The sequence below is a fragment of the Nocardioides bizhenqiangii genome (assembly GCF_034661235.1).
GTDB lineage: Bacteria > Actinomycetota > Actinomycetes > Propionibacteriales > Nocardioidaceae > Nocardioides > Nocardioides bizhenqiangii.
On the sequence record NZ_CP141059.1, the window covers coordinates 2,479,491 to 2,535,409 of the forward strand.

54 protein-coding genes (2 of these 54 cut by a window edge) are annotated in these 55,919 nt (G+C 70.2%); 20 read left to right on the forward strand and 34 right to left on the reverse strand.

Annotated elements, in window-relative coordinates; translation table 11 throughout:
* A protein-coding gene (locus SHK19_RS12025; protein ID WP_322936346.1) for a type IV toxin-antitoxin system AbiEi family antitoxin domain-containing protein crosses the window boundary here: on the forward strand, positions 1-38 show its 3' end. 931 nt of this gene lie to the left of the window's left edge; 38 of the gene's 969 nt are visible here — the last part of the coding sequence; the start codon falls outside the window, past its left edge; its stop codon occupies positions 36-38.
* A gap of 135 nt (positions 39-173) precedes the next feature.
* Here SHK19_RS12025 and SHK19_RS12030 read toward each other — a convergent pair whose 3' ends face one another.
* The 6 genes from SHK19_RS12030 to SHK19_RS12055 all read right to left on the reverse strand — a co-directional run bounded on the left by SHK19_RS12030 (position 174) and on the right by SHK19_RS12055 (position 4,270).
* Complete coding sequence (locus SHK19_RS12030; RefSeq protein WP_245994106.1) at positions 174-482, reverse strand: RNA polymerase-binding protein RbpA; 309 nt, start codon at positions 480-482, stop codon at positions 174-176.
* 109 nt (positions 483-591) lie between these two features.
* Positions 592-825: a preprotein translocase subunit SecG gene (gene secG / locus SHK19_RS12035; RefSeq protein WP_322455603.1), complete on the reverse strand. Its 234-nt coding sequence runs from the start codon at positions 823-825 to the stop codon at positions 592-594.
* A 72-nt stretch (positions 826-897) separates the two neighbouring features.
* Positions 898-1,701, reverse strand: coding sequence for a triose-phosphate isomerase (gene tpiA, locus SHK19_RS12040; protein ID WP_322455202.1), 804 nt, complete (start codon positions 1,699-1,701; stop codon positions 898-900).
* A gap of 5 nt (positions 1,702-1,706) precedes the next feature.
* Positions 1,707-2,909: a phosphoglycerate kinase gene (locus SHK19_RS12045; protein ID WP_322936347.1), complete on the reverse strand. Its 1,203-nt coding sequence runs from the start codon at positions 2,907-2,909 to the stop codon at positions 1,707-1,709.
* Between the two features lie 2 nt (positions 2,910-2,911).
* Positions 2,912-3,910: a type I glyceraldehyde-3-phosphate dehydrogenase gene (gene gap / locus SHK19_RS12050; protein WP_322455204.1), complete on the reverse strand. Its 999-nt coding sequence runs from the start codon at positions 3,908-3,910 to the stop codon at positions 2,912-2,914.
* A 174-nt stretch (positions 3,911-4,084) separates the two neighbouring features.
* Complete coding sequence (locus SHK19_RS12055) at positions 4,085-4,270, reverse strand: DUF1918 domain-containing protein (RefSeq protein ID WP_322936348.1); 186 nt, start codon at positions 4,268-4,270, stop codon at positions 4,085-4,087.
* A 90-nt stretch (positions 4,271-4,360) separates the two neighbouring features.
* Between SHK19_RS12055 and SHK19_RS12060 the strand changes: the two genes are divergently transcribed.
* From SHK19_RS12060 to SHK19_RS12075, 4 genes are read left to right on the forward strand one after another with little or no spacing between them, the layout of a single operon-like run.
* Positions 4,361-5,263 carry an ABC transporter ATP-binding protein gene (locus SHK19_RS12060; RefSeq protein WP_322455206.1) on the forward strand — a complete coding sequence of 301 codons (903 nt, stop codon included), beginning with the start codon at positions 4,361-4,363 and terminating at the stop codon, positions 5,261-5,263.
* The gene (locus SHK19_RS12065) at positions 5,260-5,901 is read left to right on the forward strand and encodes an ABC transporter ATP-binding protein (RefSeq protein ID WP_322936349.1); all 642 of its coding nucleotides are present in this window, start codon (positions 5,260-5,262) and stop codon (positions 5,899-5,901) included. The genes SHK19_RS12060 and SHK19_RS12065 overlap by 4 nt, the downstream gene beginning before the upstream one ends.
* Positions 5,898-8,114, forward strand: a complete 2,217-nt coding sequence (locus SHK19_RS12070) for an FtsX-like permease family protein (protein WP_322936350.1) — start codon at positions 5,898-5,900, stop codon at positions 8,112-8,114. Before SHK19_RS12065 ends, SHK19_RS12070 begins: the two co-directional genes overlap by 4 nt.
* Complete coding sequence (locus SHK19_RS12075) at positions 8,111-11,164, forward strand: FtsX-like permease family protein (RefSeq protein WP_322936351.1); 3,054 nt, start codon at positions 8,111-8,113, stop codon at positions 11,162-11,164. Before SHK19_RS12070 ends, SHK19_RS12075 begins: the two co-directional genes overlap by 4 nt.
* Positions 11,165-11,190: 26 nt before the next feature.
* Here SHK19_RS12075 and whiA read toward each other — a convergent pair whose 3' ends face one another.
* The 4 genes from whiA to uvrC all read right to left on the reverse strand — a co-directional run bounded on the left by whiA (position 11,191) and on the right by uvrC (position 16,377).
* Entirely contained in the window at positions 11,191-12,177 is a 987-nt protein-coding gene (gene whiA / locus SHK19_RS12080; protein ID WP_322455210.1) for a DNA-binding protein WhiA, read from the reverse strand.
* 190 nt (positions 12,178-12,367) lie between these two features.
* Complete coding sequence (locus SHK19_RS12085) at positions 12,368-13,381, reverse strand: gluconeogenesis factor YvcK family protein (protein ID WP_322936352.1); 1,014 nt, start codon at positions 13,379-13,381, stop codon at positions 12,368-12,370.
* Between the two features lie 11 nt (positions 13,382-13,392).
* On the reverse strand, positions 13,393-14,274 hold the full coding sequence (gene rapZ / locus SHK19_RS12090) for an RNase adapter RapZ (protein WP_322455212.1): 882 nt from the start codon (positions 14,272-14,274) through the stop codon (positions 13,393-13,395).
* A gap of 141 nt (positions 14,275-14,415) precedes the next feature.
* Positions 14,416-16,377 (reverse strand): excinuclease ABC subunit UvrC, encoded by a 1,962-nt coding sequence (uvrC, locus tag SHK19_RS12095; RefSeq protein WP_322455213.1) that lies wholly within the window; start codon positions 16,375-16,377, stop codon positions 14,416-14,418.
* 99 nt (positions 16,378-16,476) lie between these two features.
* On the opposite strand from uvrC, the gene SHK19_RS12100 reads away from it, so the two are divergent.
* A complete protein-coding gene (locus SHK19_RS12100; protein ID WP_322936353.1) occupies positions 16,477-17,769 on the forward strand; it encodes a pyridine nucleotide-disulfide oxidoreductase in 1,293 nt (430 codons plus the stop codon).
* 169 nt (positions 17,770-17,938) lie between these two features.
* Here the strand turns inward: SHK19_RS12100 and SHK19_RS12105 are convergent, their stop codons facing one another.
* The 3 genes from SHK19_RS12105 to uvrA all read right to left on the reverse strand — a co-directional run bounded on the left by SHK19_RS12105 (position 17,939) and on the right by uvrA (position 21,869).
* Positions 17,939-18,370 (reverse strand): Rieske (2Fe-2S) protein, encoded by a 432-nt coding sequence (locus SHK19_RS12105; RefSeq protein WP_322455215.1) that lies wholly within the window; start codon positions 18,368-18,370, stop codon positions 17,939-17,941.
* A complete protein-coding gene (locus tag SHK19_RS12110) occupies positions 18,367-18,864 on the reverse strand; it encodes a Rieske (2Fe-2S) protein (protein ID WP_322455216.1) in 498 nt (165 codons plus the stop codon). Before SHK19_RS12110 ends, SHK19_RS12105 begins: the two co-directional genes overlap by 4 nt.
* 62 nt (positions 18,865-18,926) lie before the next feature.
* Complete coding sequence (gene uvrA / locus SHK19_RS12115; protein ID WP_322936354.1) at positions 18,927-21,869, reverse strand: excinuclease ABC subunit UvrA; 2,943 nt, start codon at positions 21,867-21,869, stop codon at positions 18,927-18,929.
* Positions 21,870-22,011: 142 nt separating this feature from the next.
* Here uvrA and SHK19_RS12120 point away from each other — a divergent pair, with 142 nt between their 5' ends.
* On the forward strand, positions 22,012-22,692 hold the full coding sequence (locus SHK19_RS12120) for a maleylpyruvate isomerase family mycothiol-dependent enzyme (RefSeq protein ID WP_322936355.1): 681 nt from the start codon (positions 22,012-22,014) through the stop codon (positions 22,690-22,692).
* Positions 22,689-23,363, forward strand: coding sequence for an MBL fold metallo-hydrolase (locus tag SHK19_RS12125; protein ID WP_405030423.1), 675 nt, complete (start codon positions 22,689-22,691; stop codon positions 23,361-23,363). The genes SHK19_RS12120 and SHK19_RS12125 overlap by 4 nt, the downstream gene beginning before the upstream one ends.
* Positions 23,364-23,373: 10 nt before the next feature.
* On the opposite strand, the gene SHK19_RS12130 is transcribed toward SHK19_RS12125, so the two are convergent.
* The 4 genes from SHK19_RS12130 to SHK19_RS12145 all read right to left on the reverse strand — a co-directional run bounded on the left by SHK19_RS12130 (position 23,374) and on the right by SHK19_RS12145 (position 26,255).
* A complete protein-coding gene (locus SHK19_RS12130; RefSeq protein ID WP_405030424.1) occupies positions 23,374-24,249 on the reverse strand; it encodes a sulfite exporter TauE/SafE family protein in 876 nt (291 codons plus the stop codon).
* A gap of 297 nt (positions 24,250-24,546) precedes the next feature.
* Complete coding sequence (locus tag SHK19_RS12135; protein ID WP_322455220.1) at positions 24,547-24,750, reverse strand: cold-shock protein; 204 nt, start codon at positions 24,748-24,750, stop codon at positions 24,547-24,549.
* Between the two features lie 555 nt (positions 24,751-25,305).
* Positions 25,306-25,833: a hypothetical protein gene (locus tag SHK19_RS12140; protein ID WP_322455221.1), complete on the reverse strand. Its 528-nt coding sequence runs from the start codon at positions 25,831-25,833 to the stop codon at positions 25,306-25,308.
* Between the two features lie 125 nt (positions 25,834-25,958).
* A complete protein-coding gene (locus SHK19_RS12145) occupies positions 25,959-26,255 on the reverse strand; it encodes a hypothetical protein (RefSeq protein WP_322455222.1) in 297 nt (98 codons plus the stop codon).
* A 152-nt stretch (positions 26,256-26,407) separates the two neighbouring features.
* On the opposite strand from SHK19_RS12145, the gene SHK19_RS12150 reads away from it, so the two are divergent.
* On the forward strand, positions 26,408-27,160 hold the full coding sequence (locus tag SHK19_RS12150) for a class I SAM-dependent methyltransferase (protein WP_322455223.1): 753 nt from the start codon (positions 26,408-26,410) through the stop codon (positions 27,158-27,160).
* Between the two features lie 93 nt (positions 27,161-27,253).
* Here SHK19_RS12150 and SHK19_RS12155 read toward each other — a convergent pair whose 3' ends face one another.
* The gene (locus SHK19_RS12155; protein ID WP_322936357.1) at positions 27,254-27,640 is read right to left on the reverse strand and encodes a hypothetical protein; all 387 of its coding nucleotides are present in this window, start codon (positions 27,638-27,640) and stop codon (positions 27,254-27,256) included.
* Positions 27,641-27,979: 339 nt separating this feature from the next.
* Between SHK19_RS12155 and SHK19_RS12160 the strand changes: the two genes are divergently transcribed.
* Positions 27,980-28,633, forward strand: coding sequence for a DNA methyltransferase (locus SHK19_RS12160; RefSeq protein WP_322936358.1), 654 nt, complete (start codon positions 27,980-27,982; stop codon positions 28,631-28,633).
* Positions 28,634-28,737: 104 nt separating this feature from the next.
* Here SHK19_RS12160 and SHK19_RS12165 read toward each other — a convergent pair whose 3' ends face one another.
* Entirely contained in the window at positions 28,738-29,358 is a 621-nt protein-coding gene (locus tag SHK19_RS12165) for a hypothetical protein (RefSeq protein ID WP_322455226.1), read from the reverse strand.
* Between the two features lie 599 nt (positions 29,359-29,957).
* On the opposite strand from SHK19_RS12165, the gene SHK19_RS12170 reads away from it, so the two are divergent.
* Complete coding sequence (locus SHK19_RS12170) at positions 29,958-30,290, forward strand: hypothetical protein (protein WP_322455227.1); 333 nt, start codon at positions 29,958-29,960, stop codon at positions 30,288-30,290.
* 13 nt (positions 30,291-30,303) lie between these two features.
* Here SHK19_RS12170 and SHK19_RS12175 read toward each other — a convergent pair whose 3' ends face one another.
* The 3 genes from SHK19_RS12175 to SHK19_RS12185 are packed head-to-tail and all read right to left on the reverse strand — an operon-like array spanning position 30,304 to position 32,949.
* Positions 30,304-31,395: a ferredoxin--NADP reductase gene (locus SHK19_RS12175; protein ID WP_322936359.1), complete on the reverse strand. Its 1,092-nt coding sequence runs from the start codon at positions 31,393-31,395 to the stop codon at positions 30,304-30,306.
* 59 nt (positions 31,396-31,454) lie between these two features.
* A complete protein-coding gene (locus tag SHK19_RS12180) occupies positions 31,455-31,757 on the reverse strand; it encodes a hypothetical protein (protein WP_322936360.1) in 303 nt (100 codons plus the stop codon).
* Between the two features lie 7 nt (positions 31,758-31,764).
* The gene (locus SHK19_RS12185) at positions 31,765-32,949 is read right to left on the reverse strand and encodes a Rieske 2Fe-2S domain-containing protein (protein WP_322455230.1); all 1,185 of its coding nucleotides are present in this window, start codon (positions 32,947-32,949) and stop codon (positions 31,765-31,767) included.
* Between the two features lie 84 nt (positions 32,950-33,033).
* On the opposite strand from SHK19_RS12185, the gene SHK19_RS12190 reads away from it, so the two are divergent.
* The 3 genes from SHK19_RS12190 to SHK19_RS12200 all read left to right on the forward strand — a co-directional run bounded on the left by SHK19_RS12190 (position 33,034) and on the right by SHK19_RS12200 (position 36,556).
* The gene (locus tag SHK19_RS12190) at positions 33,034-34,227 is read left to right on the forward strand and encodes an acyl-CoA dehydrogenase family protein (RefSeq protein WP_322936361.1); all 1,194 of its coding nucleotides are present in this window, start codon (positions 33,034-33,036) and stop codon (positions 34,225-34,227) included.
* Between the two features lie 12 nt (positions 34,228-34,239).
* The gene (locus tag SHK19_RS12195) at positions 34,240-35,274 is read left to right on the forward strand and encodes an acyl-CoA dehydrogenase family protein (RefSeq protein WP_322936362.1); all 1,035 of its coding nucleotides are present in this window, start codon (positions 34,240-34,242) and stop codon (positions 35,272-35,274) included.
* Positions 35,275-35,404: 130 nt separating this feature from the next.
* A complete protein-coding gene (locus SHK19_RS12200) occupies positions 35,405-36,556 on the forward strand; it encodes a WD40 repeat domain-containing protein (protein ID WP_322455233.1) in 1,152 nt (383 codons plus the stop codon).
* A gap of 24 nt (positions 36,557-36,580) precedes the next feature.
* Here SHK19_RS12200 and SHK19_RS12205 read toward each other — a convergent pair whose 3' ends face one another.
* From SHK19_RS12205 to SHK19_RS12235, 7 genes are all read right to left on the reverse strand, one after another.
* Complete coding sequence (locus tag SHK19_RS12205; RefSeq protein WP_322936363.1) at positions 36,581-37,594, reverse strand: hypothetical protein; 1,014 nt, start codon at positions 37,592-37,594, stop codon at positions 36,581-36,583.
* A complete protein-coding gene (locus SHK19_RS12210; protein ID WP_322936364.1) occupies positions 37,591-38,205 on the reverse strand; it encodes a DUF2867 domain-containing protein in 615 nt (204 codons plus the stop codon). The genes SHK19_RS12205 and SHK19_RS12210 overlap by 4 nt, the downstream gene beginning before the upstream one ends.
* A gap of 88 nt (positions 38,206-38,293) precedes the next feature.
* Entirely contained in the window at positions 38,294-38,920 is a 627-nt protein-coding gene (locus SHK19_RS12215) for a response regulator (RefSeq protein ID WP_405030499.1), read from the reverse strand.
* Positions 38,921-38,985: 65 nt separating this feature from the next.
* Positions 38,986-40,176 (reverse strand): sensor histidine kinase, encoded by a 1,191-nt coding sequence (locus SHK19_RS12220; protein WP_322936367.1) that lies wholly within the window; start codon positions 40,174-40,176, stop codon positions 38,986-38,988.
* 52 nt (positions 40,177-40,228) lie between these two features.
* Positions 40,229-41,689: an LVIVD repeat-containing protein gene (locus SHK19_RS12225; protein ID WP_322936368.1), complete on the reverse strand. Its 1,461-nt coding sequence runs from the start codon at positions 41,687-41,689 to the stop codon at positions 40,229-40,231.
* A 1-nt stretch (position 41,690) separates the two neighbouring features.
* Positions 41,691-42,797: an NAD(P)H-dependent flavin oxidoreductase gene (locus tag SHK19_RS12230; protein WP_322936369.1), complete on the reverse strand. Its 1,107-nt coding sequence runs from the start codon at positions 42,795-42,797 to the stop codon at positions 41,691-41,693.
* Positions 42,797-44,476 carry an acyl-CoA synthetase gene (locus SHK19_RS12235; RefSeq protein ID WP_322455240.1) on the reverse strand — a complete coding sequence of 560 codons (1,680 nt, stop codon included), beginning with the start codon at positions 44,474-44,476 and terminating at the stop codon, positions 42,797-42,799. The genes SHK19_RS12230 and SHK19_RS12235 overlap by 1 nt, the downstream gene beginning before the upstream one ends.
* A 46-nt stretch (positions 44,477-44,522) precedes the next feature.
* Between SHK19_RS12235 and SHK19_RS12240 the strand changes: the two genes are divergently transcribed.
* The 3 genes from SHK19_RS12240 (at position 44,523) to SHK19_RS12250 (ending at position 48,634) form a co-directional block, all read left to right on the forward strand.
* Complete coding sequence (locus tag SHK19_RS12240; RefSeq protein ID WP_322936370.1) at positions 44,523-45,365, forward strand: crotonase/enoyl-CoA hydratase family protein; 843 nt, start codon at positions 44,523-44,525, stop codon at positions 45,363-45,365.
* A gap of 18 nt (positions 45,366-45,383) precedes the next feature.
* Complete coding sequence (locus SHK19_RS12245; protein WP_322455242.1) at positions 45,384-46,094, forward strand: type III secretion system chaperone family protein; 711 nt, start codon at positions 45,384-45,386, stop codon at positions 46,092-46,094.
* A gap of 119 nt (positions 46,095-46,213) precedes the next feature.
* Positions 46,214-48,634 carry a PQQ-dependent sugar dehydrogenase gene (locus SHK19_RS12250; RefSeq protein ID WP_322936371.1) on the forward strand — a complete coding sequence of 807 codons (2,421 nt, stop codon included), beginning with the start codon at positions 46,214-46,216 and terminating at the stop codon, positions 48,632-48,634.
* Between the two features lie 7 nt (positions 48,635-48,641).
* Here the strand turns inward: SHK19_RS12250 and fadD8 are convergent, their stop codons facing one another.
* Positions 48,642-50,255, reverse strand: coding sequence for a fatty-acid--CoA ligase FadD8 (fadD8, locus tag SHK19_RS12255; protein WP_322455244.1), 1,614 nt, complete (start codon positions 50,253-50,255; stop codon positions 48,642-48,644).
* A gap of 84 nt (positions 50,256-50,339) precedes the next feature.
* Between fadD8 and SHK19_RS12260 the strand changes: the two genes are divergently transcribed.
* Positions 50,340-51,623 carry a hypothetical protein gene (locus SHK19_RS12260; RefSeq protein ID WP_322936372.1) on the forward strand — a complete coding sequence of 428 codons (1,284 nt, stop codon included), beginning with the start codon at positions 50,340-50,342 and terminating at the stop codon, positions 51,621-51,623.
* A 60-nt stretch (positions 51,624-51,683) separates the two neighbouring features.
* On the opposite strand, the gene SHK19_RS12265 is transcribed toward SHK19_RS12260, so the two are convergent.
* The 4 genes from SHK19_RS12265 to SHK19_RS12280 form a co-directional block, all read right to left on the reverse strand.
* Complete coding sequence (locus SHK19_RS12265) at positions 51,684-52,178, reverse strand: SigE family RNA polymerase sigma factor (protein WP_322455246.1); 495 nt, start codon at positions 52,176-52,178, stop codon at positions 51,684-51,686.
* Positions 52,175-53,281, reverse strand: a complete 1,107-nt coding sequence (locus tag SHK19_RS12270; RefSeq protein WP_322936373.1) for a hypothetical protein — start codon at positions 53,279-53,281, stop codon at positions 52,175-52,177. Before SHK19_RS12270 ends, SHK19_RS12265 begins: the two co-directional genes overlap by 4 nt.
* Positions 53,282-53,406: 125 nt before the next feature.
* Entirely contained in the window at positions 53,407-53,787 is a 381-nt protein-coding gene (locus SHK19_RS12275; RefSeq protein ID WP_322455248.1) for a hypothetical protein, read from the reverse strand.
* 32 nt (positions 53,788-53,819) lie between these two features.
* The gene (locus SHK19_RS12280; protein ID WP_322936374.1) at positions 53,820-54,863 is read right to left on the reverse strand and encodes an LLM class F420-dependent oxidoreductase; all 1,044 of its coding nucleotides are present in this window, start codon (positions 54,861-54,863) and stop codon (positions 53,820-53,822) included.
* 56 nt (positions 54,864-54,919) lie between these two features.
* Here SHK19_RS12280 and SHK19_RS12285 point away from each other — a divergent pair, with 56 nt between their 5' ends.
* Together SHK19_RS12285 and SHK19_RS12290 are read left to right on the forward strand one after the other, a co-directional pair.
* Positions 54,920-55,885, forward strand: coding sequence for a Zn-ribbon domain-containing OB-fold protein (locus SHK19_RS12285; protein ID WP_322455250.1), 966 nt, complete (start codon positions 54,920-54,922; stop codon positions 55,883-55,885).
* 12 nt (positions 55,886-55,897) lie between these two features.
* On the forward strand, positions 55,898-55,919 hold the start of the coding sequence (locus SHK19_RS12290) for a thiolase domain-containing protein (RefSeq protein WP_322455251.1). The gene runs 1,055 nt beyond the window's last position; 22 of the gene's 1,077 nt are visible here — the first part of the coding sequence; it begins with the start codon at positions 55,898-55,900; its stop codon lies beyond the right edge, outside the window.

Consider the following 55,919-nt stretch of genomic DNA (forward strand, 5'->3'; position numbering starts at 1 on the left):
CCGAGGCTCAGCGCCGTTTCGGCCGCCGCAGTCGCTGACCCGACGCGTTTGAACGAGCCGGGTCGGCGTACAGATCAGCCGGGTCGGCGTACAGATCAGCCGGGTCGGCGTACAGACCAGCCGGGTCGGCGTACAGACCAGCCGGGTCGGCGTACAGACCAGCCGGGTCGGCGTCAGAAAATGATCTCGCCGGACTTCCTGCGCGAACGGAGGAGCTGGATGGCCTCGTCGAGGATGACCTCGGCCTCCTTGTCGGAGCGGCGCTCCTTCACGTAGGCGAGGTGCGTCTTGTAGGGCTCGATCTTGGGTGCCGGCGGGGCGTTCTCGGAGTCGAGGCCGGCCGGCAGACCGCACTTCGGGCAGTCCCACGAGTCGGGAACGACGGCCTCGACGGAGAACGCGATCACCGACCGGTGACCGTGCGCGCAGAAGTAGGTCACTGCTTGGCGCGGCGCGGCCTCGCCGCGCTCGGCCTCACCCATCGGGCCTGCGCCGACGCGACTACCGCGGATCGCGCTGCCACCACCAGCCAACGGACACTCTCCTCAGTTCGATCCGGCGGGACCGGAAAGGTTGTTCAGTCTCGGGGGATCACTGATAGGCAAGCAGGAGGCCGAGCGCGATCACGCACGCACCCCAGATGACACCGATGCCGATCGTGAACCGGTCAAGGTTGCGTTCCGCGATCGACGAACCGCCCAGGGAGCTGGAGACGCCGCCGCCGAACATGTCCGAGAGTCCGCCGCCACGCCCCTTGTGCAGCAGCACCAGGAGGATCATCAGCACGCTCGTGATGACGAGCAGAACAGTGAAAGCGGTTTCCAACACGACAGGGATCCTACGTCAGCCGCGGGCGCGTCCCGAACCCGGGACACGCGTGTGGACAGGGCAGATCGCTCACAGGACCGGCATGTCGTAGAACCGGCAGATGCCGCCGAACTCGTCGGCCTGCAGGCTCGCCCCGCCGACCAGGCAGCCGTCGATGTCGGGCTGCGCCATGATCCCGGCGACGTTGGCCGCCTTCACCGAACCGCCGTACTGGATGCGTACGGCGTCGGCGACGTCAGCGCCGTACGACTCCTTGATCTGCCCACGGATGGCCGCACAGACCTCCTGCGCGTCGTCGGGGGTGGCGACCTCACCGGTGCCGATCGCCCACACCGGCTCGTAAGCGATGACCAGCCCGGCGACCTGCTCCGCGGTCAGGCCGGCGAGCGAGCCGACCACTTGGGCGGTGTTGTAGGGCACGTGGGTGCCCTCCTGCCGGATCTCCAGGCCCTCGCCCACGCACACGATGGGCGTGATCTTCGCCGCCAGCGCAGCCCTGGCCTTCGCGGCCACGAGCTCGTCGGACTCGTCGTGGTACTGCCGGCGCTCTGAGTGGCCGACCGTCACGTAGGAGCAGCCCAGCTTCGCCAGCATGACTGCAGAGATCTCGCCGGTGTAGGCACCGGACTCGTGCACGGACACGTCCTGCGCGCCGTACTTGATCGAGAGCCGGTCGCCGTCGACCAGCGTCTGCACGGACCGGATGTCGGTGAACGGCGGCAGCACGACGACCTCGACCTTGCCGTAGTCGTGCCGCTTGTCCGACAGCGTCCAGGCGAGCTTCTGGACCAGGACCACCGCTTCCTGGTGGTTGAGGTTCATCTTCCAGTTGCCCGCCATGATCGGCGTGCGGCCGGTTGCAGCAGTTGCCATTGTCGTCAGCTCTCTTCGAGGACCGTGATGCCGGGGAGCTCCTTGCCCTCGAGGTACTCGAGGCTGGCACCGCCTCCGGTGGAGATGTGGCCGAACGCCGCCTCGTCGAACCCGAGCGTGCGCACCGCGGCCGCGGAGTCGCCGCCACCGACGACGGTCAAGCCGTCGACCTTGGTCAGCGCCTCGGCCACCGCCTTCGTGCCGGCCGCGAAGGCGTCGACCTCGAAGACTCCCATCGGGCCGTTCCAGAAGACCGTCCGCGCGTCGGCGAGCGCCTTGGCGTAGGTCGCCGCGCTCGCGGGCCCGATGTCGAGCCCCAGGCAGTCGGACGGGATCTCGGAGGACGGCACGACGCCGGGGGCGGGCCTCCGGTCGCCGGACGGAAACTCGGTGTCGATGATGATGTCGGACGGCAGCAGCAGCTCCACCCCGGCATCACGCGCGCGGCGCAGGTAGTCCCGGCAGGTATCGAGCTGGTCCTCCTCGAGGATGCTCTTGCCGACCTCGTGTCCCTCGGCGGCCAGGAAGGTGAAGACCATGCCGCCGCCGATGAGCAGCTTGTCGGCCTTGCCGAGCAGGTTGTCGATCACGCCCAGCTTGTCGGACACCTTCGAGCCCCCGAGCACGACCACGTAGGGGCGCTCGGGGTCCAGCGTGAGCCGGCGCAGTACGTCGATCTCCGCCGCGACCAGGCCGCCCATGGTGTGCGGCAGCCGCTGGGCCACGTCGTACACCGACGCCTGCTTGCGGTGGACGACACCGAAGCCGTCGGAGACGAACGCGTCGGCCAGCGCTGCGAGCCGGTTGGCGAAGGCGCCGCGCTCGGCGTCGTCCTTGCTGGTCTCCCCCGCGTTGAACCGCACGTTCTCGAGCACGGCGACCTGGCCGTCCTCGAGCGCGGCGACCGTCGCCTGTGCCGACTCACCGACGGTGTCGGTCGCGAATGCGACGTCCCGGCCGAGCAGCTCGCCGAGCCGCGCCGCGACCGGCGCGAGTGAGTACGCCGCATCCGGCTCGCCCTTGGGACGACCGAGGTGCGCCGCCACGACGACCCGGGCCCCGGCGTCAGCCAGCTCCCTGATGGTCGGGACGCTGGCCCGGATCCGCCCGTCGTCCGTGATCGTCGTGCCTTCCAGGGGCACGTTGAGGTCCGACCGGACGAGGACCCGCTTGCCGCTGACCTCGCCGAGTCCGGCGTACTCCGTCACCGTCAGAGGGTGGCGCCGACGTGGACGATCAGGTCCGCGAGGCGGTTGGAGTAGCCCCACTCGTTGTCGTACCAGCCGGCGACCTTGACCTGGTTGCCGATGACCTTGGTCAGCGGTGCGTCGAAGATGCAGGACGCCGGGTCGGTCACGATGTCCGAGGAAACGATCGGGTCGGTGGAGTAGCGCAGGATCCTGCCGTCCGCGGCGGCCTTCACGATCTCGTTGACCTCCTCGACGCTCGTCTCACGCGCCGCCTCGAAGGAGAGGTCGGTGAGCGATCCGGTCGGGGTGGGCACGCGCAGGGCATAGCCGTCGAGCTTGCCCTTGAGCTCCGGCAGCACCAGCCCGATCGCCTTCGCGGCACCGGTCGAGGTCGGCACGATGTTGAGGGCGGCGGCGCGGGCGCGACGCGGGTCCTTGTGGATGTTGTCGTGGAGGTTCTGGTCCGCGGTGTAGGCGTGGATGGTGGTCATCAGGCCCTTGTTGATGCCGAGTCCGTCGTTGAGCGCCTTGGCCATCGGTCCGAGGCAGTTCGTGGTGCACGACGCGTTGGAGATCACCGTGTGCTGCTCGGCGTCGTAGAGCTCGTCGTTGACACCCATCACGATCGTGATGTCCTCGTTGGACGCGGGCGCGGAGATGATGACCTTCTTGGCGCCGCCGCCGTCGACGTGGGCGCGCGCCTTGGTGGCGTCGGTGAAGAACCCGGTGGACTCGACGACCACGTCGACCCCCAGGTCGGCCCACTTCAGCATGCTGGGGTCGCGCTCGGCGAACGCCTTGATCTCGGTGTCGCCGACGACGATCGCGTCGTTGGTCGAGCTCACGTCCGCGTCGAGGCGGCCGAGGATCGAGTCGTACTTGAGCAGGTGCGCCAGGGTGGCGTTGTCGGTCAGGTCGTTGACGCCGACGATCTCGATGTCGAGGCCACTGGCGCGGACTGCGCGGAAGAAGTTGCGGCCGATCCGGCCGAAGCCGTTGATGCCTACGCGTACGGTCACAGCAATGCTCCTTGTCTCGGTGGTGGGCGTTCGGTCACCCGCCTTGACTGGATCGCGGGCGTTCAGTCACCCGCGTCCGTCACCCTACAAGCGGGCGCACGCCGGCCACCGGCCAGTCCCGTCGTACGTGCGGGTAACAACGCCCCCAGCGTCGAGCGGTCTCAGGGACCGGTGTCAGGAAGCGGGGACGACGTGGGCGTCGGCGCCCGGGAAGGTCAGCGCCTCGTGGCCGTCCTCCCAGCGGACGAGGTACGGCGGACCGCCGTCCTCGCCCCGCACCTCGAGCACCTCGGCCTCGCGGCGGTGCATCGTGTCGGTCCGGCCCTCGACGACGAGACGGTCGCCAACGTTCGCTCGCATGTGGTCACCTCCGGTGCGGCTCGCATCGTTACGAGTAAGTGACCACGATGCTCTCCGCTGGAGCCGGAGGCAAGAGGCATGATGACGCGCATGACGCAGGTCGAGGCAGACGAAGGGGTGAGGTCAGGCGCCGGCGGCATCGGGCTCCGGTGCGCGGGCGTGGTCCACCTCTACCGGACCTTCGAAGGCCACGACGTGGTCGCCCTGCAGGGGGTGGACCTCGAGATCCAGCCCGGCGAGCGAGTGGCGTTCCTCGGACCGAGCGGATCGGGGAAGTCGACACTGCTGGCGCTGCTGGGAGGCATCCAGCGCCCGAGTGCCGGCCGCATCTACCTCGGTGACGACGACATCTCGCGGATGAGCGAACGGCACCTCGCGCGGCTGCGGGCTCGTCGGGTGGCGACCATGCTGCAGGGAGCCACCCGCAACCTGCTCCCCTACACGACGGCGCGACGCAACATCGGCTTCGCTCGGATCGGGATGACGTCCGCCGAGCTCGACGACGCGCCGACCGCCGCCGAGCTGCTCGAGCGGGTCGGGCTCGCCGACCAGGCCGACCAGGTCGTGAGCACGCTGTCGGGAGGACAGCGCCAGCGCCTGGCCCTCGCCTGTGCGGTCTCGACCCGACCGCAGGTCCTGCTGGCCGACGAGCCCACCAGCCAGCTCTCGCATGTCGACCGCGACGCGGTGGTCCAGCTCCTGCACGAGCTCAACCGCGACTTCGGGACGACCATCGTCGTCGTCACCCACCAGCCCGAGGTCGCCGCGACGTTCCCACGGACGGTGACGATGAAGGGCGGCCGGGTCGGCTCCGAGGGCCGGGACGGCGCGGAGTACTCCGTCATCGGCGCCGACGGCATGCTGCACCTGCCGTCCCACCTCACGCCGCAGTGGCCGCCTGGCACGCTCGTCCGGATCGAGGCCGAGCCACGCCGGATCCTCATCACCCACCCGGCCGACGAGACGGGCATCCCGCAGGAAGACGTGCGGTGACCGGCGCTGACCTGGTGGTCGACGCCGTGCGCTACCGGCCCGGCCCGCTGGTGCTCGACGACGTGTCCGTGACCTTTCCGGCCGGCCGGGTGACCGCCGTCGCCGGCCCGAGCGGATCCGGGAAGACGACCCTGCTCTCGGTCGCCGGCGGGCTGATCGCGCCCACCGCCGGCGCGGCGACGTACGACGGCGCGCCGACGTGGCGCGGCAACGGCGACCCGCGCCCGGAGATCGCCTTCGTCCTGCAGGTCTACGGCCTGGTGCCGATCCTGTCGGCGCGGGAGAACGTCGCCGTCGCGCTCCGCGCACGCGGGGTCAGCTGGCGTGACGCCAACGACCGGGCCGAGGCGGCGCTCGCGCGGTTCGACATCGCGGACCTCGGCGACCGCCAGGTGGAGGAGCTCTCGGGCGGCCAGATGCAGCGGGTGGCCGTCGCCCGCGCTCTCGTGGTCGAGGCGCCGGTGCTGCTCGCCGACGAGCCGACCAGCGAGCTCGACCAGAGCAACGCCGAGGTCGTGCTCGACGCCCTGCGTCGCGAGGCCGATCGGGGGGCGTCGGTCGTCATCGCCACCCACGACCCGGCGATCGTCGACGCCGCCGACGACCACGTGACGATCGACGAGGGCCGCCTCGGATGAGGTCCCGGCTGTTGGCCGGGCTCTGGCTCCGTCGGGGCACCCACCTCACGATTGCCGTCGCGATCGCCGTCGTCGCTGCCGGCCCCATGGCGGTCCGCGCCGACGGAGCCGAGACCGCGCTGCTCGCCCCGCTGTTGCTCCTCGCCGCGGGCCTGGTGCTGGCCGCCGGACTGGCCGTGGGAGCCCGGCGGCGGCATGAGGCCGCGCTGCTCCGGTTGCGGGGACGGCCCGGACCCTCCGTCGCCCGCGCGCTCGTGGCCGAACCGCTCGTCCCGGTGCTGCTCGGCGGCGCGGCAGGTGCCGGCCTCTGCTGGGCGGTCGCGCCCGAGCAGGTGGCCTTCGCCGTCGCGGCCGTCGGCGTCGCGGCGGTGGTGGTCGTGTCCGCGATGCTGGTCGCCCTCCGTGAGCCGCTCCCCGACCTGCTCGGCGAGCGTGCCCGGAGACTGACGGGCGGGACCGCAACGCGATTCGTCGCGGTGCTCATCATCGTGGCCGCTGCGGTCGCCGTGCTCAGGCGCGGCAGCGACGGGCCGGCCTGGCTGCCGTTCGCCGGTCCGACACTGGTCGGGCTCGCCGTCGGCGTCACCGCCACGTGGCTGGTGCGGATCGCCGCGGGCTGGCTGACGAAGCGGCCGGACCTCCGCCCGGTGCTCGTCGGCCGGCGCCTGCAGTCGCCGCGCGCGACGGCCGGGCTCCCGCTGGTGATCGCCGGCGCCACCCTGCTCGGGCTCGCCACCAACCTGCTGCTCGCGGTGCAGGACTGGGAGGACGACACCCGGGCGGTGACCGCCGGCGCGCCGCAGGTGGTCCCGTACGCCGGCGGCGCCGACGCCGTGCTGGCCGCGACCCACGCGGCAGACCCCGACGGACGTTGGCTGATGGCCGCGATCCGGGTCTTCGCCGACGACCGTGCCGTCTCCCGGCGCGTGTATCTCGACACCGCCCGCTACGAGCGCGTCGTCGGGGACAGCCTCGACGACACTCCTGCCGAAGAGGGCTCGGCGGCCGTCGCCGGTCTCCACGACGCGGCCATCACGGCCGAGCCGGAGCCGATGACGACCGGCGACTTCCTCACCGCGACCGTCTCGTCGGACAGCCCGCTGGCGGCGTTCGTGCTGGTCTCGGTCACCACCGACGGCGTCGAGGGCAGCGCGCAGCAGGACCTCTTCCTCCAGGTCCCACCCGGCGGCAGCACGACGACGTTCGTACCGCTCAGCCGGTGTGACGCCGGCTGCCGGGTCCTCGGCATCGAGGTCGCGACCGGCCAGCCATGCGTCTCCGACAACTGGAACCGACCGCGGTGCAGGCGCCCGGTCATCCGGATCAGCAAGCTCAACGTCGGCGGCCTCGATCTCCTGGACCGGGAGTGGAACCTCGACGAGCCCGACGAACGGCCGCCGGGCGAGGTGAGGCAGACCGCCAAGGCTCTCGACGTACGCCCGAGCCGGGCGGGCGCCAGCTTCCTGACTTCCGACCGCACCATCTGGTCGGTCCCGGTCGTCGCGACCACCAGCGTCGACTGGGAGGGCGAACCTCAGGCACCGACGACGAGCAGCCTGTCCCGCACGGCCGAGGTCCTGGCGACGGTCCCTGCACTCCCCCTCGTCGGTTCCGGCGGGACCGTCCTCGACCTGCCGACTGCCACGCTCGAGGGCGGGTCGGCCGTCGCCGCTGCCGAGCCGTGGATCCTGGCGCGGGCCGACACCCCCGACGACGTCATCGCGGCGGTCGGCAGCCCGTTGATCCCGAGCCAGATCTCCGCGTCGACCATCGACGAGTCCGGCAGCGACCTGGCCCGCCGGCTCGTCCTCGTCGCCCTCGGCGGCCTGCTGCTCGGCGTCCTCGGTGTGTTGCTCCCCGTCTCGCGGCTGCGGGCCGAGCGCACCCGCGAGCACGCCGCGCTCCGGGTGCTGGGCATCGAGACGCCGGAGCTGCGCAGCGTCTCCCGCGCGCAGTCGATGCTGGTCGCCGGCGTCGCGAGCGTCGCCACCGCGGTCGCCACCGCCGCCGCGGTCGCAGCCTTCGCGTCGGTGGTGCCGGTCCTCCGCATCCAGTCCGCGCAGCTGCCGCTCGACACCGGGCTCCGGCCGCTCCCCGTGCTGCTCGCCGCCGGCGTCGTGCTGGTCGCGACCCTCGCCGCCGGCGCCTGGGCGTCCGGGAGCAGAGGCGCGGCCAGCCGCCCCGCCACGCTCCGTAAGGAGGCGGCCGGATGATCCGGGTCGCTCTCGACGGACTCCGCTCCCGCGCCCTCCTGTCGATCGGCACTCTGGTCCTGCTGGTGATCGCGGTCGCGTCCGCCGTCGTCGGCCCCGCGTTCACGGTCGCCGTCGGCAACAGCTACGCGATCAGCCGGCTCTCCGAGGCGCCGAACCCGATCACCGGGCGCACCTGGGAGTTCCAGCCGACCGGACGGACGACACCCGAGGAGGTGCTGGCCGACGCCCGGGCGGCGGTCCGGGTGCCCGACGGGCAGCACGACCTGTCCGTCCAGCTCGAGACCGCACGGCTCCCCGCGCCCGGGAACTACGGCGAGGTGCAGCTGCTGGCGCGCGACGACGCGTGCGACCACCTCGAGATCGAGGGGAGGTGCCCGGAACGCCCGGGCGAGACGATCATCCTGGCCGGCGACGCCGAGGAGGACGACCTCGCGATCGGTGACCGGATGGAGCTCGGGGAGCCGCTGGGCTCCCTCACCGTCGTCGGCACCTACACCTATCCCACCGGCCCGGACCTCGACACCGCCGACCTCGCCGCGCTCGAGGACTACTGGTTCGACCCGGCGCGGCTGGCGTCGGTCCCGCCGACGCTGGTCGGCAACCCGGAGCGAGGGGGCCGGGTGCTGCCCCGTCGACCCGCGCCGTACCTCGTCACCACCGACCACTTCGAGGCGGTCCCTTCCCAGGACTGGGTGGTGCGGGTCGACACCCTCATCGACGTGCCGGCGGACCTCGACGCGCGTCGGCTGAGCGACCTCGGCTCCGCGACCGAGCCGGTCCCGGAACGCCTGGCGACGGGCACCCTCGTGGAGGTCTCCCGCAACGATCTCGGCGGGGTGACGAGCGACATCGAGCGGGAACGCCGCACCGCCGTCTCGTCCGTCACCCCGGCGGTGGTCTCGCTCGTGCTGGTGGCGCTGGCGCTGCTGAGCCGCCTTACCACGGCGGCGGGCGACCTCCGGGTCCCCGACCTCGCTCTCGCCTCCCTCCGCGGAGCCAGTCGCCCTCGGGTGTGGCTGCTCGCCGTCGCGGAGCCGGTGCTCCTGGTCGTGATCGCGTTGCCCCTGGGCGTGGCGGCCGGCATCGGTCTCACCGGTGTGCTGATCCGCGCCTGGCTCGCGCCGGGCCTGCCGCTGCCCCTGCCACCGGCGGCCTGGCTCGCCACTGCAGCCGTCACCGCGGCGGCTGTCGCCGTCTGCGCGCTGGCGGTCCGCGGCGTCCTGTCGCGGACCCTCGCCGACCAGCTGAGCGGCCACCTGCGGCCGCGCCGAGCCGGCCGCACCGCCGCAGCGGCGGTCCTCGTCCTGGTCGCGGGCACGCTGGTGGTGACGACCGCCGCAGTGACGCGTACCAGTGGAGGCAGCACGGACGCCGGCGACCTGATCCTGCCGGTGCTCATCGCCGCCGCGTTCGGGGTCGCGGCCACCGCCGCGGCGCGCTCCGCGGCGGCGTGGCTCGCCCGCCGCCGTCCGCTCGGCACCGTCGGCTTCCTCGCCGTCCGGGCGGTCGCGCGGCGTGCGGCAGGCACGCTCGTCGTGCTGCCGCTGACCGTGGCGATCGCCGTGTGCACCTTCGGTGCCGGCGTGTACGACGCCGCGGCGACCTGGCGAGCGAGCGTGGCCGCCACCCAAGCGCCCGCGCACACCGTCTGGGGTTCAGAGCTGCCCATGTCGGAGGCGGTCGCACTGACCCACGAGCTCGACCCGGAGGGACGCTGGCTGATGGCCGCCGGCACCCTCGTCGCGCAGGACGCGACGTACGTCGCCGTCGACGGCGACCGCCTCGGGCGGGTCGCGACCTGGCACGAGACCTGGACGCCCGGCCGTGACGTCGAGGAGATCGCCGCACTGCTGACCGGCACTCCCCTGCCGACGGTCACCGGCCGGCAGCTCGGCCTGACGGTGACCGTGCCGCGCGGGAGCGAGCCGGTCACGATCGAGGTCCGGCTCCGCAGCGTGGAGGGCGAGGTCAACGGGTACTACATCGGCCCGTTCGCCCCGGGTACGTCGTCCCTCGTCGAGCGGGTCGGGTGCCCCAGGACCTGCACGGTCGAGGGTCTGCTCATCGGTGGCGGCGCGGGACTACCCGTCGAGCTCGACGGCACCTTCGCCCTCGGACCGATGGAGATGGACGGCGCGGACCGGTCGGACGTGCTCACCGACGGCGGCTGGCAGCTCACGTCCGCCGATGAGCTGCAGCAGGTCGCCGACGAGGTCGCGACCACGTCCGACGGGCTGACGGTCAGGGCGACCGGGCGTGGCCTCGCCGGACTGACCGCCGGCGACATCCCGTCGGTGCGGCCCGTCGTCGCCGGCCGCGAGGCGACCGACTCGATCGGGGACGTCGCCGGCGGCACCGCGACGTCGACCGCCGGCCAGCCCCCGCCGGTCACGGCCGCGGTGACCGCCGAGAGCGTGCCGTTCGTCGGCCCCCAAGGTGCGGCGATCGACTACGCCATGCTGAGCGCCAACCGTGCGATCTTCGACTCCGAGTTCGACGTCCGGGTGGTGGCGACCGGCGACACCCCGCAGCGCATCGACGACGCCCTGGCGGCTCGCGGCCTCGTGATCACCACGACCCAGCAGCGGGAGATGGAACGGCTCGACGGCACGGCCTACGCCATCGTCCTGCGGCTCTACCTGGTCACCGCGGTCCTCGTGCTGCTGATGGCCGTTGCGGGGCTGGCGGTCTCGACGGCCGTCCAGCTGCCCGGTCGTCGGCTCGACGCGGCGTCACTGAGCGTGGTCGGGGTCCGGCGCCGCACGGTGCTGCTGTCCGTCGCCCTCGAGCAGGGCGTGGTGCTGGGGGCGGCCGGCCTCGCCGGTCTGGCCGCGGGCTCGCTGGCCCAGTGGATCGTGCTGCGCCGGATCACGTTGGGCCAGGTGGAGGGCGTGTCCTGGCCGCGGGTCGTCGCCTGGGTCGACCCGTCCCTGCTGTCGCTCGTCGCCGCCAGCGTCGCGCTCCTGCTGGGCGCGGTCGCGGTGGTCAGCGCCTGGGCGACGGTACGTCGCGCACGCGGCGCGTCGCTCCGCGAGAAGGCACGCTGACGGCCGGCCGGCCGACTGGGGGCTGGTCAGCCGTCGCCGGCCAGCATCTCGGGAGTCAGCGAGGCCTCGGTGTCGGGGACACCGAGCTCCTCGGCGCGCTTGTCGGCCATCGCCAGCAGCCGGCGGATCCGGCCGGCGATCGCGTCCTTCGTGAGCACCGGCTCGTGCAGCTGCCCGAGCTCCTCCAGCGACGCCTGCTTGTGCTCGAGACGGAGCCGTCCGGCCATCCGCAGGTGGTCGGGCACCTCGTCACCGAGGATCTCCATCGCCCGCTCGACCCGCGCGCCCGCGGTCACGGCCGCTCGCGCCGACCGGCGCAGGTTGGCGTCGTCGAAGTTGGCGAGGCGGTTGGCCGTCGCCCGAACCTCGCGTCGCATCCGACGTTCCTCCCAGGCCATCAGCGTCTCGTGGGCGCCGAGCCTGGTCAGCAGCTGGCCGATCGCGTCGCCGTCCCGGATGACGACCCGGTCGACACCGCGGACCTCGCGGGCCTTCGCCTGGATCCCGAGCCGCCGCGCGACGCCGACGAGGGCCAACGCTGCCTCGGAGCCGGGGCAGGTGACCTCCAGCGAGGATGAGCGTCCGGGCTCGGTGAGCGAGCCGTGGGCGAGGAACGCGCCCCGCCACGCGGCGACCGCGTCACACCCGCCGCCGGAGACGACGGCCGGCGGCAGCCCGCGCACGGGACGACCACGCTGGTCGAGCAGACCGGTCTGCCGGGCCAGCGCCTCGCCGTCCTTGACGACACGCACGATGTAGCGGCTGCCCTTGCGGATCCCGTTGCCCTGCACCATCACGACGTCGGACGACTGGCCGTACATCTCCGCGATGTCACGGCGCAGCCGGCGGGCGGCCGCACCGGTGTCCAGCTCGGCCTCGACCACGATCCGGCCCGCGACGATGTGCAACCCGCCCGCGAACCGCAGCGTCGAGGCGACCTCCGCCTTGCGACAACACGCCTTGGTGACCGGGGTGCTGGCCAATTCCGCCTTGACCTGAGCCGTCATCGCCATGAGCGCACGCCCTCCGATACCGGCGTCACGAGCACCGCATCCGAGGGATGGCTGGCAAGGCGGAGGTGCGACGGCATACCGGGTTGTCTACCGAGCGCCGACAACGCAGCCAGGCGTGCCTCGGGGCGGTGCGCAGCAGGCGGGATCGGGGGGCGTGCGCTCATAAGGGCGATCCTGCCACGACGGTCAACTACCCCGGGACCGAATCCGTGGCTGTGGACTGCATGATCCGTGCGTAAGCCGCCGCGAGCCGCGCGAGGTCGTGCCGGGGCGTGCCGTCGCCCATCGCGACGTCCTCGATGACCAGCCGGGCGCCGAGCGCTTCGACCATCGACAGCAGGTCGTCTGCGTCGTCGCCCACGCTCTCCCGGTCGGCGAGCACGGTGTGGACGCCGAGGTCCGGCGCGTGCTCGGCGAGCACCGCCAGGTGGTCGGCCGGACCGAAGCCACCGGTCTCCCCCTGCTGCTCCGCGAGGTTGAGGACGACGACCAGCCGCGCGTCGGTCGCCACCAGCGCATCGCGCAGCTGCGGCACCAGCAGGTGCGGGATCACCGACGTGAACCACGAGCCCGGACCGAGCACCGCCCAATCGGCCTCACCGATCGCGGTGAGCGCGGCGGCGCTGACCTCCGGGTCCGGAGGGTCGAGGGCGATCGTCGTGATCACCCCGTCGGTCGTGGCCACCTCGACCTGACCCCGGACCGTCTCCAGCTGGTCGGGATCCGCTCCGATGCCGCGCACCTCGGCGGTGATGTCCATCGGGGTCATCGCCATCGGCAGCACGCGTCCCTTGGCGCCGAGCAGCCGGCCGACCCAGTCCAGGGCGTCGACGTGACTGTGTCCATCCTTGGCGAGCAGCTCCCACAGACCCACGATGAGCAGGTTGCCGACGACGTGTCCCCGCATCTCGCCGTCGCCCTCGAACCGGTGCTGGAGCACTCGTGCCCACGTGTCACCCCACTCGTCGTCGCCGCAGAGCGCGGCCAGCGCCATCCGCAGGTCTCCCGGCGGGAGTACGCCGAACTCGCCCCTGAGCCGTCCCGACGAACCGCCGTTGTCGGCCACGGTCACCACCGCGGTGAGCTCGTCGACGGTCAGGTCGTCGACGAGCATCCGCAGCGCGGTCAGCGACGCGTGGAGCCCGTGTCCGCCTCCGAGGGCGACGACGGCCTGCGCGCGGTCGTGCGGCCGGTGGTGCGTCATTCGTGGGGTGATCACTCGCGCCCCAGGTCGCGGTGGAGGGCGCGGGCGACGTAGCCCAGCTCCTGCATCCGGCGCGCGATCTCCTCGCTCATGGCAACACTGCGGTGCTTGCCGCCGGTGCAGCCGATCGCCACGCGCATGAAGCGCTTGCCCTCGCGGAGATAGCCCTCGGCGACGCCCGCCAGGAGCGGTACGAACTGGTCGAGGAACTCCGCGGCGCCCGGCCGTCCGAGCACGTAGTCCGACACGTCCAGGTCGCGGCCGGTGTGCGCCCGCAGCTCCGGCACCCAGTGCGGGTTGGGCAGGAAGCGCATGTCGGCCACGTAGTCGGCGTCGGCCGGGATGCCGTACTTGAAGCCGAAGCTGATCGTGGTCACCCGCAGCCGGGTGGTCTCCGGCGTGCCGAACGCCTCCGCGATCCGATCGGTGAGCTGGTGCACGTTGAGGTTGCTGGTGTCGATGACCAGGTCGGCGTCGGCACGGAGGTCGCCCAGCACCACGCGCTCGCGCACCAGGCCGTCGAGCAGCCGCCCGCCCTCCTGCAGCGGGTGCGGGCGGCGGACGGCCTCCTGCCGGCGGACCAGCACGTCGTCGGTGGCGTCGAGGAAGACGAGCGTGGTGTCGCGCCCGGTGACGCCGTGGGCGAGCGCGGCCCGCAGGCCCTGGAAGAAGGAGCCGGACCGGACGTCGACGACGACCGCGATCCGCTGGCTCCGGCCCTGGCTCTCGTCGACGAGGCGGACCACGTCCGGGAGCAGGCTCGGGGGCAGGTTGTCGACGACGTAGAAGCCGAGGTCCTCCAGCTCCTTGGCCGCGGTGCTGCGCCCGGCGCCGGTCATGCCGGTCACCACGACCAGCTCGCCGGCAGGTTGCGCGCTCGGGTCGGCACTCATGGAGACACAGCGTTCCGAACGGGGGCCTCGGCACGCAACTCCGCGCCCTGGGCACGCACATCGCTTCGTTGGCATCGCTTGGAAGACGCCCAGTCTGCCCACGCAACGCCGCCTTGCGCTGCACGCACCCAGAACGCGGATTCACGCACCGCTGCCCCCGTTCGGAACGCTCGTCTTCCGCGTCGCCCGGCTCGCTGTCGCGCCCCCTGCCGCGACCGCCTCCTTGATCGCGGACGCGGTGCGCGGCCCGATGCCGGGTACGGCGGCGATCTGGTCGACCTCCGCTTCGCGCAGCTTCTTCAGGGACCCGAAGTGGCGCATGAGGGTCTTGCGGCGCACCTCCCCCAGTCCGGGCACGTCGTCGAGCACGCTCTCCACCATCGACTTCGAGCGCCGCCCGCGGTGGTGGGCGATCGCGAACCGGTGTGCCTCGTCGCGGACCCGCTGCAGGAGGTAGAGACCCTCGGACGTCCGCCGCAGGATGACGGGGTCCGGTTGCCCTGGGAGCCACACCTCCTCGAGCCGCTTCGCGAGACCGCACACGGGGATGTCGTCGATCCCCAGCTCGTCGAGGGCGCGCTGCGCGGCCGCCACCTGCGGCGCGCCACCGTCGACCACGACCAGACCGGGCGCGTAGGCGAACTTGCGGGGTCGCCCCGTGTCGGGGTCGACGAGCATCGGGCCGTCCTCCCCCATCCGCTCCTCGCTCCGCGCCTGCTCGTCGAGCAGCCGACGGAACCGGCGCGAGATCACCTCGTGCATGGCTGCCACGTCGTCGGATCCCTCCTGGTCGCGGATCACGAACCTGCGGTACTCGCTCTTCCGCGCGAGCCCGTCCTCGAAGACCACCATCGAGGCGACGATCTCGGTGCCCTGGATGTGGGAGACGTCGTAGCACTCGATCCGCAGCGGCGCCTCCTCGAGCTCCAGCGCCTCGGCGATCTCGGCGATCGCCTGGTTGCGCGTGGTCAGGTCGCTCGCCCGCTTGGTCTTGTGCAGGGCGAGCGACTCCTTCGCGTTGCGCGCCACGTTCTCCTGCAGCGCCTTCTTGTCCCCACGCTGCGGGACCCGGATCGACACCTTCGACCCCTTCAGGTCGCCGAACAGCTGCTCGAACGTCTCGGGGTCCGGAGGCAGCTCCGGCACCAGGATCTCCCTCGGCACGGACTCCGGCTCGCCGGCGTAGAGCTGGAGCAGGAAGGTCTCGACCAGCTCGGGGGTGGCGCCGTCGTCGGTGCGGTCGGCGACCCAGCCGCGCTGGCCGCGGATCCGGCCGCCCCGCACGTAGAAGACCTGGACAGCGACCTCGAGCGGGTCCTCCGCGAGCGCGATCACGTCGGCGTCCGCGCCGTCGCCGAGCACCACCGCCTGCTTCTCCAGCGCCTTCTGCATCGCGCCGAGGTCGTCGCGGAGCCGGGCGGCCCTCTCGAAGTCGAGCTCGTCGCTGGCGGCGTACATCTGTTGCTCGATGCGCTTGATGAACGGCTTGGTGCGCCCTGCCATGAACTCGCAGAAGTCGTCGACGATCGCGCGGTGCTCCTCGGCCGAGACGTTGCCGACGCAGGGGGCGGCGCACTTGTCGATGTAGCCGAGCAGGCAGGGCCGCCCGATCTGCTGCGACCGCTTGAACACCCCGTTGCTGCACGAGCGCATGGGAAACACCCGGAGCAGGATGTCGACGGTCTCGCGGATGGCCCAGGCGTGGCTGTAGGGGCCGTAGTAGCGCGTGCCCTTGCGCTTCGCCCCGCGTCCCACCATCACCCGCGGGAACTCCTCGCCGACGGTCACGGCGAGCCACGGGTAGGACTTGTCGTCGCGGTACTTGACGTTGAACCGCGGGTCGAACTCCTTGATCCAGGAGTACTCCAGCTGCAGCGCCTCGACCTCGGTCTTGACCACGGTCCACTCGACCGACGCCGCGGTGGCGACCATGGTCGCCGTGCGCTGGTGGAGGTTGCCGATGTCCTGGAAGTATGACGACAGCCGGGACCGGAGGTTCTTGGCCTTGCCGACGTAGATCACCCGTCGCTGCTTGTCGCGGAAGCGGTAGACCCCGGGCTCGGTGGGGATCTCGCCCGGCTTCGGGCGGTAGCTCTGCGACACGCCCTCAACCCTACGTACCCACACCGACTGGCAGCGTGATCGGGAGACGCGCGCAGCAAAGTCGTCGACGATCGTGGTCCCGCGGGAGACACTGCCGTCATGGGTTGTCGTGACGACTACGGCTATCCGCTGACCACGAGCGACGTGGCAGCGGCGGCGTACGTCGCTGGCGTCCGCGACCTGCTCCGGCTCCGCCGCGACGCCCACGTGCGGATCGCGTCCGCGCTCGCCCACGACCCGACGTTCGCGCTCGCGCACGCCGACCTGGCGCTGCTCGGCCACGAGATGTGCGTCGACGTCGACATCGCGTCCCGGCTCGACGACGCCCGTCGGCTGGCCGGCCGGGCGACTGAGCGCGAGCGCAGCCACGTGCACGCCGTCGACCGGCACCTCCAGGGCGACCACCGGCCGCTGCTCGCGCACCTCACCGCCTACCCGCGCGACGCGGTGCTGTTGTCGATCGCGATGCCCACGATCGCGTTCGCCGGCGTGACCGAGGTGCCGGCGGAGGCGTGGGCGATCGTGGAGGGAGCGGCACCGTCGTACGGCGACGACCCCTGGTTCCTCGGCCTGCTCGCGTTCGTCCGCCAGGAGCAGCGGCGGTACGACGAGGCCATGGCGCTCGCGTGCCGGGCGCTGGCCGCCGATCCCACCTCGGGCCACGCCGCCCACGCGCGCTCCCATGCCCACTACGAGACCGGGGACCACGTCGAGGGGCTGGCCTGGATGGATGCCTGGGTGACCGGCGAGGGGGCAGAGACCGAGAGCCTCACCCACTTCTCCTGGCACGCCGCTCTGCACGAGCTCTCCCTCGGTGACCTCGACGCCGTCCGCAAGCGGTACTCCGAACAGCTCCAGCCCCGGCACACCATCGGCTGCCGCGCTCTGGTCGACACCGGCTCGCTCCTCTTCCGCTGGGCGTTGACGCCGGACGCTGAAGCGGTGCCGGGCCTGGAGGAGGTCGCGCGGGTGACCGGCCGAGGTGGCCTCGAGGCACCGGCGACGGCGTTCCTCGGCATGCACGCGGCGGTGACGCTGCTGGCGATCGACGACCTCGACGGTCTCCGTCGGTTGGCCACACGATGTGCGAACCATCCCCATCCCGCGCAGCGCGAGGTTGTCGCACCGCTGGCCGACGCCCTGTGGGCGCTGGGCTCGGGTCGCGCTTCGGAAGCGGCCGACCGGCTCGGTGCGCTGGCGCCGCACTGCTGGCGGCTCGGCGGCTCCGACGCGCAGCGCGAGATCGTCGAGGAGACCCGGATCGCGGCCCTGCTCCGCGCCCAGAGGTACGACGACGCCCGGACGCTGCTCGATGCGCGGCTCGACCGTCGCCCCTCGCTCCGGGACGCCCGCTGGCGAGAGGTTGCGGCGCGGCCGCCGGTCGTCGAGTAGCCCGAGCGCCTGCGCGCGGGCGTATCGAGACGCCGCGACGTGCAGACTCACCGTGGACGGTCGCCTCACCGGGTCTCGATACGCGCCTCACGGCTTCGCAAGCTCAGCCGTGGCGCTACTCGACCTTCGCGCCTCTTACGGAGTCCGTCCTCGTTCCTCGAACGGTCTCCTAGCGCTTGAGGATCTTGTCGCCCTCGACGTTGATCTCGACGGCGGCCAGCGCCGAGGGAGCGGGGCCGCCGGTCACCTCGCCGGTCGCGGCGTCGTACTCGCTGCCGTGGTTGGCGCAGTGGATGACGCCGTCCTCGACGGAGGTCACCAACAGCTGCTGGTGGGTGCACACCGCGGTGTAGGCCCGGAACTCCCCCTCCGTCGGCTGCGTGACCACCACCTTCTGGTCGGTGAGGACGATGCCGCCGCCCACGGGCACCTGGTCGGTGGTCGTCAGCTCGGCCCCCGCCTCGACCTGGTCGTCCCCGCCCTCGCCACCGCCGTCGCCGTCGTCACCCGCACAGCCGGCGAGCGCGACCGCGACGCCGAGCGCACCCAGGCCGTGGAAGACGATCCGGCGGTTCGCCCGGACCTGTCCCAGGCCGCTCATCCGAGCCTCACCTGGTTGCCGGAGACGCTGACGTCGACCGAGCCCAGCGGCGAGAGCGCGGGACCGCCGGTGACCGAGCCGTCGGTGATCGAGAACCGGCTGGCATGGCAGTCGCACTCGATCTCCGAGCTCACCCGCGCGACCACACATCCCTGGTGCGTGCAGATCGCGCTGAACGCCTTGAACTCCCCGTCGCTCGGTTGGGTGATCACCACCTGCTCGTCGGCCAGGACGATGCCGCCACCGACCGGCACCTCCGAGGTCGGGATCCCGTCGCCCGCCGGGGGCGCCGCGGTGGTCTCGCTCTCCGTTGGCTGCTCCGACGTCCGGGTAGCCCCGGACGAGGGCGGCGCAGTGGCCGACGAGGTCGGGGCCGCTGCGCTCGACGCGCCGCCGTCGTCGCCACAGGCCCCCAGCAGGGGCAGCCCGAGTCCTGCGGTCGCGGCCCCGCTGAGGGCCCGACGCCTGCTGATAGTTGATTTTTCAGCCGTCATGACTGGGTCAACGTAGTCGGCGGGCGTCTGGTTCAGACCGGTCCGGCATTCACAGGAAACGTTCAGCGTCGGGCCGTGCTCCTGGCCTTGGTGCTCCGGGCGGCGGATGCGGCCGCGGCCCGCTTGCGCTTCGGCTGCGCGGCAGCACGCCCGTCGAGCAGCGGTGCGAGGAACTCGCCCGTGAAGCTGCCCGGCGTCGCCGCGATCTGCTCCGGAGTGCCTTCCGCGACCACGGTGCCGCCCCGGGACCCGCCCTCCGGACCCATGTCGACGATCCAGTCCGCCGTCTTGATGACGTCGAGGTTGTGCTCGATCACGAGCACCGTGTTGCCCTTGTCGACCAATGACGACAGCACGCCGAGCAGCTTGCGGATGTCCTCGAAGTGGAGGCCCGTCGTCGGCTCGTCCAGGACGTAGACGGTGCGACCGGTCGACCTCTTCTGCAGCTCGGTGGACAGCTTGACCCGCTGCGCCTCGCCGCCGGACAGGGTGGTCGCCGGCTGTCCGAGCCGGACGTAGCCCAGGCCGACCTCGACCAGTGTCTTCATGTGGCGCGCGATCGCCGGCACCGCGCCGAAGAACTCCAGCGCCTCCTCGATCGGCATGTCGAGGACCTCGGCGATGGTCTTGCCCTTGTAGTGGACCTCGAGCGTCTCGCGGTTGTAGCGGGCGCCGTGGCAGACCTCGCAGGGGACGTAGACGTCGGGGAGGAAGTTCATCTCGATCTTGATCGTGCCGTCACCGGCGCACGCCTCGCAGCGCCCACCCTTGACGTTGAACGAGAACCGGCCCTGCTGGTAGCCGCGGATCTTCGCCTCCGGGGTGGACGCGAAGAGCTTGCGGATGTGGTCGAAGACCCCGGTGTACGTCGCCGGGTTGGACCTCGGCGTCCGGCCGATCGGGCCCTGGTCGACGTGGATCACCTTGTCGACGTGGTCGATGCCGGTGATCTTCTGGTGCCGGCCGGGGATGGTCCGCGCGCGGTGGAGCTCCTTGGCCAGCGAGGTGTAGAGGATGTCGTTGACCAGGGTCGACTTGCCCGAGCCGGACACGCCGGTGATCGCGACGAACAGCCCGAGCGGGAACGTCACGTCGAGATCTCTGAGGTTGTGCTCGCGGGCGCCGTGGACCTTGAGCTCGCGGCCGACGGTGCGCGGGCGGCGGATGGCGGGCACCGGGATCTCGCGGCGACCGGAGAGGTACTCCCCCGTCATCGAGTCCGGGTGCTCCAGCAGTCCCTTGACCGGACCGGAGTGGACGACCTGGCCGCCGTGCTCACCGGCACCCGGACCGATGTCGACCACCCAGTCGGCGACCTTGATGGTGTCCTCGTCGTGCTCGACGACGATCAGGGTGTTGCCGAGGTCCTTGAGCCGGAGCAGGGTCTCGATCAGCCGGTGGTTGTCGCGCTGGTGGAGGCCGATCGACGGCTCGTCGAGGACGTAGAGGACGCCGACCAGGCCGGCGCCGATCTGGGTGGCGAGCCGGATCCGCTGCGCCTCGCCGCCGGACAGCGAGCCGGACGGACGGTCGAGGCTCAGGTAGTCGAGGCCGACGTCGAGCAGGAACTGCAGCCGCTCCTGGATCTCCTTGAGCACCCGCTCGCCGATCTGCCGCTCGCGGGCGGACAGATCGAGGTTGCGCAGGTGGTCGGCCGCCTCATTGATCGGCAGCGCGCAGACCTCCGCGATGTTCTTGCCGCCTTCGTCCTTGGGACCGAGGGTGACCGACATCGACACCGGCTTGAGCCGCGATCCCGCGCAGACCGGGCACGGGACCTCGCGCATGAAGCCCTCGAACCGCTCCCGGCTGACGTCGCTCTCGGCCTCGCGGTGGCGGCGCTCGACGTACGACCGCACGCCCTCGAAGTCGGCGTAGTAGGACCGTTGCCGGCCGTAGCGGTTCTTGGTGACGACGTGGACCTTGGTCGGATGGCCGTCGAGGACTGCCTTCTGGGCCTTCGCCGGGAGCTGCTCCCAGGGCGTGTCCATGTCGAAGCCCAGCTCCTCGCCGAGCGCCTGGACCAGCTTGCCGAAGTAGTCGGCGACGTGGGCGTGGCTCCACGGCTGCAACGCGCCCTCGCCGAGGGTCGCGGTCGGGTCGGGCACCACCAGCTCGGGGTCGACCTCCATCCGCGTGCCGAGGCCCGTGCACGACGGGCAGGCGCCGAAGGGCGAGTTGAACGAGAACGACCGCGGCTCGAGGTCGTCGGTGTCGATCGGGTGCTCGTTGGGGCAGGCCATCTTCTCGCTGAACCGCATCTCGCGGTGCGGGTCGTCGTCGGGCAGGTCGACGAAGTCGAGGACAACCAGGCCGCTGGCGAGGTTGAGCGCGGTCTCGACCGAGTCGGTGAGCCGGCGCTTGGCCGACTCCTTCACCGCGAGCCGGTCGACGACGACCTCGATGCTGTGCTTGATCTTCTTGTCCAGCTTGGGCGGACTGTCGAGGTTGTGGATGGTGCCGTCGACGCGGGCCCGGCTGAAGCCCTGCGTCTGCAGTTGGCGGAGCAGGTCGACGAACTCCCCCTTGCGGCCGCGGACCACCGGCGCCAGCACCTGGAACCTGCGACCCTCCTCCAGCGCGAGCACCCGGTCGACGATCTGCTGCGGCGTCTGCCGCTCGATCGGCGCCCCGCAGGTCGGGCAGTGCGGCCGCCCGGCGCGGGCGTAGAGCAGCCGGAGGTAGTCGTAGACCTCGGTGATGGTGCCGACGGTCGAGCGTGGGTTCTTGGACGTCGACTTCTGGTCGATCGAGACCGCCGGCGACAGGCCCTCGATGAAGTCGACGTCGGGCTTGTCCATCTGGCCGAGGAACTGGCGGGCGTAGGCCGAAAGCGACTCCACGTAGCGTCGCTGGCCCTCGGCGAAGATCGTGTCGAAGGCCAGGCTCGACTTCCCTGAGCCGGACAGACCGGTGAAGACGATGAGGGAGTCCCTGGGCAGGTCGAGCGAGACATCCTTGAGGTTGTGCTCACGCGCACCGCGGATGATGAGCTGGTCCTGCACTGCAGTCCTTCGGGTGAGCTGGGAGGAGTTCGAACAAGTGTTCGCCATCGTACGGCGCGAAGCAACTCGCACCGCCGCACGGGGACGACATTTGCACGATCTCATGCGGCGCCGACAACCCAGTTTCAGGCAGGATGCACCGGTGACCGAAATCGAGGCCGCCACCGCCCGTCTGCTCGCCACCGCGGACCGGCTGCGGGACGACGAGTGGCCCCGGCCGACGGAGTGCGCCGGGTGGAGCCGGGCCCACGTGCTCGCCCACCTGGCTCTGAACGCCGAGGGGCTCGCCGGGGCGCTCCGCGCGCTGCTCGACGGCGAGCCCGCTCTGATGTACGGGTCGCAGACTGCGCGCGACGCCGACATCGAGACGCTCGCGGCCCAGCCGGCGGCCACCATCCGCGACCGGCTCCGAACAGCTTCGGATCGGTTCGCGGCGGTAATGGACGAGCTCCCACGACTGCCGGCTGACGCCTCTTTCGAGCGGACGCCCCAAGGCCAGCGGATGCTCGCCCACGACGTCCCGCTGCTGCGGCTGGCGGAGGTCGAGATCCACCACGCCGACCTGCGCGCGGGGTACGGCTACGCCGACTGGCCGAGAGAGACGGCAGTCCAGCTCCTCGAGCGCGACGTCGAGCGGTACGACGGTCCGCCTCTCTCGGCGCACGTCACCGACCTCGACCGCACCTACCGGCTCGGCTCGCCGGCGGACGGCGACCCGGTCGTCTCCGGGCCGGTGGCGGCTCTGGCATGGTGGCTCACCGGCCGGGACCCCGGCGAAGGCCTCAGCAGCTCGACCGGCGAACTGCCGGAGATGGAGGGATGATGACCTACACCGGAGCCGTCACGCCCGACGGCGCTCCCGACGTACGCGAGCTGCCGCGCCTGACCATCACCAAGGTCGCGGTCGACGAGCAGATGTCCAACAACGCCTACCTCCTGCGGTGCAACGACACCGGCGACCAGGTGCTGATCGACGCCGCCGCCGAGCCGCGGACGCTGCTCCCCCTGGTCGGCGACGCCGGCCTGACGACGGTGGTCACGACGCACCGGCACTGGGACCACCACCGGGCGCTGGCCGACGTCGTCGCCGCGACCGGTGCCGATGTCGTCGCGGGCGAGCCGGACGCGGACGCGATCACCGAGCAGACCGGGATCGAGGTCGGGCGCCGGGTCGGTGACGGAGACACGGTCGGCGTCGGGTCGTGCGAGCTGGAGGTCATCCGGATCACCGGCCACACCCCCGGCTCGATCTGCCTGCTCTACCGAGACCCGGACGGCCACCCGCACCTGTTCACCGGCGACAACCTCTTCCCCGGCGGCGTCGGCAACACGTTCGGCGACAGCGACGCCTTCGCCAGCCTCATCGACGACGTCGAGACCAAGCTCTTCGACCCGCTGCCGGACGACACCTGGTTCTATCCCGGCCACGGCGACGACTCGACGCTCGGCGCCGAGCGCCCGCATCTCCAAGAGTGGCGGGAGCGCGGCTGGTGAGGCCGGTCGACTAGGCCGGGAGCACCGCTGCCGGAGCCTCGGCGGCGTCCGTCGCCACTTCGCGCTCGGCCTTCTCCCGGTGCCACGCCCGCCGGGCGACGACGCTGGTGACGGCCACGGCGGCGAGGATGAGCCCTGCGTCAGCCCAGCCCGGGATACCGCCCAGGGCGGTGACGATCGTGACGCCGTTGACGATGACCACGAGGCCACCGACCAACGTGCCCATCGGGGCGTGCGGGAGGCGGCCGGCGAGGCGGGCGGCGATCGGCGCCATGATCACGCCACCGATGACCAGCCCGATGACGGGCAGCCACGGGATGCCGTGCTGAGCCGCGCCGGTGAGGAACCCGAAGGACACCGAGACCGCGACCACGAACTCCGCGGCGTTGACGGTGCCGACGACCTTGCGGGGCTCGTGGCTGGTGACGGTCATCAGGCTCGGGGTGGCGACCGGTCCCCAACCACCGCCGCCGGTGGCGTCGACGAAGCCGCCGAGCAGGCCGATCGGCGAGAGCCAGCGCACGGTGTGGCCCTTCTTCGGCGTCGGGATCAGCCGTGCGCCGAAGCCGAACCGCGCGAAGATGACCAGGCCGAAGAAGATGAGCAGGCCTGCCATCCAGCCCTTGGCCGACTCGAGGCTGATGTTGGTCAGGACGACCGCGCCGAGGAATCCGCCGATGGCTCCCGGGATCGCGATCCGGAGCAGGATCGCCTTGTCGATGTTGCCCTCACGCCAGTGCGCGAGACCGCTGATCAGCGTCGTCGGGAGCTTCGCGGCGTGCGTCGCGGCACTCGCGGTCACCGGCGCCACGCCCATGAACAGCAGCACGGACGCCGAGGTGACACCGAACCCCATCCCGAGCGTGCCGTCGACTAGCTGAGCCATGCCGCCGGCGAGAGCGAAGGCAAGAAGGATCCACACAGTGACCTACCTCGGTAAAGACTATCAACATGGTAAGGATAGCAGATCACTGGACATTCGCTACATCGCGGACGACAGCGCGTCGGAGATCTCGCCGACCTGGTGACGCCCGAGGGCCGGGATTGCCGGACTTCTGGGTTCGAAGGCACAGGAAAGCCGAACGCCGAGCTTCCGTTCGGATCCGCGCGCGGCCGCCCACTTGCACCCCGAAAACGACGAACGGCCCCACCCGAAGGTGGGGCCGTTCGCGACGTACGTCGCTCAGACGGCGCGGACGTTCTCGGCCTGCAGGCCCTTGGGACCGCGGGTCACGTCGAACTCGACCTTCTGGTCCTCAGCGAGCGTCTTGAAGCCGGTGCCGGCGATGCCCGTGTGGTGCACGAAGACGTCGCTGTCACCGCCGTCCTGCGCGATGAAGCCGAAGCCCTTGGTCTCGTTGAACCACTTGACGGTTCCGGTTGCCATTCTTTTCTCCTTGATGTCACTGCTGTCGAGACGCGCAGACGATGGTGCCTGCCGCGCGGATGAACACACCTGCACCACAACCTCGACGGCAGCCCGAACGACAGGCCGCAAGGAATTCATGTAGATGGACCGGCGCCCCTGCAGTCCGGGCACCGGGGGAGCCCGTGCGTGACGGGCCCCTTCAACTGAGACCACGGTATCAGCGTCTCCGCCGCATCCACGCTTCCTGGCGTGCGGGCGCCTCCAGATAACCGCTACACCGTGTACCGCAGATCACCCCGAGGTTCCTTGACCGCGTCGTCCGCGGACCCCTACGTTCACGCGAAACGGAAGTACTTGCGACGGCGCGTAGTGGTTATCCGCAGGTCGTGCGGACAGCTGGCGCCGGGCGACATCCGAGAACGGAGTGTTGGGCGATGAGCAGGTCTAAAAGCTGGTTGGAGTCCCGGTCAGCGAAGGGTTGTTCTCCAAGCCCGAGTTCGGCTTGATGGAGCGTTGGAATCAGGATGGATCCATCAAGTAGAGCGGCAGTTGCCGCCCGGCGTTCGGTCCGCGCTAGCCGCGAGGTACCCAGCGAGTCCAGGGCCAGCCCCGCGCGCCGGGATTCGGCGCGTAGACGTCTTGATCCACCACAATCTCGGTGAGGACCCGCACGCGTACCTCGTCGTAGTCGCCCTGCGCCAGGCACCTCGACGGAACCTTGATCGTGGCTAGGTCCAGGTCGTGATTCCACGAGACCCTCAACCCATCGCAGCCCTCTGTGCCGTCGGTGGCAGCGAAGCTGTTCCTGTCGCCCCGTGTCGGCCGATGGTGGCTCACGACGGCGGCCAGGACGCGGTCCGGTTCGCCGTCAGTCTGAAAGTGTACGATCAAGTCGCCCGTGCCCGCACGTCCGAAGTGCACCTTGGTGACAATTGCGCTATCGAGGTTGCGAACGACAACGGTCGTGATGTCGAGAAGACTGCTGCCGTTGTAGGTGTCGCCCGACGGATCCGCGACCTCGAGCCGACCAGCGTGGGCTGGCGACGCTGCCGCCCAGGCGCACGCGGTCCAGACCGCTACCAAGATGGTCGCTCTCCTCATGGGCACCACGTAGGTGGCTGAATCGAGGTTGGATGCAGATCGCCGACTACTGCCGCCCTGCGTGCTCGCGGAGCAGCACGCTGTTGCCGCATGACGTGCGCGCTTGCCGATGAGCGGCCTTCGACTCAGTCGGCCGTCGGGGTGTCGTCAGTCCGCGTGCTGGAGGTAGATGGAAGGTATGGGGAGCTGGCCTCTTCCGCTGCCATAACGATGTGGGCTGAGTGCTCGCCGTCGGGACTGCGGAAGCTTGAGTAGTCCTTCTTGATCCATCCTTCCTCAGTCAGGTAACGGTTTGCAGCGCTCCGTTGCGTCCATCCCGGCACATCGGCGATGACGGCCGCCTCGCCAGCTTTCTCCATGTACTCACAGCCGCTGATCTCGCCCAACTGATAGTCGACATCTTGGAGCGTCTCAGCCGCCACCCGCCACCCGCCGCAAGTCGGCCAGTTCCTTGCCGATGTGCGGTCGCGTCGATATGCCGTGGAACGATCTCGGCCTGATCGCGACAATGGCCCAGGTGCTTGTCGGCCGAAAGGCAGGTTTCGCCCAAGATCCGGCAAGGAGGGTGCGCTTCATGAGCGAGCAGTTCTACTCGGACGCGAGGTTGTACGACCGGTTGTTCCCCGGAGGCGACCAGGCCGCCGACTTCTACAGGGCCGAGGCCGATCGGCAAGGCGGGTGCGTCTTGGAGCTCGGGTGTGGCACCGGACACAAGCTGATCCCGATCGCGTCCGACGGCCATCCGTGCATGGGCTTGGAGCTCTCGCCGGACATGCTTGCCGAGGCTCAGCGCAAGGCGGACGAGCGCGGCGTGGAGGTGGAGTGGGTGCAGGGCGACATGCGCGAGTTCGACCTGGGCCGAACGTTCGACCTCGTGTTCATCGCCGCCAACTCATTGCTCCACCTGCATGATGCTGAGGACTTGGTGGCCTGCTTCCGGTCGGCGCGAAGGCACCTGGCGCCCGGAGCGCGGCTCGTCTTCGACGTGTTCAACCCGAACGTGCGCATGCTTGCCCAGGCCGACGGCGTTCGACGCAGGCGCGACGCTTTGTCGTACGTGGATCCCGATCGTGGCGTAGTGCATGTCGATGTCGCGGAGACCTACGACGCGGCCGCGCAGGTGACTCGAGGGAAGTGGTACTTCTCGACCGATTCCGAGGCCGACTTCGTTGTCGCCCCGCTCGACATCAGGAGCATCTTCCCCCAGGAGTTGCCGCTGTTGCTCTCGCGCGGCGGTCTCCGAGTTGTTGAACGCTTCGGCGACTGGTCCCGTGCGCCGTTCACCGCAGATGCGGCGCTCCAGCTCTGCATCTGCGAACCGGACTGACGACGGAACCTACGAAGTGACTCCTCCGAGTAGCGCAGCTATTGCCGCTCGACGTGCGTGAAGCTGCCGACTAGCGAACCCGCCCGGTCGGACTCACTCTCGGGGGCCGTCTCCCGATCGAGCCAAGCGCTCGCGACTCAGATACCGAACCGGCTTGCCGAGCGACTCCGCGTAGGCAATCTCCCGTCGGGTTGACTCACCCACGTAGCCGCCCGGATCCACGATGTACACCTCGTCAGCCATGCGAATTTTTTGGAAGTGCACGCCCCCGAGCCGCCCCTTCAGGTCCGAGCTGTCGGCTGTCCAGTCGTAGTCCGGCAGATCGGGGAGGCTGAACATTCCGAGGCTGATCACGACGCAACCCTCCAACGTGAGCCGCTGGTTGGCCTCCGCGAACTCGGCCTCGAACCTGGTCGAGCCACAGAGCGTGATGACCTTCGCCTCACCCTCGGTCGACTGCCGCGCCTTCTGGTCCTCCACGAGGTTCATGATCGGTGAACGGAAGGACGAGTCTTTCGCCGCCCCCTGGACGTCCGCTCTCGCCGCCCGGGACGTCCGCTCATGCCGCCCTGCGAGTGCCCTCGGAGTCACCGTCCGGCCTCGCGGCCCGCCTCGATCAGCGAGATGACCTCCACTGCTCGATGTGCCAAGCGTGGACTCCTGGCGTCAGGGATTCAGACACTGCGTTCCTCGAAAACGGGAACAGCCACGCTAGCCGTCAACGGCAGCGACAACCTCCACCACGCCGGTCGGCGTGGGGTAGATGCCTGGATGAGCTTGCCGGCACGCTCGCCGATGCGGCCATGGGATGCTCGCGAGGTGGAACGCACGCTCGAATTGTCTGCCAACGACCTGCGGGCCGAGCGACCTGGGTCGGCCACTGAGGACGTCCACTTCCCTGAGGCGTTGGCCCGCTTCGTCATCGAAGCGCACACGGCCCCCGGCGCCGTGGTCCTCGACCCCTTCGCCGGCTACGGGACGACCTTGGTCGTCAGCGAACAGCTCGGCCGGCAACCGGTCGGGGTCGAGTTGCTTGCGGACCGAGTGGCGCTGATTCGACAGCGTGTCAGACCCGAGACCCGAGTGATCCAAGGCGACGCACGACAACTCGACGACTTCGGGGTGGGCGCGGTCGACCTGTGTTTGACCAGCCCGCCTTACATGAGTGCCATCGAGCACCCGCAGAACCCGCTGACGGCCTACAGCTCCCTGGACGGCCACTATCCAACGTACTTGGAGGAACTCGTCAAAGTCTTTCTGGCTGTTGATCGATGCCTGCGCCCGGGCGGGGTCTTAGTGATCAACGCAGCCAACATCTGGACCGGCGGCGTCGTGACCCCGTTGGCCTGGGACCTCACACACGGCTTGCAACAGCACCTGACCTTCTGCGGCGAGACCTATCTCAGATGGGATCGTCCTCCCGAGTTCACCAGCGGTGACTACTGCCTTACCTTTCGATCGACTACTTCCTAGCGCTCGCGCCCCAACGCTCTTCCGCCAATCCCAAACCACCGCCCGCTCCCGCACGCTGTTGCCGCGTGGGGTGCACTGCTCCTGACGGTGTGACAGCGGCTCAGTCAAGCTCGCTTGACCGGGGCGGACCACTCCGTCAGCCGGTATCCGGACTGGCCGGAGACATCGAGGTAAGGGGCGTCGTCACTGGTCGGAGTCCACCGGGTCGCCGACTTGAACGCGACGCGAGTCGGGCCGCTCAGGCAGCGACGCGGAACGTCGACAATGAAGGCGTTTCGGTCGAAGTCGATCCGGCCGTCGATCGCGCATGACTTCGACCCGGACCATGTCGTCGAGGGCGGGCTGTCGTCAGGCTTGAACCACGTCGCGGTGCGGCGCAGACCCTCATTGGTGCGCATCCTGATCTCGACCCTCCAATAGCCACCATGACGACGGATCTGGTGCGCCACCTTGATTCGCACGCTCACCCGGTTGCGCCAGTGGCGATAAGCGGTGCGGCGAATATCCGGGTTGCCCCATTCGGGTTGCGACTGCGAGGGGGTGCCGCCGTCCACGCGGTGGTCGTGCCAGTAGTCGCCGCGGCGGTCCGCGACTTCGAGGCGTTCCGCGGCTGCGGACGACGGAACCAGCAGGGCCACAGACAGGGCGATCGCGGTAGCAGGCAGCGCCATGCTGCGGCGACGGCGCAAGTAGCCCTGCACAAAGCGGTGGGTGCTGCTCGACATGACGGAGAGCCCTTCGATCGTTCGCCTTGACCCCACGACGAAGGCTGCGGACCTCCACTATGCGCCTAGTTCGCGATCGGAACGATCATCCCGACGCGATCACTCGACCTCCGCAGTCGCCCGAGCGGTCCGAACTGTCCGGCACAGGCTGCGCGGAGGCGCAGGATGGTGCCGATATGCAGGCGAACGCGCCGACCGGCTAGGTCCGACCGACGGCGCGCCGACTCGCAACATCGCGCCGAACCGTCACGGCCCAGACGAGGGCGGCGAAGCCGATGAGTGCGATCGCCCCACCGCCAAGCGTTCGCGCAGAACTTCCGCTCTCGGTGACCCTGGGAGGACACGCGACGTCTCGTTCGCAGTCGCCTGAGGAAGTCGTCGACTCAGGCCAGGACTCCATCATCACAAGCCCGCCGGTCAGCATCAGAACCACACCCAGCACGACGCACAGCACCACTAGGCGATTGCTTTGCATTGTTGCTCCTCCTCGGCACAGCTGACTGAGTCGATGCTAGGTCGACGCGCGGGTCCTCGTTTCGGTTCCCGTCCGCCCGCAAGAGCCATCAGTTTCCGCCTCGGCGCACGCGATGGATGAGACGGTGGATCACGTGCGTCCACTGCTGACGGCAGCCGTCGTCCTCTTCCTGCTGACCGCGTGCGGCGACGAGGGACAGGACAGTGGCGAGCTAGCAACCCCTCCTGGGAAGAGCGCCGCTCCTGCGTGTGACGAGGTGTGGATCGAAGGCAAGGAGCTACCTACGGACTACGCAGGCTGCCGTCGCGGCGAGAGGTTCATCGAGCCCGAGTTCTCCGAGTGCAAGGACGGCCCGGAGCGGCTCACCGTCCATCGCGAGCGTTTCGTCGCCCTGACCGGTCGCACGATCCGAGCGATCGAACGGGAGCCGTTCGAGGCTTACTTCTTCACCTGCTGAGCGGCTGCCGAGCTCAGCTGTAGGTGACCCGCACGTTGTCGGTCGTCGGGAGCGACTGGCAGCCGAGGCGGATGCCGTCGGCGAGGTCCTCGTCGTCGAGCACGTCGTTGTGGAGCATCCGCACCTCGCCCTCGACCAGCCGGATGGCGCACGCCGAGCACTCCCCCTCACGGCAGGAGTACGGTGCCTTCACGCCCTTGCTCTCGAGGAACTCGAGGAGCTTCACCTTCGGGTCCCAGTCGTCGAACGTGTGGTCGACGCCGTCGAGCTCGACCTCGAGCTTGACCGGACCGGCCGGGCCCGGCGGCTCGGCGGCGGACTCGTCGGCCTCGTCGGACTCCGCGTCCGCGATCTCGCGCTCGGCCTCGGCCAGTTCCTCGATGTCGCCGAACGGGTTGCCGCCCAGCGAGACGAACTTCTCCTGGTGCCGCCGTTCGCGGGGGAACTCGAGCTCCCGCAGCACGGTCGTGACCATCTTCATGTACGGCGCCGGCCCGCAGACGAAGACGTCGTAGGTGAGGTACGGCGCCACGAACGCCTTGACCTGCTCCGGCGTCGGGATGCCCTGGACCGACTCGAGCCAGTGGACGACCTGGAGCCGGTCGGGGTTCTCAGCGGCGAGCCGCGTGAACTCCTCGGCGAAGATCACCGACTTCTCGTCGCGGTTGGCGTAGAACACGACGATCTTGCCGCTGCCGGTGAGCGCGGTGCGGGTGATCGACATGATCGGTGTGACGCCGCTGCCGCCGGCGAAGAGCAGCAGGTCGGCGTCGAGGGAAGCGGGGGTGAAGATGCCGGACGGCGGAAGCGCGCGAAGGGTGTCGCCGACCTCGAGGTTCTCGCAGATCCAGTTCGAGGCGTAGCCGTCGGCGGTGCGCTTGACGGTGACGGTCAGCGGGCCGCCGTCGTGCGGGCTGCTCGAGAGCGAGTAGCAGCGCGCCGCGATGCCGGTCTGGTCGCTCGGGACGGCGACTGTGAGGAACTGCCCCGGCTTGTAGACGAACTTCTCGGGAGCGTCAGCGGGCACCTCGAAGCTGATGGAGCGGGCGTCCGCAGTCTCCTCGACGATGTCGACGACCTGCAGGTGGAAGGACTCGATGTCCACGAAGGGGCTTCTCTCTCCGCTGATGAAAAGGGGAAGGACTCCGGCGGGAGCGACGCTGCTCAGTAGCCGTCTTCGGCGCCGACGGGGACCTTTCCGTCCCGCACGGCCGCATCGATGCTAGCCAGCAGCCGGGGGCAGCCACGGTGCCCGTCCCGACTGCCGGATGGTCCACCGCGCCGGCCCAGCTCGGGGCAGGCGGCGACCGCCTCCGCGTTCCACTGGATCGAGGTGTGGTGGTCGCTGTTCTTCTTCACCGCCACCGTCGCCAGACAGTCGAGACAGGCCACCTCGGCGAGCCGGGCCTGGGTGTAGAGCCGCTGCTCCTCGAGGGTGTCGGCGCTGGTCGGGACGAAGGACGGCATCAGCGCCTCACGCGTCTGCCGTCGCGTCGGCGGCCGCGGCGGCCTTCGGGTTCTCGGCCTCTTCCTCCGCGCGCTTCGCGAGGTTCGCGGCCACCTCGGCCTGCCAGTACTCGTTTGCCTTCGTGGTGTCGACCTCGAACTCGAACCGGTCGGTCATCTCGGGCTTGATGTCGGCGACGTCGGTGTAGAACTGCTCGTACCACCGGCGCAGCTGGTAGACGGGACCGTCCTCCTCGCACAGCAGCGGATTCTGGACCGGCACCTTGTTCTGCCAGATGTGCACGTCCTGGAGGAACCCGCCGCCGAACATCTCGGCGTACTTCTTCGCGATGTAGTCGGCGGTCTTGTCGTCCATGCCCTCGGGCTTCTTGACGGTGATGCCGTACTGCAGCGTGAACGAGTCGGGCCCCGTCGGGAGGTGGCAGTTGATCAGGATGACCTCGGTCTCGAACCCTTTGTAGTCGACGTCGAGCCAGTTGATCATGTACGCCGGTCCGTAGTACGTCGCCTCGGACTTGAGGAAGAGCTCGGCGTCCCCGTATCCCCCCGCCTTGTCCGGCCGTCCCTTCGACTCCATGAACTGGGTCGCCTGGGTGCCTTCGAAGATGTTGCGGAAGCTGGTCGGGAACGAGAAGTGCACGTAGTAGAAGTGCGCCATGTCGGCGACGTTGTCGATCAGCTCGCGGCAGTGCGAGCCCTCGATCGGGACGACCTCCCAGGTCCAGTCGGTGTAGGACTCGTTCTGGTCACCGAGCTGCTGACCGACCCCGGGCAGCTCGGGCGGCAGGATGCTGTGGTCGGCAGCCGAACCCTCGGGGTCGTTCCAGACCAGCAGCTGGCCGTTGCGGACGGCTGTCTCGTAGCGGCGGGTGCGGGCACGCAGCGGGACCCGCCGGGCGTACGGGATCTCCTTGCACTTGCCGTCGCCGCCCCAGCGCCAGTCGTGGAACGGGCACGCGACGTGGTCACCCTTGACCTCGCCCTGGGTCAGGTCGCCTCCCATGTGGCGGCAGTAGCCGTCGAGGGCGTTGAGGTTGCCCTGGCTGTCCTGCCAGACCACGAGCTTGGTGCCGAACCCGTGGATCGCGTGCGGCTTGCCGTCGGCGAACGTCGAGGCCAGCCCCAGGCAGTGCCATCCCCGCGCGAAGCGGATCGGCGTCGTCCCGTGGTCGAGCGTGCGGGTGTCACTCATGTAGAACACGTTACAGTTTTGCCGGTAGTCTGACAACGAACACCGCGTTCGGCAGCGGTTGATCCCAGTCACACAGGAGGCCTCGTGCACGTCGAGTTGGAGCCGCAGCAGATCGCGCTGCGCGAGGAGCTGCGGGAGTACTTCGCGGAGCTGGTCACCCCCGAGATCAGGGCGGGACTCTCGTCCGCGACCGGCGAGTTCGGCGAGGCGGGCGTCTACAAGGACGTCATCCGCCGGATCGGCGCGGACGGCTGGCTCGGCATCGGCTGGCCCAAGGAGTACGGCGGGCAGGACCGCTCGATGATCGAGCAGCTGATCTTCACCGACGTGGCTGCCGTCGCCGGCGTGCCGATCCCCTACCTGACCCTGAACACTGTGGGGCCGACGATCATGCGGTTCGGGACCGACGAGCAGAAGGAGCTCTTCCTCCCCAAGATCCTGGCCGGCGACCTCCACTTCTCGATCGGCTACTCCGAGCCCGGCTCCGGCACCGACCTGGCGTCGTTGCAGACCAAGGCGGTGCTCGACGAGGCGGCCGGCGAGTGGGTGATCAACGGGCAGAAGATGTGGACGTCGCTCATCCAGTACGCCGACTGGATCTGGCTGGCCTGCCGCACCGAGCCCGACCAGCCCCGCCACAAGGGGCTGTCCATGATCCTGGTGCCGGCCGACTCCCCCGGCGTCTCCTACACGCCGGTGCACACGGTCGCGGGAGTCGGCACCTCGGCGACGTACTACTCCGACGTCCGGGTGCCCGCCGGCAACCTGGTCGGCGAGCGGGGCGGCGGCTGGGCGCTGATGACCAACCAGCTCAACCACGAGCGGGTCGCCCTCACCTCGGCCGCGCCGCTCATCCACTCACTCAAGCTGGTGCGCGAGTGGGCGAGCGAGACCGTGAACCCCGACGGCCGCCGGGTCATCGACACCGAATGGGTGCAGATCGCCCTCGGGCGGGCCCACGCCCGGATCGAGGCGCTCTCGCTCATCAACTGGAAGCTGGCGGCCGACGCGGATCACGGTGTCGCGCTGTCCCCCGCGGAGGCGTCGGCCACCAAGGTCTACGGCTCCGAGCTCGCGACCGAGGTCTACCGCAGCCTGATGGAGATCGTCGGTCCGCACGCCGGGGTCACAACGGACTCCCCCGGCGCCGCGGTCGCCGGGCGCCTCGAGCGTTTCTATCGGTCCTCGCTGGTGATGACCTTCGGCGGCGGCACCAACGAGATCCAGCGCGACATCATCGGCTACGTCGGCCTCGGCCTCCCGGCCGCCAAGCGATAGGGCACCACCACCATGGACTTTCTCTTCACCCCTGAGCAGGACGAGGCGGCGGCGCTGGCGGCCGAGATCCTCGCCGACAAGGCGACGGTCGAGCGGATGAAAGCGGTCGAGGCGGCCGGTGACCGCTTCGACCACGAGCTCTGGGCGACCCTCGGCGACGCCTTCGACTGGTCCGAGCTCGACCTGATCGAGCTCGCGCGGGTGCTGGTCGAGGTCGGCCGCAAGGTGGCACCGGTGCCGCTCGCCACCCATGGCGCCTGTGTCGCCTTCCTCGGCGGGCTCGGCCGTGCGGCCGACGCGGCGGTGTACGCCGCCGCGGTCGCCGAGGAGCGCGACCACCTCCCGGCCGCTCCGACCGTCGTCGCCGACGCCCAGGGCGCCCTGACCGGCGCCAAGACGCTGGTCCGGGGCGGCATGACCGCCGACGCTCTCCTGGTGACGGCGACGGGCCCGGACCCCTCGACAGACTCGGGGACCACGACAGCGGTCTACCTGGTCGATCCCTCCTCGGCGGGTGTGGACCGCAAGGCCCAACGCACGAGCGACGGCGACCGGTCCGCGCTCATCACCTTCACCGACGCGCCCGCCGAGCTCCTCGGCCACGAAGTGCTGCGGTTCCACGAGCTGCTCACCGTGTGTGCCGCAGCCGAGCAGCTGGGCGTGACCGAAGGTGCGCTCGCGCTCACCTCGGAGTACGCCAAGACACGGGAGCAGTTCGGGCGCCCGATCGGCACCTTCCAGGCCGTGTCGCAGCGCCTCGCTGACGGCTTCATCGACGTCCTCGGCCAGCGGCTGACCCTGTGGCAGGCGGTCTGGCGGCTCCAGGAGGTCCTGCCGGCGGCGGTCGAGGTGGCAGTCGCGAAGCTGTGGGCGGCCGACGCCGGCCACCGGCTCGCCCACACGACGGTCCATGTGCACGGCGGCGTCGGCATCGACCTCGACGGCGACGCCCACCGCTACTTCACGGCGGCGAAGCGTTTCGAGTTCCTGTTCGGCGGTGCGACCGACCAGGCGCTGACGATCGGCCGTGCCCTGTCTCGGACCTGATAACGCCGTTCCCGTTTCCACGGCAGCGGCCGCGGAATCAGGCATAGAGTGACGAGTCCGTTCGGGCAGGCTCCAGCCTCACACTGCCCGCGGCGGATCTCATTCGACAAGGACAATTGGGGGATGGCCCGTGGCCACCATGACTCGTGCGCGTCTGCGCACTCTCGCCGGCGCGTTCACCGCCGGACTCCTCGCCCTGAGCATGGGCCTGCAGATCTCGGCACACGCGTCCGTGTCGCCGACACCGACCAAGACCGTCGGCCTCTCCGGCGCCGCGGTTTACGACCTCACCGTGCTCGACAGCGGACGGGTCATCCTCGGCGGCCTGTTCAGCGCTGTCGGCCCGCTCGCTCGCAGCAACGTCGGCGCCATCCTGCCCACCGGCAAGGCCGACCCGGGCTTCGCGCCGACCACGAACGGCGAGGTCAGAGCGGTCGCCGCCTCGGAGGACGGCACTCGCGTCTTCATCGGCGGCACTTTCACCGAGGTCAACGGCGTGCCCCGACAGAACCTCGCCGCGGTCGACGCCGTGACCGGCGCGCTGATCACCGACTGGCAAGCGGACACGACGGGCACCGTCCCGACGGTGAAGTCCTTCGCCGTGGACGGCAACCGGCTCTACGTCGGCGGCAAGTTCACCGGCATCGACGGCACGACCAAGCAGAAGCTCGCCGCGCTCGACATCGGCACCGGCGACCTCGTGTCCTGGAACACGCGGGTCAACGGAAACGTCAACGAGGTCCGGGTCTCACCCGACGGCCAGACCGTGTGGGCGGGCGGCACCTTCACCAAGGTCAAGGGAATCGATCGGGCCTACTTCGCCGGCATCGATGCCGTCACGGGAGCGCCGACCGCCTTCAGCCGGGACTCCTGGGGAGGTTACGTCGTGACCGTCGGGGTCAGTGCTGACGGAGGCACGGTCTACGCCACCACGGAGAACAACACCATCTTCGCCTACCACCCGACGGTGTCCAACGATCCGCTCTGGGAGTCGAGGCTGAAGGGCAACACGCACGCGATGGCGATCTCGCCGACCGAGATCTACATCGGCGGTCACTTCGGGGGCTTCAACGACCCGAGCATCACGAGGCCGTACCTGGCCAGCATCGACCCTGCGACCGGCGACGCAACCAGCTGGGACCCGAAGGCCACCGGGCAGAAGAGCGGCACCTGGGCGCTGGAGATCCACGGCGACACCTTGCACGTCGGCGGCCTGTTCACCCACTTCGACGGTGTGCAGCAGCGCCTCTACGCGCGGTTCGCGGGGACCCCGACGCCGTAGTCGGTGCGACGGGGCGTCGCCAGCTCACGTGGTCCTCCGCTCGAGGTAGGCGAGGCACGCGAGGGCCAGCGCGACGCCCCAGACCGGCCACAGCAGCTCCGGCGCCCACGCCGCCCAGTCCGACCGGGCACCGGGAACCTCGGCGAGGCCGCCGACAAGAACCAGACGCCAGAACGAGAGCCCGGCCGACAGCACCGCGCCCGCCACGAACAATCCGGGCACGAGCGCCAGCGCGAGCGGCACAGGACGCGCGCCGACCCGTGGCAGCCACGACCAGAACACCTCGCCCCAACGCGCCTGCAGTCCGCTGGTGAGCCAGGCGCCGGCCACGGCGAACAGTGCGAGGCCGAGCCCCGCGTACCGCCCCGAGCCCAGGTCGTCGAGCATCGAGCGCCGGATCCCCAGCGGGATGTCGAGAGCCCACGCGATCCGGGTCACGGCATAGAGGAGCGGTACGACGACCGAGACCGCCACCGCCGACGGGCCCCAGCGGACCCACCTCTTCCGGCGCGTGCGACCGCCTCCGTCGAGAGACCTGGCCCGCGCGAGCGCGACGTAGCCGGTCACCGCGATCGCCACTCCCCCGACGGCGTGGCCGACCGCGGCAGCCGAGTCGACGAACAGGCCGGCGTCGACGCGCCCCGCCGCCGGACCGACCCCGATGAGGGCCAGCAGCGTCATCGGCAGGTAGCCGAGGAACGCCAGTGCCCTCACGTCGGAGATCGCGACAGCTACGAGGGTCCCGAGACCGACGAGCGCCCATCCGGCGATCCGGACCGTCACCGGCGTTCGCGCCAGGCAGGCGATGCCCTGCCCGCCGAGCACCAGCGCCGCCGTCACGGCGAGGGTCCAGGACATCTGCTCGGCGTTGAGCGCACCGAGGGGTGACGCCTCCTCCGGTGACCACGGGTGCGGGGTGCGTCCGACGAGGGCCAGCGAGGACAGTGCCAGGAACACCACCGCCCAGACAGCCGCGGCCCATGGCGCCGTGTCCACTGCCCTCGGACGGGTCGCGGCGGGGTCGACCAGCGCGGTCACGCCGACACCTCCGCGCGACGTGCCCAGAGCCGCGCGATCGTCCGCATCAGCGCCGGGTACACGATGAGGTAGCGGAACGGCTTGATCAGGGTCAGGTAGGCCTCCCCCACGACACCGTTCGGCTTCACCAGCACCGCCATCTGCGCGTGGTAGCCGCCATCGCTGTCGTCCGCCACCCAGCCGACATGCATCAGGCCGTGCACGGTGCGGTTGGCGATCTCCGCGACGTACTCGTCGTCGGTCTGGTAGACCGCGTCGAACGGGACGTTCGTGAACCCCGGACCTGCCGTCTCCCGCAGGTCCGCGGCCAGCCGTTCCCGCAGGGACGGCACCCGTTGGCCGATGCCGTCGTCCTCGCTGTCCAGACCCAGCAGTCGGCCGAGCCACCAGCGGATCGCGAACAGGACCCGGTAGGGCAGCGGGAAGTCGCGGTCGTCGTCCCGGTCGGTCATCAGCCGGACCAGGAGCGGGAGGTCGTGCGCTCCTCCCGGCGTGGGCAGTTCCCAGACGTCCTCGAGCCGGAAGTCAGGGGCGATCTCGTGGATCCGCCACGGCCGGTCCGTGTGGGCCTCAGGCGGAAGCGGTCGGGTGCGCACGCGTGTGTCTGTCATGGACCTACGGTCCGTCGCGTGCCGCCCGGTGCGCGTCACCCGCTGTTCGCGAACGTCTCACCCGTCAGGGTGAGACCGCATCGTCCGCTCAGCGCGACGACCGGCCGACCACGCCGGACTCGTAGGCCAGCACCACCGCCTGCACCCGGTCGCGCAGCTCGAGCTTGGACAGCACGTGGCCGACGTGGGTCTTGACCGTGTTCTCCGACAGGTGGAGCCGGGCGGCGATCTCGGCGTTGGTCGCACCGGTCGCCACCTCCCGCAGCATGTCGAGCTCCCGCGGCGTCAACCGCGCCCGGATGGCCTCCGCCTCCGCGTCGCTGTCGGCGGGGGTGGCGGCGACGTGCTCGATCAGCCGACGGGTGGTGGACGGCGCCACCACGCCGTGTCCAGCGTGCACCACGCGGATCGCGTCGACGATCTCCTCGGCGCGCGCGTCCTTGAGGAGGAAACCGCTCGCACCGGCGCGGATCGCGGGGAACGCGTACTCGTCGAGGTCGAAGGTCGTCAGCGCGAGCACCCGCGTGGCAGGCAGCTCCCGCGTGATGATCTCTGTGGCTCGGATGCCGTCGAGCCGCGGCATCCGCAGGTCCATGAGTACGACGTCCACGCGCCGGCCGCGGACCAGAGCGAGGGCCTCGTGCCCGTCGACCGCCTCACCGACCAGCTCGAGGTCGGACTGAGTCTCGACCATCATCCGCAGCGCCGATCGCATCAGCTCCTGGTCGTCGACCACGGCCACCCTGATCCTGTCCGGGTCCGTGACGTTGCCCGTGTCGCTCACACCGGCATCCTCGCGCTGACCCGCCAGCCGGACGCGACAGGCCCTGTCTCGAGCGTGCCGCCGACGGCCTCCACCCGCTCACGCATGCCGGTGAGACCCCGGCCCGGGGCCGCGGCGACCGCGGGCGCTCCGCCGTCGTCGGTCACCACGACCTGCAGCGCATCCGCCGGGCGGTCGACGACGACCCGGACGACTGCGTCCGGGCGGGCGTGGCGCGCGACGTTCGTGAGGGCCTCCTGCACGACCCGGTAGGCAGTCAGGCCGACGCCGGGTGGGACCGCCGGGACTTCCGTCGCGAGGTCCGGGGCGTCGTACTCCAGCGTCAAGCCAGCCGTGCGCATCCGCTCGACCAGCGCCGGCAGGTCGGCCAGGCCCGGCTGCGGATCGGTGGGCGCCTCGTCGTCGCGGAGGACTCCCAGCAGGCCACGCATCTCGGTCAGCGCCTCGCGGCCGGTGCCGGCGATCGTCGCGAGGATCCCGGACGCCCGGTCGGGTGACTGGGCGACCACCAGTCTCCCCGCCTCGGCGTGGCTCACGACCACCGCGAGCGAGTGCGCCACCACGTCGTGCATCTCGCGGGCGATCCGGCGTCGTTCGTCGGCGGCGCCCTGCTCGGCCAGCTGGGCGATCCAGGCCGCACGGGTGGCGCGGAACCGCCCCAGCGCCCACGCCGCCACGGTGCCGCCCACCGTCGCGGTCGAGAGCATCAGCCACCAGGTCCAGCTCTCGAGCGCTGTCCCGGCGAATCCCCACAGCCGCACCACCGTCAGCAGGCAGCCGACCAGGCCGCCGACCAGGGCGGCTGTCGGCCACGGCCGGGCTGCGTGGGCGCTCACGGCGTAGAGCAGGACGAAGAAGCACAGGCTGCTCGGCAGCAGCACCGGTGCGTACTCGCTCCCGGCGGCGGTCGCCGTCGGGCCGCCCAGGTCGGGGGCGGTGACCAGGACGAGCTCGGCGAGGGCGCCGACCGCGAACGACGCCACCGGCCACCGCCGCGCTGTCGCGACGGCGAGGTGCAACGCCGCCAGCGCAGCGAGGAGCGCCCAGCGCCAGGGACGCGCGACCTCTCCCTCGACGACCGAGGTCCAACCGACCGGGAGCACGACCAGCGCGAGCACCCCGGCGACCGCCAGCTGTGCGGCGCCGCCGAGCCAGCGCGGCCCTGGGCCGGTCGCGGTGGTGCTCATGGCGTCAACCTACGGCCAGGTGGGGAGAGCCGGTGCGCTCTCCCGTGGAGGTCTACCGGGCGAGCAGGGCGCGGGCGTCGCCGCGCAGACGGACGACGTAGAGCCCACTGCTCGCGTCGGAGTACCAGACGGCGCCGTTGCCCACGTCCCAGGCCGGCTGGGACAGCGCGTTGCTGCCGCTGGGCCCGGGCTTGTTGAAGTAGCCAACCTCGCGCGGGTGCTCGAGGTCGCTGATATCGAAGAGCCGGAGCCCGGAGCCGATCATCGAGCAGGCGACGATCCGCGGGTTGTCCCGGGTCGGCACCGAGCAGTAGTGGGCCGAGTAGCCGCCGATCGGGCTGCTCGCCCCCGGGTCGTCGAAGAGCTCGTCGGTCCGGTGCTCGGGCTGGTGGACCTCCAGCCGCAATCCGGACACGACGTAGGGGTGGTGCGGGTCGTCGACGTTGACGATCCGGGCGGCGCCGACCGGGCCGTCCGTGCGGAAGTTGACGAAGCCGTCGCCGAACAGGTCGCTGAACTCGTCGACCTCGAGGACGTAGCGGCGGCCGTCCCGGACGAACGGCTCGGCGACCTGCGGGATCGAGGCCTCTGGCCACAGCAGCTCGCTGAGGAGATGGATTTCGGGGTTCGGCTCGCGGGCGTGGACCTCGGACACGTCATAGATCCGCAGGCCCGGCTCGTCGAGCACGCTGTTCTGGTTGAAGGTGCCCATGTTGGCGACGTACATCGTGTCGCCGTCGTCGGAGAACCGCAGGCCGTGGTAGATCACGCCCGCCTTGGTGAAGACCACGCGCGGCCGCCGAGGGTTGGTGAGGTCGACGGCCGTGAGCGTGAACCCGGCGGCTCCGGCCGACCAGAAGGTGCGCCCGTCCGGCGAGAACCCGCTCTCGTGGCCGAGCAGTCCCGAGGGTGTCGACGACAGTAGCTTCGGACGTCGGCAGTCGGTCCGGATGTCGTAGACGTCGAGGATGCCGGGCGCGGTCGCGAGGTTGCCCATGACGGCGGCGAGGAGACCGCGCTCGGGGTTGACGACCAACGACTCGTGCGGGCTCAGCATCGCGGGCGTGATCAGGTTGGCGGTCTTGCGGGGGTGCGCGGGATCCGTCATGTCGAGCACGACGACGCCGAGGCCGGTGCCGTTGAGCAGGTTGGTGACGACGTCGAAGGGGAACATCCGCGTCGAGTCGTAGTAGGCGCAGGTGTGGCCCTGGGCGTCGGTGTAGCGCTGGACCTTGAAGCCGCCGGTCCGGCCGTGGTGCCCGACCTGCTCGGTGTTGCAGGTGTAGCCCTGGGCGGCCCGCCCCGACTCGTGGTCGGCAGCCGGCACCCGACCCTGGATCGAGGTCTCCGGGAGCGAGCCCTCCGCGCAGCCGGCGACCGGGACCGCCGGCGCGAGCTCCTCCTCGCCCCCGACCGCGGCGACGACTCCACCGCCGACCACCGTCGCCGCAGCGACCGCCGCCACCGCGACCTGCCGCCAGCCGCCCCGCCGTGCGGAGAGCGAGCGGACCACGTCAGATGCCGGCGATGCCGTCGAGCTTCTTGACCGTCGCCTCGAACTCCGCGACGAGATCGGCCATCACCTCGGCGACCGGCCGCACCTCGTTCATCCGGCCGACGATCTGACCGACGGGCATCGAGATCACGTCGGGGTCTCCGGAGGCGTTGATCCGGTTGTGGGCGTCGGCGACGAGCAGGTTCTGGAGGGGCATCGGCAACGGCGCCGGTGCGTCCTCATCGGCCCAGGCCTCGGTCCACTTGGTCTTGAGCAGCCGGGCCGGCTTGCCGGTGTAGATCCGGGTGCGGACGGTGTCGGAGGAAGTGGCCCGGAGGAAGGCCGTCTCCCAGCCCTGGTTGCCGGCGAGGTTGCGGTACTCCTCGGTGCCGAGCCAGATCGACCCGGTCCACACCCCCTGCGCGCCGAGCGCGAGGGAGGCCGCGATCTGGCGGCCGGAGCCGATGCCGCCGGCGCCCAGCACCGGCACGTCCTGGCCGACCGCGTCGACGATGTCGGGCGTGAGCACCATCGAGGCGATCTCGCCGGTGTGACCACCCGCCTCGTAGCCCTGCGCGACGATGATGTCGACGCCGTTGGCGACGTGGCTCACCGCGTGCTTGGGAGCACCCGCGAGCGCCGCGACCTTGAGGCCGGCTGCATGGCACTGCTCGATCACGTCGACCGGCGGGGTGCCGAGGGCGTTGGCGATGAGCACCGGCCGGTGCTGAAGTGCGACGTCGACGTGCGAACGCGCCATCGAGTGCAGCCAGCCGAGCACACCCTCGCGGCCCTCGCCCTCGGGGAGCGGCGGCACGCCCAGCTTGAGCAGCGTCTCGTCGACCCACTTCTTGTGGTCCTCGGGGATGTACGACGACAGGTCGGTCGACGTGCCCTCGGTGGGGATCTTCATCGGCATGACCACGTCGACGCCGTACGGCTTGCCGTCGGTGTTGTCGTCCATCCAGGTCAACGCCTTGTCGAGCTCCTCGGCGTCGTTGAACCGGACACAGCCGAGCACCCCGAGACCGCCGGCGCGCGAGACCGCGGCCGCGACGTGCTCGGACGGCGTGAACGCGAAGATCGGGTAATCGATGCCGAAGGCGTCGCAGAGGGCGGTGCGCATCAGGCGGACACTCCGTTCGAGGCGGTCTGGGCGGTGCCGGCGCTCTGGGCGCTCAGCGCCATCTCCTTGGCTGCCGGGTACTGCGCCTTGCCGGTCGCGTTGCGCGGGATCTCGTCGACGAGCGTCAGCACCCGCGGCAGCTTGTAGCCCGACAGGTGGGAGCGGAGGAAGCTGCGCAGCTCCTCGAGCTCGACCTTCTGGCCTTCCCGCGCCTGGACGACGGCGGCCACGGTCTGGCCGTACCTCTCGTCCGGCAGGCCGACCACGAGCACGTCGTAGACGGCCGGGTGCCCCTTGATCGCCATCTCGACCTCTTCGGGGTAGACCTTCTCGCCACCGGTGTTGACGCAGTTCGAGCCACGGCCGAGGAGCGTGATCCGGTTGCCCTCCTCGATCCGCGCGTAGTCGCCGGGCACGGAGAAGCGCACGCCGTCGATCTCGTAGAACGTGCGCTCCGACTTCTCGGGGTCCTTGTAGTAGCCGACCGGGACGTTGCCGGACCGCGCCGTGCGACCCACCTTGCCGACGTCGGCGACCGGGTCGAGGACGTGGCCCTCGTCGGAGATGACCGCGGTGTTCGGTCCGATCGACACCACCGGTCCGTCGGTCGACAGGGCGCTCGCGTCCTGCATGCCGGTGCCCTGGAAGCCGGTCTCGGACGAGCCGACCGAGTCGGTGAAGATCGCGTTGGGGAATCTGGCCATCCAGCGTTCCTTCACCGCCTTGCTGAAGACGGCGGCGCTGCTGGCGATGGCGAAGAGGGTCTGCCCGTTGAAGGGGTGATCGGTCTCCTGGCTGGCCTCGTAGGCCTCGATCAGCGGTCGCGCCATCGCGTCGCCGGTCATGAACATCATGTGGGCCTGCTCGCGGTCGACGATCTCCCACGTGCGCACCGGGTCGAACTTCGGCTCGAGGATGGTGAGCTGTCCGGAGAACAGGTGCATGAGCAGGCTGGCCTGGGCGCCGCCGTGCATGAGCGGGCTGAGCGGGAACGTGACGAGGCCGGGCTCGGCGGCCTTCTTGGACTGGTCGTGCTCGCTGAGCGGTTCGCCGGTCGTGAAGTCGATCCCACCACCGAGCACCCGCCAGAAGTCCTCGTGACGCCACATGACGCCCTTCGGATAACCGGTCGTGCCACCGGTGTAGATGATGTGGATGTCGTCCGCGCTGCGCTCGCCGAAGTCACGAGCGTCGCTCTGGTCCGCGACGGCGTCGGCGAGGGCGACCCCGCCATACCCAGCTATGACCGCGAAGTCGTCCTCAGACCCCGGCTCGATCGGGTCCGGCAGCACGACGAAGGTCTGCAGCAGCTGGTGCTTCGGGGACACCTCGGCCACCAGGTCGCTGTAGACCCGGTCGTGCACGAGTCCCTTGAGGTCGGCGTTGTCGAAGATGTAGTCGAGCTCGCCGGCGACGTAGCGGTAGTTCACGTTGATCGCCACCGCCCGCACCTTGAGGATCGCCAGCAGGGCGATCACGTGCTCGATGCTGTTCTTGGCGTAGAGACCGACGTGGTCGCCGGTGCCGATCCCGCGCGCGGCCAGGAAGTGCGCGAGCTTGTTGCTCTCGGACTCCAGCTCCGCATAGGTGATCGTGCGCTCACCCACCTTGACGGCGGGCCTGTCCGGCGAGGCGACGTCGACGGCGTGTTCGAAGAGGTCGGCGATGTTCAGAGCCACAGCCCGAGACTAGAACACGTTTCACTTTTTCGCTAGCGTGGTTCGTATGACGACCACGGATTCTCCGTCGCCCCAGCCCGAGTCACCGACCCCCAGCGAGGCCGGGGAACCGCACTGCCTGGTCGAGCTGGTCGACCACACCCTCGTGGTCACCATGAACCGGCCCGAGGTGCGCAACGCGCTCTCCGGCGAGATGCTCGCGATCATGGAGCAGGCCTGGGACCGGGTGAACTCCGACCCCGAGGTGCGGGTCTGCATCCTCACCGGCGCCGGCGGCGCGTTCTGCGCGGGTGCCGACCTCAAGTCGATGAACAAGCGGCCGCCGTCGGAGAGCTTCGAGTCCGGCGAGTACGACCCCTCGGTGATCAAGGGCCTGCTCAAGGGGTTCCGGCTCACCAAGCCGCTCATCGCCGCGGTCGAGGGTCCCGCCATCGCCGGCGGCACCGAGATCCTGCAGGGCACCGACATCCGGGTCGCCGGCGAGTCGGCGAAGTTCGGCGTCTCGGAGGCCCGATGGAGCCTCTACCCGATGGGCGGGTCCGCCGTCCGACTCCCCCGCCAGATCCCCTACACGGTGGCCGCCGAGCTGCTTCTGACCGGCCGGCACGTCAAGGCGCCCGAGGCCAAGGAACTGGGCCTGATCGGCCACGTCGTCCCCGACGGTCAGGCGCTCGCCAAGGCGCACGAGCTCGCCGACCTGATCTCGGCCAACGGTCCGCTGGCGGTCCAGGCCATCCTGAGGACGATGCGGGACTCCGAGGGCAAGCACGAGGACGACTGCTGGGCCGACGACGCTCGCGTCGGTGCCGCGGTGTTCGCGTCCGAGGACGCCAAGGAGGGCCCGCGCGCCTTCATGGAGAAGCGCAAGCCCGAGTTCAAGGGCCGCTAGGGCGGTACCTTTCGGTGCGTGGATCTTTCGGGCCTCGTCGGCTTCCTCTTCGGAGCGGTCTGCTGCATCGGCATCGCGGCGGTCGGCATCTACGGCGCGGTGCAGGCGCAGAAGCGGGCGGCCGAGCGCCGGGCCGCGCTGGCGGGCTACGCCAGCCACCGGGAGTGGGAGTACCGGCCGAGTGACGACTCGCTGGTCAGTCGGTTCACCGGTGCGCCGTTCGACCGTGGATACAGCCGTAGCGCGACCAACGTCTTCCTCGGCCGCCACGACGGCCGTCACTTCGTGGCGTTCGACTACGGGTACGTGACCAGCTCGGGCAGTGGCAACGACCGGAGAACGCAGCACCACCAGTACTCCGTCGTCGCACTGAGCCTCGGCCTGACCACCCCCGGCCTGGCCGTCGGTCCCACGGGCACGTTCGGCAGGCTGGTCAACGCCGTGACCGGACGCGACGTGCAGATCGGGAACCCGTTCTTCGACCAGGCCTTCACCGTCACCTCGCCGTCACCGCAGTTTGCGTTGGACGTTCTCCACCCGGACGTGGTGGACGTGCTGCTGCACCACCCCGAGATCGCCTGGCGCCTCGAGGGCGACTCGATGCTGGTCCTCCGCAGCGGCCAGCACACGCCCCAGGAGATCGAGGCCAAGCTCCACTTCATGGACGCCGTCCTCGACCGGATCCCGGAGCACGTGCGATCGCGGCTCCTCGGTGAGCCGCCGCGCTGACGCCGGACACCGCTAGCCGGTAGCAGTACCTGATCCGACACCCAGCGGTCGCGTTCCACTCACAGGAGCGCGGAAGCGACCTAGGTTGAGGAGACCGGCCATTCCTGGGGGATCGAGCCATGAAGCACACCCGGATCGCGTGCATGGGCCTTCTCCTGCTGCTGGCTGCCCTGGTACCGATCGAGACTCCGGCTGCGGGCGCCACGACGCCGCCGTCCGGGTTCCAGGCGACGGTCGTCGCGAACAACCAGATCTTCGCGCCGACGTTGATGTCGTTCACGCCCGAGGGCAGGATCGTCGTCGCGCAGCAGAACGGCAAGGTCAAGGTGTGGAGCGGCGGTGGGGTCAGCACGACGCCGTACCTCAGCCTGACCGTCGAGAGCTCGTCCGACCGCGGCATCCTGGGGATCGCCTACGACCCCAACTACGCGGCGAACCATTACGTCTATGTCTACTACCACCGGCCGACGCCGACGATCCACGGCGTGATCAGCCGCTTCGTCGTCCGGCCGGACGGACTGAGCGCGGACCCGGCAACCGAGACCGTGCTCTACGAGATGGACTCCCTCAATTTCACCGGGGTGCACACCGGCGGCTCGCTCAAGTTCGGGCCGGACGGCAAGCTCTACGTCTCCGTCGGTGACGATAGACGTGGAATCGACGTCTCCCACAGCCTGGCGTCCGACCTCGGCAAGGTCCTGCGCCTGAACAAGAACGGCTCGATCCCGGTCGACAACCCCTTCTACACCCAGGCTGCAGGCAAGTATCGATCGATCTACTCCAAGGGTCACCGCAACCCCTACACGTTCGACTTCGACCAGCGCGGTCACCTGATGCTGGCCGAGGTTGGCCTGTCCTCGTACGAGGAGATCAATGATGTCGTGGGCGGCCGGGACTACGGATGGCCGGACTACGAAGGCCCCGACGGCGGAGACGTCCGCTACGTGGACCCCGTGGGCGGCTACGCCCATGACCAAGCACCCGAGGACGGCGGGTGCGCCATCATCGGCGCGGCTGCGGTCGATCCGGCTACCTCTACGTTCCCCGCGTCGTACGACGGGGACTTCTTCTACGCCGACTACTGCAACGGCTGGATGAAGTCCTTCGACCCGGTCACCGGCACGAGTACCCCCTTCGCCACGGGGATCGTGAATCCGACCCACGTCGTCTTCGGGCCTGACGGCAACCTCTACTACCTGACGCGCAACTCCGGCACCGGGTCAGGGTGGATCACCCGGATCACCTACACCGGCAGCACCGCGCCCTCGATCTCGGCCCAGCCGCGCGACGCGACGGTCGGGGTCGGGCAGGCGGCGACATTCACCGTCGAGGCCCAAGGAGCCGCGCCTCTGAGCTACCAGTGGTTCCGCAACGGCACCGCCATCAGCGGAGCCACCAGTGCGAGCTACACGCTCACCAACGCTCAGCCGTCCGACAGTGGCGCATCCTTCAGGGTGAGCGTGGCAAACGCCTCGGGGAGCGTGACCAGCCAGCCGGCAACGCTCACGGTGGTGACCAACCAGGCCCCGAGCGCGACCATCACCTCCCCGGCGGCCACGCTGACGTACCTCGCCGGGCAGAAGATCGACTACTCCGCCACCGCGACAGATCCGGAGGACGGCACGCTGCCGGCGTCCGCCTTCGACTGGGAGATCATCTTCCACCACGACACCCATACCCACCCGTTCCTCGACCCTGCTCCGGGCTCTCGGTCCGGATCGTTCACCGTGCCCGACAGCGGCTTCGAGACCGCGGCCAACGTGTGGTTCGAGATGCGGCTTCAGGTGACCGACTCGGCGGGCCGGACGACGACGGTGAGCCGGAACGTCCACCCCCGCACCACCACGCTGTCGTTGCAGGCCAGCCCGGCCGACGCACGACCAGCACTCGACGGGACGCTGGTCTCCTCGAACCACAAGGTCCTCACGGTGCGCAACATGAGGCGCATCGTGAGTGCCCCCGGCCCGCAGGCGCTCATCGGCGGGAGCTGGCGGTTCGACACCTGGTCCGACAGGGGGCAGAACCAGCACGAGATCGTGCCCACGGCGGGGAACAACTGGTTCATGGCCGTGTTCCGGCTCGATGCCGGCAACGTCGGCACCGGCGTGGGTCTCACAGCGACGTACTACGACGACACCACCCTGACCCAGCCGGTGATCCAGCGGACCGATCCCGTGGTCCTGGCCAACGTTGCGGGGAACAGCAGCCCGGCACCGGGTGTCTCCCCGGGCACCTGGTCCGCGCGGTGGCAGGGCAGCGTCTCGGCCCAGTTCAGCGAGCTAACGACGTTCCGCGTGCTCGCTGACGACGGTGTGAGGCTGTGGATCGGCGGGAACCTTGTCATCGACGCCTGGACACCGGCGAGCAAGGCCACGCTCTACTCCTCCGCGCCGATCACCATGACGGCCGGCGCGCGGGTGCCGATCCGTCTCGAGCTGAGGCAGGGCTCCGGACGGAACGGCCAAGTGCGGTTGCTCTGGCAGAGCAAGTCGATGCCCCGCTCGATCATCCCCAGCACCCAGCTTTTCCCGACCGGGTAGCCGAGGCTCAGCCGACGGTCCGGCCCTGGCCCTCCCAGTACTGCGCTCGCAGCGCCTTCTTGTCCGGCTTGCCGAGCGCGGTGAGCGGCAGCGCGTCGGCCACGATCACGTCCTTGGGCACGTGCACCGAGCCCTTCCGTTCCTTGACCGACGCCCGGATCTCCTCGGTCATCCGCGCGATCGCGTCGTCGTCGCGCGGCGCGTCCGGGCGGAGTACGACGATCGCGGTGACCGCTTCGCCGAACTTCTCGTGCGGCGTCCCGATGACGCCGACCTGGGCCACCATCGGGTGCTCGGCGACGACGTCCTCGACCTCCCGCGGGAACACGTTGAAGCCGCCGGTCACGATCATGTCCTTGGTCCGGTCGACGATGTACCAGAAGCCGTCCTCGTCCTCCCGGGCGACGTCGCCGGTGTGCATCCAGCCGTCGCGGAAGGTCTCCGCCGTCTGTTCCGGCAGCTGCCAGTAGCCCCCGGCGAGCAGTGGGCCGGCCACGCAGATCTCCCCCGGCTCGCCCTGTGGCACCGGTTTCCCGTCCTCGCCGAGCAGCGCGGTGCGCAAGAACGCGGCCGGGCGGCCGCACGACGTCAGCCGCTTCTCGTACGGCTTGCCGTCGGCGTCGACGTGGTCGCCCTTGGGGAAGTACGTGATCACCATCGGCGCCTCGGACTGGCCGTAGTACTGGGCGAAGATCGGGCCGAATCGCTCGACCGCCTCCTTGAGCCGGACCGGGTTGATGGCCGACGCGCCGTAGTACACGGTCTCGAGCGAGGAAAGGTCGCGGGTCCGCGAGTCCGGGTGGTCCATCAGCGCGTAGAGCATGGTCGGCACGACCATCAGCGAGTTGATCCGCTTCTCCTCGATCGTCGCCAGCACCTCGGCCGGGTCGAAGCGGGCGGAGACGAAGAGGGTGCCGCCCTTGATCACGGTCGGCACGAAGAACGCGGCGCCCGCGTGCGACAGCGGCGTGCACATCAGGAACCGCGGGTTCTCGGGCCACTCCCACTCGGCGAGCTGGATCTGGCTCATCGTGTTCATCGCCTGCACGGTGCCGATGACGCCCTTCGGCTTGCCCGTCGTACCACCGGTGTAGACGAGGGAGACGATGTGGTCGGGCGGCAGGGTGCGCGCGTGGAGCGGCTGCGGGTCGAACGTCGCGGCGACGGCGGTCAGGTCCGAGCCCACCGCCGTCAGCGACTCGGGGACCGGCCCGATCGTCAGCACCTGCTTGAGCCCCGGGCACTTCTCGAGGAGCTCGACCGCGCGGTCGGCGAAGTAGGGGTCGATGATCAGGGTCGTGATGCCGGCGTCGTTGATCACGTAGGCGTGGTCATCGGCCGACCCGAGCGGGTGCAGGGACGTCCGCTGGTAGCCCTGGGTCTGACCCGCGCCGAGGATGAAGAGCACCTCGGGTCGGTTGAGGGCGAGCAGCGCGCCGGGCGCGCCGGTCCCGGCGCCGAGGGACTCGAAGGCCTGGACGTACTGGCTGATCCGCGCCGCGACCTCCCCACCGGTCAGGGTGACGTCACCGAGGTGGATCACCGGCCGGTCCTTGTGCCGTTTGAGGGCGGCGACCATCAGGTGGCCGTTGTGGGCGCCGATCCGCAGGCTGTCATCCATGGGCCCAGACTAGAACGTGTTCTAGATCGGGGACAAGATCCGCTTTCCGTCTCGTGACGGTCCGGGCGACGGTAGCGTCCCGGCATGGCCAAGCGTCCTCGCCAGCACGGATTCGCCGCCTTCGCTCCCGAGGACGTCGCCGACGCCCGGGCCGGACGACCTCCGGGCGACCTCAGGGAGTACGGCGCCTCACGCGGCCTCGCGTGGCTCGACCGGGCCCGCCCGCTCGGGTTCTCGGCCGGCTCGCCGGGGTTCGACGAGTACCGGTTCAGCGTGCTCCGCGGCGACCTGCCGGGAGGCCGTTACGGCGTACTGATGCACCAGCTGATGGAGATCCCCGTCACGAAGTCGCCGAACGTCAGCGGCAAGCTCTACGGCTCCGTCGTCAAGAGCGGCGGCAGCTGGTGGTCGTTCTCGCTGCCCAACCGCACCGACATCCCGATCGTCGGCGACTTCCTCGACCCGCCCACGGACCACAGCCCGCGCGAGCCGTTCGACACCAACGCCGTCTGGATCCCGACCACGGCCGTGGGGACCCACGTCCCGGAGAGCGTGCTGCCGCTCTTCCTCACCCGGCTCGACCGCCGCGACAAGCTGTCGCCGTACGACTTCGACCAGCGGCGCGACCTCGGCTCGGCGGGACTGCCGGACTGGCGACTGCGCACGCACGGAACCCCCGTGAGCGACGCGCTGTTGCACCGGCTCCTGACGCCGAGCGTCCGGGAGGTGCTCACCCGCCGTGCGAACGATCCCTACTTCGGTGTGCTGCTGTTGCGCGGCACCATGGTGGTGCGTCGCAACGGGTTCGTGCTTGACCCCGATGAGCTGGACCGGCTGGCGGCCGACATGTGCACGATCGCCGATGCCGTCCGCGACGCCTGCCTGCCGGAGCTGGCGCCTCGCCCGCTCACCGAGCCGCTGCCGTCACCGCGGTCCGAGCACCCCGAGGTCACCCCGGCCTGGCGGGACGGCTACATCCAGGTCGCCACCCGGCTCGGGCTGGCGATGGAGGACCCCGACGAGCTGCACCGCGCCTTCCCCGCGCTCCCGCTGCCCGGCCGCGTGGTCGCGGCGATGTACGGCGACCTCGGCGGTGGCGTCCAGGGACGCCTGGTCTACGCCGCCGAGATGAACCTCAGGGCGGCGGAGCGGGCCCGCGGGGCGGTCCTCCTCACCGCGCAGCCCGGGACACCGGACACGCCCCCTGCCGGCGAGCGTCAGGACGACCGGCTGCTCATCCACCACCAGCGCTCCGGCATGCACGTCCTGGTCAGCGCGCAGACGGCCGGGTTCTACCGCGAGGAGCAAGAGGGGCTGCTCGACCGGGCCCTGGCCTTCGCTCGCGAGCGCGGGCTGGTCCGGCGCTGAGTCGATAGCACGCGTTGCAGGTGTGGGGTGGTCACGAGGTCCTCACCCTCTAGGGACCAGTCACTCCGTCGACGCGATAGCCGCTGACTGCTCCTCGCCCGACTGTTGACGGCGCAGACGCGCCAGCGCGTCGCGGGCATACGACTTGACACTTCCCACCGAGATGCCGAGAGCAGCGGCCGTGTCGGCCTCGGTGAGGTCGTCGAGGTAGCGCAACACAAGAACCGCGCGCTGCTGCGGCGACAGCCTGCGCAGGTCCTCGAGCAGCGTGATCCGATCGGTGCTGTCATGATGCATCGTCTCCGGGACCGCGTCGGTGGTCACCTCTCGCCAACGACGACCGCGCCATCGACTCACCGACTCGCGCGCGAGCACCTTCCGGACGTACGGCTCTGGGTGGTCCTTGATTCGCCGCCACTTCGGCACCACCTTGATCAGCGCTGACTGGACGAGGTCCTCGGCGTCGTGAGGGTCGCCGGTGAGCAGATAGGCCGTCCGCAGCAGCGCGCCTCTGCGAGCGACAACGAACTCTTCGAAGTCGTCGTACCCGGTCATGACGCACCACCCTGTGCGTCGAGCGCTTCTGCGATCAGGTCGGTGGCGAACGCGACCCGGTGAGGCGCTCCTGCGGTCACGACCACGTGGCGCCGGGCCGGGTCCTCGAACGCAGGGTCGGCGCCCGCGATGTCCAGGGCGACGACCGCGCCGTTGGCGTACTTCGGGTCGTTCGCGTCACCAGAAGAGCTCTCGGGTTTCCAGTGGCCAAGCAGGATCTCGGAACCGACGACGCCCACGACGTCGCACAGCACCGGCACCTCGAACGGTGGTGCCTGCGGGTCTTCGGTCCCCGCCTCCTGGATGCGCTGCGTCTCACACAACCGTGGACCTTCCGGAAGTACCAGCAGGTCCTTCCCTCCGTAGGGCCATCCGTATCCGAGGTACGGCTGGCCGGGATACGCCCCGAGGTTGACCAGCTTCGGGGCCGTGCCCGGCTCCCACACCCATCCGTCTACGTCGGTTGCGCGCTCCACGCCGGTCTCTTGGCTGGCGGCCTCGCTCCGCACCGCGTGGCCGACGAGGTGGGTGGCATCGATCCAGAAGCCTCCGCCGCTGCGGATCTTGAACTCGAAGTCGGCCGAGTAGGTCCTCCCACTCACCAGGTCGTGGGCGACCAGCTCTCCCCCCGGGCGCTCATAGGCGATCGTGCGCCCGTCGGGTGACAGCGCGACGCCTGGGTCAGCAGCCGCGTACTGGACGTCGACGCGCAGGTCGATCGGGAGCGTCCCGAATGTCCCGGTCTCCGCGACGAGACCGACGACTTCCGGCTTGCCGCCGCCTGCGCGAGGGGTCACCCAGATCGCGGCCAGCGATCCGGGAGCGTCGCCGAGCTCAGGCAGTTCCCGCCCAATGGGGTATTCGATCGGCAGCGAGATGTCGACGGTCCCCGCCGGCTCAGGGTCGGAGCCATCGCGACCGCCGTCGGCCAGGCGTACACCGATGCCGGCGCCGACAGCGCCCACCACCAGCACGGTGGCAGCGACTGCCGCGGCCCGGAGACGTTGGGCACGCTTCCCACGCGCCCAGAGCTCGGCCGGGGGCGCACCTCCCGTCGGTGCCTCGTCCGCCAGCTCCGCCAATCGCTCATGCAGGGTGTCCATGGGTGCTCCATTCGAAAGCCTCACTCATCAACACGCGATGAGCGAGGCTTTTCGAGGGGTCCAACCCGGAACCGGCTGAAGACAGGGTCAACTCGTTAGACATCCGCTAACGCTGCGGTCCGTCGCTACCCATCGACCTCGACCGGCACCTGGAGCGGCGGTACTCCGCCGAGCCTGCGCTGGTAGCGCACATGGTCGCCGTGCACCTCGAGGGCGCGCCACAAGGTCTGGTGAGCCGCCCACGGCAGCGGCTCGGCGCCGTCGTACCAGCTCCCGCCGAAGCTGATCCACACCGGCGTCCACTCCGCGGCGACGTCCCAGGCACCGCGCTGGCGCATCACCAGGCTGCGCCGGAGCTGGAAGGCGGTCCGCTCGCCGTCGACGCAGATGGGAGCGGTGGCGACCGGCCACACCCGGAGGTCGAGCTCCATCAGCTCGAGCTCCAGGTCCGCGAGCGCGCGCGGGTCCACCAGGACCGTGGCGACGTTCTCGTGCGGCTCCCGCATGCCCGCACGGTAATACCTGGCGGGGACGTTCGTCAGGCGAGTAGCTCGGCTACCTGCCGGACCTCATCCGCACTGCGACAGCTGAGCAGCAGCGTGGTCACCCCGGTCTCCTCCCAGGCGGCGACCCGGTCCTTGACGTAGGCGGCGTCGCCGATGATGTGCATCTCCTCGACGAGCTCGTCAGGGATCAGGGCCGTCGCCTCCTCGCGCTTCTGGGAGAGGAACAGCTCCTGGACCTGGTCGGTGATGGTGGCGTACCCCATCCGCTCGAAGACGTTCTTGTGGAAGTTCTGGTCCTTCGCGCCCATACCGCCCATGTAGAGGGCGATCACCGGCTTGATCCCCTCGACGACCGCGCGGCGCTCGTCCTCGGTCTCGGTGATCTGGAGGTGGCACGTCGCGGCGATCTCGAAGTCGGCGCGAGTACGGCGTGCGCTCTGCCGCGCGAAGCCCTCGTCCAGCCACGGCTGGTACATCCCCGCGCTCTTCGGCGTGTAGAAGATCGGGATCCAGCCGTCGGCGATCTCGGCCGTCTGGGCGACGTTCTTGGGTCCCTCGGCGCCGAGCCAGATCGGGATGTCGGCCCGCAAGGGGTGGACGATCGGCTTGAGCGGCTTGCCGAGTCCCACCGACCCGGGTCCGTTGTAGGGCAGCGGGTAGTGCGGGCCGTCGTTGGTCACCGGACCCTCACGCGCGAGCACCTTGCGGATGATGTCGACGACCTCGCGGGTGCGGGCCAGCGGCTTGGCGAACGGCTGGCCGTACCAGCCCTCGACCACCTGCGGGCCACTCACGCCCATGCCGAGGACGACCCGCCCACCGGTGAGGTGGTCGAGCGTGAGCGCGTGCATCGCGATCGACGTCGGTGACCGTCCCGACATCTGCACGATCGACGTGCCCAGCCGGACCCGGGACGTCTCCCGTCCCCACCAGGCAAGCGGGGTGAACGCGTCGCTCCCCCATGCCTCGGCGGTGAAGATGGCGTCGAACCCCGCGTCCTCCGCGGCCGCCACCAGCTCCGCGACGCCCTGCGGGGGCTGCGCGCCCCAGTAGCCCAGCTGCAGTCCCAGCTTCATGAGACACAGCATGCCACCACTTGAAGGCGAAACTAGAACGTGTTTCACTTTCGCCCATGAGCCGGACCCTGCAGGCGCCTGTCACCGTCGCCTTCGACTACACCCGTTCCACCGGTCCCGTCATCGGCCGCTTCTTCTCCGGCCTCCGCGACGGCGTGGTCGTCGGCGGCCGGACATCCTCGGGCGAGGTGGTCGTGCCGCCTCTCGAGTTCGACCCGGGGACTCACGAGGCGACGACCGACTTCGTCGAGGTCTCCAGCGTCGGGACCGTGACGTCATGGACCTGGGTGCCCCAGCCGGTGAAGGCGCAGCCGTTCGACCATCCCTTCGCGTTCGCGCTCGTCACCCTGGACGGCGCCACTGCTCCATTGCTCCACGCACTGGACGTGGCCTCGCCGGAAGACGTGACCACCGGGATGCGCGTCCGGATCCGCTGGGCCGAGGAACGCACCGGCGCCATCACGGACATCGCTTGCTTCGAGCCGCTGGCACCGGGCGAGGCCGAGACTCCGAACGAGGTCGCCGCCAGCGCTCACGACGAGGCCGTCACCGGCGTCGTCGTACCGGTGTCGCTCGACTACAACTACGCGGCCTCCCCGGAGGAGTCCCTGTTCTACCGGGGCCTCAACGAGGGCCGGATCATGGGCCAGCGCTGCCCCACCTGCCAGAAGGTCTACATCCCGCCGCGCAGCGCCTGCCCCGCCGACGGCACTCCTACCGCGGAGGAGGTCGAGCTCTCGCAGACGGGCACGGTGACCACGTTCTGCATCGTCAACGTGCCGTTCCTGGGGCAGAAGATCACCCCGCCCTACGTCTCCGCCTACGTGCTCCTCGACGGCGCCGACATCGCCGTCCTGCACCTGATCCTCGGCGTCCCCGCCGAGGAGGTCCGGATGGGCATGCGCGTCAAGGCCGTCTGGAAACCGAAGGACGAGTGGACGTTCTCACTGGAGAACATCGACCACTTCGCGCCGACCGGCGATCCGGACGCCGACTTCGACACCTACAAGCACCACCTCTGAGGAGAGCGTTCAATGAGAGACGTCGCCGTCGTCG

What these genes read in the sequence shown, in the direction of transcription:
- SHK19_RS12070 (WP_322936350.1), top strand. Translation starts at nt 5,898, where the DNA reads ATGAGGTCCCGGCTGTTGGCCGGGCTCTGGCTCCGTCGGGGCACCCAC.
- SHK19_RS12265 (WP_322455246.1), bottom strand. Translation starts at nt 52,178, where the DNA reads ATGACCGGGTACGACGACTTCGAAGAGTTCGTTGTCGCTCGCAGAGGC.
- SHK19_RS12215 (WP_405030499.1), bottom strand. Translation starts at nt 38,920, where the DNA reads ATGCGATCGGCGCTGCGGATGATGGTCGAGACTCAGTCCGACCTCGAG.
- SHK19_RS12075 (WP_322936351.1), top strand. Translation starts at nt 8,111, where the DNA reads ATGATCCGGGTCGCTCTCGACGGACTCCGCTCCCGCGCCCTCCTGTCG.
- SHK19_RS12135 (WP_322455220.1), bottom strand. Translation starts at nt 24,750, where the DNA reads ATGGCAACCGGAACCGTCAAGTGGTTCAACGAGACCAAGGGCTTCGGC.
- SHK19_RS12100 (WP_322936353.1), top strand. Translation starts at nt 16,477, where the DNA reads ATGGGTTGTCGTGACGACTACGGCTATCCGCTGACCACGAGCGACGTG.
- SHK19_RS12275 (WP_322455248.1), bottom strand. Translation starts at nt 53,787, where the DNA reads ATGCGGGAGCCGCACGAGAACGTCGCCACGGTCCTGGTGGACCCGCGC.
- SHK19_RS12220 (WP_322936367.1), bottom strand. Translation starts at nt 40,176, where the DNA reads ATGAGCACCACCGCGACCGGCCCAGGGCCGCGCTGGCTCGGCGGCGCC.
- SHK19_RS12110 (WP_322455216.1), bottom strand. Translation starts at nt 18,864, where the DNA reads ATGACGGCTGAAAAATCAACTATCAGCAGGCGTCGGGCCCTCAGCGGG.
- SHK19_RS12280 (WP_322936374.1), bottom strand. Translation starts at nt 54,863, where the DNA reads ATGAAGCTGGGACTGCAGCTGGGCTACTGGGGCGCGCAGCCCCCGCAG.
- SHK19_RS12180 (WP_322936360.1), bottom strand. Translation starts at nt 31,757, where the DNA reads ATGCCGTCCTTCGTCCCGACCAGCGCCGACACCCTCGAGGAGCAGCGG.
- SHK19_RS12210 (WP_322936364.1), bottom strand. Translation starts at nt 38,205, where the DNA reads ATGACAGACACACGCGTGCGCACCCGACCGCTTCCGCCTGAGGCCCAC.
- whiA (WP_322455210.1), bottom strand. Translation starts at nt 12,177, where the DNA reads ATGGCGATGACGGCTCAGGTCAAGGCGGAATTGGCCAGCACCCCGGTC.
- SHK19_RS12285 (WP_322455250.1), top strand. Translation starts at nt 54,920, where the DNA reads ATGAGCCGGACCCTGCAGGCGCCTGTCACCGTCGCCTTCGACTACACC.
- SHK19_RS12150 (WP_322455223.1), top strand. Translation starts at nt 26,408, where the DNA reads ATGAGCGAGCAGTTCTACTCGGACGCGAGGTTGTACGACCGGTTGTTC.
- SHK19_RS12195 (WP_322936362.1), top strand. Translation starts at nt 34,240, where the DNA reads ATGGACTTTCTCTTCACCCCTGAGCAGGACGAGGCGGCGGCGCTGGCG.
- SHK19_RS12030 (WP_245994106.1), bottom strand. Translation starts at nt 482, where the DNA reads ATGGGTGAGGCCGAGCGCGGCGAGGCCGCGCCGCGCCAAGCAGTGACC.
- SHK19_RS12165 (WP_322455226.1), bottom strand. Translation starts at nt 29,358, where the DNA reads ATGTCGAGCAGCACCCACCGCTTTGTGCAGGGCTACTTGCGCCGTCGC.
- SHK19_RS12260 (WP_322936372.1), top strand. Translation starts at nt 50,340, where the DNA reads ATGGCCAAGCGTCCTCGCCAGCACGGATTCGCCGCCTTCGCTCCCGAG.
- SHK19_RS12125 (WP_405030423.1), top strand. Translation starts at nt 22,689, where the DNA reads ATGATGACCTACACCGGAGCCGTCACGCCCGACGGCGCTCCCGACGTA.
- rapZ (WP_322455212.1), bottom strand. Translation starts at nt 14,274, where the DNA reads ATGAGTGCCGACCCGAGCGCGCAACCTGCCGGCGAGCTGGTCGTGGTG.
- SHK19_RS12130 (WP_405030424.1), bottom strand. Translation starts at nt 24,249, where the DNA reads ATGGCTCAGCTAGTCGACGGCACGCTCGGGATGGGGTTCGGTGTCACC.
- SHK19_RS12085 (WP_322936352.1), bottom strand. Translation starts at nt 13,381, where the DNA reads ATGACGCACCACCGGCCGCACGACCGCGCGCAGGCCGTCGTCGCCCTC.
- SHK19_RS12270 (WP_322936373.1), bottom strand. Translation starts at nt 53,281, where the DNA reads ATGGACACCCTGCATGAGCGATTGGCGGAGCTGGCGGACGAGGCACCG.
- fadD8 (WP_322455244.1), bottom strand. Translation starts at nt 50,255, where the DNA reads ATGGATGACAGCCTGCGGATCGGCGCCCACAACGGCCACCTGATGGTC.
- SHK19_RS12055 (WP_322936348.1), bottom strand. Translation starts at nt 4,270, where the DNA reads ATGCGAGCGAACGTTGGCGACCGTCTCGTCGTCGAGGGCCGGACCGAC.
- SHK19_RS12185 (WP_322455230.1), bottom strand. Translation starts at nt 32,949, where the DNA reads ATGAGTGACACCCGCACGCTCGACCACGGGACGACGCCGATCCGCTTC.
- SHK19_RS12060 (WP_322455206.1), top strand. Translation starts at nt 4,361, where the DNA reads ATGACGCAGGTCGAGGCAGACGAAGGGGTGAGGTCAGGCGCCGGCGGC.
- SHK19_RS12105 (WP_322455215.1), bottom strand. Translation starts at nt 18,370, where the DNA reads ATGAGCGGCCTGGGACAGGTCCGGGCGAACCGCCGGATCGTCTTCCAC.
- tpiA (WP_322455202.1), bottom strand. Translation starts at nt 1,701, where the DNA reads ATGGCAACTGCTGCAACCGGCCGCACGCCGATCATGGCGGGCAACTGG.
- SHK19_RS12140 (WP_322455221.1), bottom strand. Translation starts at nt 25,833, where the DNA reads ATGAGGAGAGCGACCATCTTGGTAGCGGTCTGGACCGCGTGCGCCTGG.
- SHK19_RS12240 (WP_322936370.1), top strand. Translation starts at nt 44,523, where the DNA reads ATGACGACCACGGATTCTCCGTCGCCCCAGCCCGAGTCACCGACCCCC.
- SHK19_RS12230 (WP_322936369.1), bottom strand. Translation starts at nt 42,797, where the DNA reads ATGCGCACCGCCCTCTGCGACGCCTTCGGCATCGATTACCCGATCTTC.
- SHK19_RS12250 (WP_322936371.1), top strand. Translation starts at nt 46,214, where the DNA reads ATGAAGCACACCCGGATCGCGTGCATGGGCCTTCTCCTGCTGCTGGCT.